The 54,749-nt window shown below is 62.6% G+C and carries 55 protein-coding genes, 1 other RNA gene and 1 pseudogene; 19 read left to right on the top strand and 38 right to left on the bottom strand.

The window, feature by feature from the left end; genetic code table 11:
- The coding region (locus ABD919_RS15605) for a T9SS type A sorting domain-containing protein (RefSeq protein ID WP_345236964.1) at nt 1-543 on the top strand (543 nt) is incomplete at its 5' end.
- Between the two features lie 157 nt (nt 544-700).
- On the opposite strand, the gene ABD919_RS15610 is transcribed toward ABD919_RS15605, so the two are convergent.
- The 7 genes from ABD919_RS15610 to ABD919_RS15640 form a co-directional block, all read right to left on the bottom strand.
- Entirely contained in the window at nt 701-1,327 is a 627-nt protein-coding gene (locus tag ABD919_RS15610) for a hypothetical protein (protein WP_345236965.1), read from the bottom strand.
- Between the two features lie 128 nt (nt 1,328-1,455).
- Entirely contained in the window at nt 1,456-1,719 is a 264-nt protein-coding gene (locus ABD919_RS15615; protein ID WP_345236966.1) for a hypothetical protein, read from the bottom strand.
- Nucleotides 1,720-2,177: 458 nt separating this feature from the next.
- Nucleotides 2,178-2,876 carry an OmpH/Skp family outer membrane protein gene (locus ABD919_RS15620; RefSeq protein WP_345236967.1) on the bottom strand — a complete coding sequence of 233 codons (699 nt, stop codon included), beginning with the start codon at nt 2,874-2,876 and terminating at the stop codon, nt 2,178-2,180.
- Between the two features lie 45 nt (nt 2,877-2,921).
- Nucleotides 2,922-3,473 (bottom strand): GNAT family N-acetyltransferase, encoded by a 552-nt coding sequence (locus ABD919_RS15625; protein WP_345236968.1) that lies wholly within the window; start codon nt 3,471-3,473, stop codon nt 2,922-2,924.
- Nucleotides 3,474-4,047: 574 nt separating this feature from the next.
- Nucleotides 4,048-5,007, bottom strand: coding sequence for a succinylglutamate desuccinylase/aspartoacylase family protein (locus ABD919_RS15630; RefSeq protein ID WP_345236969.1), 960 nt, complete (start codon nt 5,005-5,007; stop codon nt 4,048-4,050).
- A gap of 79 nt (nt 5,008-5,086) precedes the next feature.
- Entirely contained in the window at nt 5,087-6,034 is a 948-nt protein-coding gene (gene rimK, locus ABD919_RS15635) for a 30S ribosomal protein S6--L-glutamate ligase (RefSeq protein WP_345236970.1), read from the bottom strand.
- 191 nt (nt 6,035-6,225) lie between these two features.
- Nucleotides 6,226-6,705 carry an ATP-dependent zinc protease family protein gene (locus ABD919_RS15640; protein ID WP_345236971.1) on the bottom strand — a complete coding sequence of 160 codons (480 nt, stop codon included), beginning with the start codon at nt 6,703-6,705 and terminating at the stop codon, nt 6,226-6,228.
- Between the two features lie 201 nt (nt 6,706-6,906).
- Between ABD919_RS15640 and ABD919_RS15645 the strand changes: the two genes are divergently transcribed.
- Nucleotides 6,907-8,418, top strand: coding sequence for an ArnT family glycosyltransferase (locus tag ABD919_RS15645; RefSeq protein WP_345236972.1), 1,512 nt, complete (start codon nt 6,907-6,909; stop codon nt 8,416-8,418).
- Nucleotides 8,419-8,492: 74 nt separating this feature from the next.
- Here the strand turns inward: ABD919_RS15645 and ABD919_RS15650 are convergent, their stop codons facing one another.
- On the bottom strand, nt 8,493-9,437 hold the full coding sequence (locus ABD919_RS15650) for a glycosyltransferase family 2 protein (protein WP_345236973.1): 945 nt from the start codon (nt 9,435-9,437) through the stop codon (nt 8,493-8,495).
- 173 nt (nt 9,438-9,610) lie between these two features.
- Between ABD919_RS15650 and ABD919_RS15655 the strand changes: the two genes are divergently transcribed.
- The gene (locus ABD919_RS15655) at nt 9,611-10,747 is read left to right on the top strand and encodes a glycosyltransferase family 87 protein (protein WP_345236974.1); all 1,137 of its coding nucleotides are present in this window, start codon (nt 9,611-9,613) and stop codon (nt 10,745-10,747) included.
- A 113-nt stretch (nt 10,748-10,860) separates the two neighbouring features.
- Here the strand turns inward: ABD919_RS15655 and ABD919_RS15660 are convergent, their stop codons facing one another.
- Together ABD919_RS15660 and ABD919_RS15665 are read right to left on the bottom strand one after the other, a co-directional pair.
- Nucleotides 10,861-12,000 (bottom strand): PQQ-dependent sugar dehydrogenase, encoded by a 1,140-nt coding sequence (locus tag ABD919_RS15660; RefSeq protein WP_345236975.1) that lies wholly within the window; start codon nt 11,998-12,000, stop codon nt 10,861-10,863.
- 44 nt (nt 12,001-12,044) lie between these two features.
- A complete protein-coding gene (locus tag ABD919_RS15665) occupies nt 12,045-12,329 on the bottom strand; it encodes a 2TM domain-containing protein (protein WP_345236976.1) in 285 nt (94 codons plus the stop codon).
- A gap of 321 nt (nt 12,330-12,650) precedes the next feature.
- Here ABD919_RS15665 and ABD919_RS15670 point away from each other — a divergent pair, with 321 nt between their 5' ends.
- The gene (locus tag ABD919_RS15670; RefSeq protein ID WP_345236977.1) at nt 12,651-13,187 is read left to right on the top strand and encodes an O-acetyl-ADP-ribose deacetylase; all 537 of its coding nucleotides are present in this window, start codon (nt 12,651-12,653) and stop codon (nt 13,185-13,187) included.
- A 5-nt stretch (nt 13,188-13,192) separates the two neighbouring features.
- On the opposite strand, the gene ABD919_RS15675 is transcribed toward ABD919_RS15670, so the two are convergent.
- The 4 genes from ABD919_RS15675 to ABD919_RS15690 all read right to left on the bottom strand — a co-directional run bounded on the left by ABD919_RS15675 (nt 13,193) and on the right by ABD919_RS15690 (nt 16,136).
- A complete protein-coding gene (locus ABD919_RS15675; RefSeq protein ID WP_345236978.1) occupies nt 13,193-14,074 on the bottom strand; it encodes a 4-hydroxy-3-methylbut-2-enyl diphosphate reductase in 882 nt (293 codons plus the stop codon).
- A gap of 227 nt (nt 14,075-14,301) precedes the next feature.
- Nucleotides 14,302-14,991, bottom strand: a complete 690-nt coding sequence (gene cmk / locus ABD919_RS15680) for a (d)CMP kinase (RefSeq protein WP_345236979.1) — start codon at nt 14,989-14,991, stop codon at nt 14,302-14,304.
- Between the two features lie 33 nt (nt 14,992-15,024).
- Entirely contained in the window at nt 15,025-15,426 is a 402-nt protein-coding gene (locus ABD919_RS15685) for a hypothetical protein (protein ID WP_345236980.1), read from the bottom strand.
- A gap of 551 nt (nt 15,427-15,977) precedes the next feature.
- Nucleotides 15,978-16,136, bottom strand: a complete 159-nt coding sequence (locus ABD919_RS15690; protein WP_345236981.1) for a hypothetical protein — start codon at nt 16,134-16,136, stop codon at nt 15,978-15,980.
- An 86-nt stretch (nt 16,137-16,222) separates the two neighbouring features.
- Between ABD919_RS15690 and ade the strand changes: the two genes are divergently transcribed.
- Complete coding sequence (ade, locus tag ABD919_RS15695) at nt 16,223-17,902, top strand: adenine deaminase (RefSeq protein ID WP_345236982.1); 1,680 nt, start codon at nt 16,223-16,225, stop codon at nt 17,900-17,902.
- A 114-nt stretch (nt 17,903-18,016) separates the two neighbouring features.
- Nucleotides 18,017-18,577: a hypothetical protein gene (locus tag ABD919_RS15700; RefSeq protein ID WP_345236983.1), complete on the top strand. Its 561-nt coding sequence runs from the start codon at nt 18,017-18,019 to the stop codon at nt 18,575-18,577.
- 86 nt (nt 18,578-18,663) lie between these two features.
- Here ABD919_RS15700 and ABD919_RS15705 read toward each other — a convergent pair whose 3' ends face one another.
- Nucleotides 18,664-19,080 carry a response regulator gene (locus ABD919_RS15705; RefSeq protein WP_345236984.1) on the bottom strand — a complete coding sequence of 139 codons (417 nt, stop codon included), beginning with the start codon at nt 19,078-19,080 and terminating at the stop codon, nt 18,664-18,666.
- Between the two features lie 84 nt (nt 19,081-19,164).
- Nucleotides 19,165-20,139 (bottom strand): annotated as a pseudogene (locus tag ABD919_RS15710) (PLP-dependent cysteine synthase family protein); the annotation flags it as partial.
- 267 nt (nt 20,140-20,406) lie between these two features.
- Here ABD919_RS15710 and sucD point away from each other — a divergent pair.
- Both sucD and ABD919_RS15720 read left to right on the top strand, forming a co-directional pair.
- The gene (gene sucD / locus ABD919_RS15715; protein WP_345236985.1) at nt 20,407-21,285 is read left to right on the top strand and encodes a succinate--CoA ligase subunit alpha; all 879 of its coding nucleotides are present in this window, start codon (nt 20,407-20,409) and stop codon (nt 21,283-21,285) included.
- Between the two features lie 769 nt (nt 21,286-22,054).
- Nucleotides 22,055-23,071: a T9SS type A sorting domain-containing protein gene (locus ABD919_RS15720; RefSeq protein WP_345236986.1), complete on the top strand. Its 1,017-nt coding sequence runs from the start codon at nt 22,055-22,057 to the stop codon at nt 23,069-23,071.
- Between the two features lie 66 nt (nt 23,072-23,137).
- Here the strand turns inward: ABD919_RS15720 and ABD919_RS15725 are convergent, their stop codons facing one another.
- Entirely contained in the window at nt 23,138-23,776 is a 639-nt protein-coding gene (locus ABD919_RS15725) for a hypothetical protein (protein WP_345236987.1), read from the bottom strand.
- Between the two features lie 636 nt (nt 23,777-24,412).
- Here ABD919_RS15725 and ABD919_RS15730 point away from each other — a divergent pair.
- From ABD919_RS15730 to ABD919_RS15745, 4 genes are all read left to right on the top strand, one after another.
- A complete protein-coding gene (locus ABD919_RS15730; protein ID WP_345236988.1) occupies nt 24,413-25,156 on the top strand; it encodes an MbnP family protein in 744 nt (247 codons plus the stop codon).
- Entirely contained in the window at nt 25,143-26,198 is a 1,056-nt protein-coding gene (locus ABD919_RS15735; RefSeq protein ID WP_345236989.1) for a cytochrome-c peroxidase, read from the top strand. The genes ABD919_RS15730 and ABD919_RS15735 overlap by 14 nt, the downstream gene beginning before the upstream one ends.
- 143 nt (nt 26,199-26,341) lie before the next feature.
- Nucleotides 26,342-27,700, top strand: coding sequence for a YHYH protein (locus tag ABD919_RS15740; protein ID WP_345236990.1), 1,359 nt, complete (start codon nt 26,342-26,344; stop codon nt 27,698-27,700).
- A gap of 125 nt (nt 27,701-27,825) precedes the next feature.
- Nucleotides 27,826-29,232, top strand: coding sequence for a mercuric reductase (locus ABD919_RS15745; RefSeq protein WP_345236991.1), 1,407 nt, complete (start codon nt 27,826-27,828; stop codon nt 29,230-29,232).
- A gap of 75 nt (nt 29,233-29,307) precedes the next feature.
- Here ABD919_RS15745 and ABD919_RS15750 read toward each other — a convergent pair whose 3' ends face one another.
- From ABD919_RS15750 to ABD919_RS15760, 3 genes are all read right to left on the bottom strand, one after another.
- A complete protein-coding gene (locus ABD919_RS15750) occupies nt 29,308-30,948 on the bottom strand; it encodes a M28 family peptidase (RefSeq protein ID WP_345236992.1) in 1,641 nt (546 codons plus the stop codon).
- Between the two features lie 316 nt (nt 30,949-31,264).
- Nucleotides 31,265-32,530 carry an NADP-dependent isocitrate dehydrogenase gene (gene icd, locus ABD919_RS15755; protein ID WP_345236993.1) on the bottom strand — a complete coding sequence of 422 codons (1,266 nt, stop codon included), beginning with the start codon at nt 32,528-32,530 and terminating at the stop codon, nt 31,265-31,267.
- 109 nt (nt 32,531-32,639) lie between these two features.
- Nucleotides 32,640-35,630, bottom strand: coding sequence for a M16 family metallopeptidase (locus ABD919_RS15760; protein WP_345236994.1), 2,991 nt, complete (start codon nt 35,628-35,630; stop codon nt 32,640-32,642).
- A 276-nt stretch (nt 35,631-35,906) separates the two neighbouring features.
- On the opposite strand from ABD919_RS15760, the gene ABD919_RS15765 reads away from it, so the two are divergent.
- Nucleotides 35,907-36,143, top strand: coding sequence for a hypothetical protein (locus ABD919_RS15765; protein WP_345236995.1), 237 nt, complete (start codon nt 35,907-35,909; stop codon nt 36,141-36,143).
- Here ABD919_RS15765 and ABD919_RS15770 read toward each other — a convergent pair.
- Nucleotides 36,140-38,161: a DNA polymerase III subunit gamma/tau gene (locus ABD919_RS15770; protein WP_345236996.1), complete on the bottom strand. Its 2,022-nt coding sequence runs from the start codon at nt 38,159-38,161 to the stop codon at nt 36,140-36,142. The two genes, ABD919_RS15765 and ABD919_RS15770, sit on opposite strands and share 4 nt — an antisense overlap.
- Nucleotides 38,162-38,357: 196 nt before the next feature.
- On the opposite strand from ABD919_RS15770, the gene ABD919_RS15775 reads away from it, so the two are divergent.
- Together ABD919_RS15775 and ssrA are read left to right on the top strand one after the other, a co-directional pair.
- Complete coding sequence (locus ABD919_RS15775; protein WP_345236997.1) at nt 38,358-40,541, top strand: prolyl oligopeptidase family serine peptidase; 2,184 nt, start codon at nt 38,358-38,360, stop codon at nt 40,539-40,541.
- 285 nt (nt 40,542-40,826) lie between these two features.
- Nucleotides 40,827-41,198, top strand: a transfer-messenger RNA (tmRNA) gene (gene ssrA / locus ABD919_RS15780).
- 80 nt (nt 41,199-41,278) lie between these two features.
- On the opposite strand, the gene ABD919_RS15785 is transcribed toward ssrA, so the two are convergent.
- The 13 genes from ABD919_RS15785 to ABD919_RS15845 form a co-directional block, all read right to left on the bottom strand.
- Entirely contained in the window at nt 41,279-41,416 is a 138-nt protein-coding gene (locus ABD919_RS15785; RefSeq protein WP_345236998.1) for a hypothetical protein, read from the bottom strand.
- Between the two features lie 96 nt (nt 41,417-41,512).
- A complete protein-coding gene (locus ABD919_RS15790) occupies nt 41,513-41,929 on the bottom strand; it encodes a hypothetical protein (RefSeq protein WP_345236999.1) in 417 nt (138 codons plus the stop codon).
- Nucleotides 41,871-42,152: a hypothetical protein gene (locus tag ABD919_RS15795; RefSeq protein ID WP_345237000.1), complete on the bottom strand. Its 282-nt coding sequence runs from the start codon at nt 42,150-42,152 to the stop codon at nt 41,871-41,873. Before ABD919_RS15795 ends, ABD919_RS15790 begins: the two co-directional genes overlap by 59 nt.
- 2 nt (nt 42,153-42,154) lie before the next feature.
- Nucleotides 42,155-42,520 (bottom strand): ubiquitination-like system serine protease family protein, encoded by a 366-nt coding sequence (locus ABD919_RS15800; protein WP_345237001.1) that lies wholly within the window; start codon nt 42,518-42,520, stop codon nt 42,155-42,157.
- Nucleotides 42,520-43,137, bottom strand: a complete 618-nt coding sequence (locus ABD919_RS15805; protein WP_345237002.1) for a hypothetical protein — start codon at nt 43,135-43,137, stop codon at nt 42,520-42,522. Before ABD919_RS15805 ends, ABD919_RS15800 begins: the two co-directional genes overlap by 1 nt.
- The gene (locus ABD919_RS15810; protein WP_345237003.1) at nt 43,050-43,556 is read right to left on the bottom strand and encodes a hypothetical protein; all 507 of its coding nucleotides are present in this window, start codon (nt 43,554-43,556) and stop codon (nt 43,050-43,052) included. Before ABD919_RS15810 ends, ABD919_RS15805 begins: the two co-directional genes overlap by 88 nt.
- Before the next feature lie 17 nt (nt 43,557-43,573).
- Nucleotides 43,574-44,068 (bottom strand): hypothetical protein, encoded by a 495-nt coding sequence (locus ABD919_RS15815; RefSeq protein WP_345237004.1) that lies wholly within the window; start codon nt 44,066-44,068, stop codon nt 43,574-43,576.
- Nucleotides 44,065-44,475 carry a hypothetical protein gene (locus tag ABD919_RS15820; protein WP_345237005.1) on the bottom strand — a complete coding sequence of 137 codons (411 nt, stop codon included), beginning with the start codon at nt 44,473-44,475 and terminating at the stop codon, nt 44,065-44,067. Before ABD919_RS15820 ends, ABD919_RS15815 begins: the two co-directional genes overlap by 4 nt.
- Nucleotides 44,476-44,510: 35 nt before the next feature.
- On the bottom strand, nt 44,511-44,738 hold the full coding sequence (locus tag ABD919_RS15825) for a hypothetical protein (RefSeq protein ID WP_345237006.1): 228 nt from the start codon (nt 44,736-44,738) through the stop codon (nt 44,511-44,513).
- 2 nt (nt 44,739-44,740) lie between these two features.
- A complete protein-coding gene (locus ABD919_RS15830) occupies nt 44,741-45,745 on the bottom strand; it encodes a hypothetical protein (protein WP_345237007.1) in 1,005 nt (334 codons plus the stop codon).
- Nucleotides 45,746-45,749: 4 nt separating this feature from the next.
- A complete protein-coding gene (locus ABD919_RS15835; RefSeq protein WP_345237008.1) occupies nt 45,750-47,042 on the bottom strand; it encodes a hypothetical protein in 1,293 nt (430 codons plus the stop codon).
- A gap of 3 nt (nt 47,043-47,045) precedes the next feature.
- Nucleotides 47,046-47,588, bottom strand: coding sequence for a DUF6712 family protein (locus tag ABD919_RS15840; RefSeq protein WP_345237009.1), 543 nt, complete (start codon nt 47,586-47,588; stop codon nt 47,046-47,048).
- A complete protein-coding gene (locus ABD919_RS15845) occupies nt 47,585-49,027 on the bottom strand; it encodes a hypothetical protein (protein WP_345237010.1) in 1,443 nt (480 codons plus the stop codon). Before ABD919_RS15845 ends, ABD919_RS15840 begins: the two co-directional genes overlap by 4 nt.
- 73 nt (nt 49,028-49,100) lie before the next feature.
- Here ABD919_RS15845 and ABD919_RS15850 point away from each other — a divergent pair, with 73 nt between their 5' ends.
- Nucleotides 49,101-49,532, top strand: a complete 432-nt coding sequence (locus ABD919_RS15850; RefSeq protein ID WP_345237011.1) for a hypothetical protein — start codon at nt 49,101-49,103, stop codon at nt 49,530-49,532.
- Nucleotides 49,533-49,580: 48 nt separating this feature from the next.
- Here the strand turns inward: ABD919_RS15850 and ABD919_RS15855 are convergent, their stop codons facing one another.
- From ABD919_RS15855 to ABD919_RS15870, 4 genes are all read right to left on the bottom strand, one after another.
- Nucleotides 49,581-50,183 carry a hypothetical protein gene (locus ABD919_RS15855; RefSeq protein WP_345237012.1) on the bottom strand — a complete coding sequence of 201 codons (603 nt, stop codon included), beginning with the start codon at nt 50,181-50,183 and terminating at the stop codon, nt 49,581-49,583.
- Between the two features lie 6 nt (nt 50,184-50,189).
- Nucleotides 50,190-50,777: a hypothetical protein gene (locus tag ABD919_RS15860; RefSeq protein ID WP_345237013.1), complete on the bottom strand. Its 588-nt coding sequence runs from the start codon at nt 50,775-50,777 to the stop codon at nt 50,190-50,192.
- A 71-nt stretch (nt 50,778-50,848) separates the two neighbouring features.
- Nucleotides 50,849-51,937: a hypothetical protein gene (locus ABD919_RS15865; protein ID WP_345237014.1), complete on the bottom strand. Its 1,089-nt coding sequence runs from the start codon at nt 51,935-51,937 to the stop codon at nt 50,849-50,851.
- Between the two features lie 65 nt (nt 51,938-52,002).
- Complete coding sequence (locus ABD919_RS15870; RefSeq protein WP_345237015.1) at nt 52,003-53,310, bottom strand: Clp protease ClpP; 1,308 nt, start codon at nt 53,308-53,310, stop codon at nt 52,003-52,005.
- A 107-nt stretch (nt 53,311-53,417) separates the two neighbouring features.
- On the opposite strand from ABD919_RS15870, the gene ABD919_RS15875 reads away from it, so the two are divergent.
- The 3 genes from ABD919_RS15875 to ABD919_RS15885 all read left to right on the top strand — a co-directional run bounded on the left by ABD919_RS15875 (nt 53,418) and on the right by ABD919_RS15885 (nt 54,657).
- Nucleotides 53,418-53,600, top strand: coding sequence for a hypothetical protein (locus ABD919_RS15875; RefSeq protein ID WP_345237016.1), 183 nt, complete (start codon nt 53,418-53,420; stop codon nt 53,598-53,600).
- 9 nt (nt 53,601-53,609) lie between these two features.
- A complete protein-coding gene (locus tag ABD919_RS15880; RefSeq protein ID WP_345237017.1) occupies nt 53,610-53,978 on the top strand; it encodes a hypothetical protein in 369 nt (122 codons plus the stop codon).
- A gap of 433 nt (nt 53,979-54,411) precedes the next feature.
- Nucleotides 54,412-54,657 carry a helix-turn-helix transcriptional regulator gene (locus tag ABD919_RS15885; RefSeq protein ID WP_345237018.1) on the top strand — a complete coding sequence of 82 codons (246 nt, stop codon included), beginning with the start codon at nt 54,412-54,414 and terminating at the stop codon, nt 54,655-54,657.
- Nucleotides 54,658-54,749: the final 92 nt, after the last annotated feature.

A 54,749-nucleotide genomic window follows, 5' to 3' on the forward strand; every position in this document is an offset into this window, starting at 1 on the left:
AACGAAAGCCTCTCCATCAACGCCCTGCCCGACCTGGCCTCCTGCCCCGTTATTCCCCTCGGGGTGCGCGTCAGTGTTAGCGGCCCCCACACGCTGGTGCTCACCGGTCTGCAGGATGTGCCCGCCGGCACGCAGGTATGGCTCGAAGACCGGGTGCTCAACACGCGCCAGAACCTGGCCACCGCCGGCACCTACGCCTTCCGGATGGACGCGCGCTACACCGGCCCGCGCTTCTTCCTGCAGCTGCTGGCCCCGGCGGCCCCGCTGGCCACCACCACTGCCCAGCTCGAGGCCCGCACCGCCCTCTACCCCAACCCCAGCCAGGGGAAGGTGCAGCTGGAGCTCAGCGGGCTGAAGGCCCAGGGCAGCGTCAAGGTCGACGTGGTTAATACCCTGGGCCAGGTGGTGCTCAACGCCACCGCACCGGTGCGCCAGGGCGCAGTGGCCGAAACCCTGGACCTGCGCCTGCTGCCCACCGGCATCTACTCCGTGCGCATCCACGCCCAGGAAGGCACCGTCGTCAAGCGACTCGTGAAGGAATAACCCCTTTCACCAACCCACGAAAAAGCCCCGTCAGACTCTGACGGGGCTTTTTTTGTGCTGCCAAAAGCTCACTTTAGAACAGGCTTAAAGAACATGCTGCGTCTTCTGCGCCAACTTCAGCGCCCTCTGCGGGCACCGGCCCCAGGGCTCGTCAGGGCTACTTCTTCTTGCCTGGCTTAGCCACTACATCTTTCTCAGCGGCCGCTACCACTACCGTAGTATTGGGCGGCAGCGTAATCTCGCGGGCGGTTTTAAACTCAAACTGCTCGTTGGCCTGCTCGTCGATGCGGCGCTGCATGATGCGCAGGCGGCGGCCATCTACACTCATCACGGCCATGTCGGAGCCGGTACCGGAGTTGGGCTCGTAGCTGCGGAAGCCCGCCAGCATGCCTTGGGGAAAGTTGGCCAGCTTGGCCTTTTTCTCGTCCACGATATCGGGCTTGCCCACCACGCGGCCCATGTCGATGTCCTGGTCTTTGTCGCCGTCCAGCAGAATATGGACGCTGGTTTTGAGCACGCCCGGGTTTTCCTCGTCCTTGCTGGGCTTGAATTGAAACGACATTTTCATGGTCTGCGCCGGGGCCGCGGGAGCTTCCCGCAGGGTAGGTGCGCCGGAGTTAGCCGGCGCGGTAGCTACGCCGTCGGCCGGTGCGGCGGCACTATCGGCAGCGGGCTGTTCGGTGGCCGGCGCATCGGCGGTAGCCTGTCCCGACTCAGATGTCGACGTGCCGCAGCCACTGAGCAGCACTACGGCCCCCAGCAGGGCCAGCGAACTAGATTTCATAAAAAGGTAGCGTGAAAGCATAGGTGAATGGATTAGACCGTAAGATTAAGCATAAAAGCCGTGGTATCATACACAAACAAAGCCCGGCAGCAGCGCTACCGGGCTTTGAATCCACGGAAAAGGCCGGCTTACCAACGGCCGCGCCGCCCTCCCCGGTAGCCATAGTAAACGGGCCGGGGCCGGCAGTACGGGGCGGGCACCACTACCACGCGGGGCGGCGGGGCATAATACACCACCGGCGGCGGGCAAACCGGACGCGGCGGTGCTACATAATACCCCCGCGGCGGGCCGTAATAACCCCGCGGTGGCCCATAGTAGCCCCGTCCCTGGGCCATTGCCGCACTGCTCAGCAACAGCAGCCCCAATACCAGCATCAACAACTTACTCTTCATGGCAAAACGCCCCGTAGAGCGCTGATTAAGAGTGAAACCATTCATTACCACCCTTAGACGCAGCTACTCCCGGGCGGGTTTATACCTGGCCCGAAGTGGCTTGCGAGAACGATGTAGAGACGCAACATTTTGCGTCTCCGGGGCTGCGCCGTCAGAACGTTCTTATATCGTCGTTCAACGACGAGACGCAAAATGTTGCGTCTCTACATTCGTCCTGGTGCATTTCGCCCTCCACTCCGTGATAATTATAATTATATGTTATTGATTATATATTATTTAAAACCAGAGCATCACACCAAAATAGAACGTCATGCTGAGCTTGTCGAAGCATCTCTACCACAAGAGCAAACCCAATCAAAAAGGATTACTGCTGCGGGCAAGATGCTTCGTCTCTGCTTGATGCGCAGAATGCTCAGCATGACGTTCTTCTGTCGTGCGCTTCGACAACGCGCTGCTGCCTACTTCTTCCGGTACTCGCTGTTCAAATAGCTCAGCACCGGCGCGGTGATGTCGAGGTCTTTGCGGCCGTAGGCGATGGTGCCGCTGGGCGCCGCAATGAGGATGAACTTGTAGCCACGGGCCTTGCCGTAGGCTTCCACCTGCTTGTTGATGCGGGTGAGGATGGTGGAAGTCAGCTTGGCTTCTTCTTCCTGGGCCTGGGCCTGCAGGCCAGCCAGCTGCTGCCGAATCTGCTGCTCCTGCTGGCCGAGCTTCTCTTCGGTAGCACCGCGCTGCTCGGCCGTCATGCCGCCGGCCGACTTCTGGTACGACTCCACCGCCGAGCGGAAGCCCGACTGAATGGACTGGCTTTGCTTTTCCCAGCCCCGGGCTTTGCCCTCAAAGGCGCGCTTGGCGTCTTTCATGCCCTGGTAGCCATCGAGCAGCTTGCCCGACTCCACGTAGGCAATTTTCTCGCCGGCCGCCTCGGCCGCCGCTACATTGGCTACCGTGGGCGTGGCCGAAGCTGTGTCCGCCGTCTCGGCTACGGCGGGCTCCTCAGCAACCGTAGCAGCCGCAGAATCGGCCGCTACTGCCGTCGGGGCGGGTTTGGCTGCCACCGCCGCGGAACGGCCGGGCTGGCTGAAGTGAAGGAAATACAAAACAGCTACTGCTATCAGCAGCACGGCATTGATAGCCAGTTGCACGGGGTTTTTCATTGGTATTCTAAATGAGGAAAGCGCAAAAGTACACCCGGCACCGCGCTACTGCCTAGCGTGCCACTCCCGGCCCAGCAGGGCATACTGGTACTCGTCGCACCACTCGCCCTTAAACCAGCCATTTTGCTGAAAGTGTCCTTCGCGGCGCATGCCCACGCTTTCCAGCAGCCGCACCGAGGCGTGGTTGCGCGTATCGGTGAGGGCCAGCACCCGGTGCAGCTGCAGCGTCTCGAGGCAGTAGCGCAGCAGGCCCCGCAGGGCTTCCCGCGCCAGGCCCTGCCCCTGCCACTGCGGCGCCAGCGTAATGCCCACCTCGCCCTGGCGCGGGTCCTGTCCGTTCAGGTGCAGGGCGCAGTCGCCCAGCAGCTCGTTGTCGCTGGCGCGGGCAATGGCCAGCTGCACCCAGCTGCCCGGAGCCGGCGGAATACTCTTCCGGGCATTTTCGGCCACGAAAGCAGCCGCCTCCTGCAAAGTGTAGGCGTCGAAGCCCTGGTAGCGGGCTACTTCTGGCAGGGCCCGGTAGGCGGCAAAGGCAGGCACGTCGGCCGGAGTCAGGGAGCGCAGCAGCACCCGCCCCGCCGGATAGTGGAATAGCATAAGCCAAAGCTACAATGAAGATTGAACGACCCACTTTCCTTCTTAGCAAGCAGCTCCCAAGTCGGCGTACCGGCGTCGTTCTACTGTCCGCCTCACCCCCCGCCCCCAAAAAATGCTTAATTCGCATTTCCGAAAGGGAGAGGGGGAGCCGGGCTAGAATACCCCTACACCAACTTGGGATGCGCTTTAGCAAGCAGGAGGCGTCAGGGTGTTAGGCTCTTGCCCCGGGAGGAGTCACACCTCAATCATGAGAAAAACTGGCAGTGGTGTAACGCATGCTGGTGCCACGAATTCCGCGCAGCGGTTTGTGGCACTACTACTGGCTCGAAACGACCGGTCTACAGCGAATTTCAGGTACATGTATGGGTCAATCTTGAGCCTCGAGTCTCCCCCTCTCCTTTTCGGAAATGCGAATCAAGCATTTTTTGGGGGCCGGGGGGTGAGGTGACCACGAGAACGAGACCCTACAGCATCCACAGAACTGCACTTAGTCCGTTCTATAAGATAGTGGTGCCACGACCAAAAAGCCCTGGCACCACGGGGTAGACCGCCACCAAAAAATTCTCCCCTTTCCCTACTCCGGCACGGCCACGTGCAGCAGGGCGTCGCCCTGGTTTACCACGGGCATGTGATTGAGCCCGATTACGTAGCCCGTCACCGTCGACTCCAGGCGCACGGCCTGCTGCCCGTAGGGGTCGGCAATGGAGCCATAAATCTGGCCCTTTTCGATGAACTGTCCGTTTTCGACGTGGGCCCGGAACAGGCCGGCCCAACGGGCCCGCAGCCAGGTGTGGCGGCGGCACACAATGCTGGGCCGCTGCGGCGCGGGCGCCGCCGGCCCCATGCCCAGGTGTTGCAGCACCCGCAGCGTGCCCGCCACGGCCTCTTCAATGCCGGGCTCGTCGAGGCGCAGGCTTTCGCCGGTTTCGAACACAATCAGGCGCTTGCCCAGCTTGTGAGCGGCCTCCCGCAGCGAGCCCGGCCGCAAGGCGGCGTGCAGAATAAACGGCGCGCCGAATGCTCCGGCCAGGGCATCAATGGCACTGTCTACCCCCAGCAGGCAGCGCACCTGGGGGAAGTTGGCACGGGCCGCCCCGCCGGTGTGGAAATCGATGCCGTAGTCAATCAGCGGCATGATTTCGCGCATGAAGCGGTGGGCTACCCGTCCGGCCAGCGAGCCCCGGGGAAAGCCCGGGAAGGAGCGGTTCACGTCCTTGCCGTCGGGCACGTCGCGGCTGAAGTTCAGAAAGCCGTAGATGTTAAGGATGGGAATGGCGATGATGCTGCCCCGCAGCGGCTGCAGCAGCTCGCGCCGGATAAGGCGGCGGATGGTTTCAATGCCGTTCACCTCGTCGCCGTGCATGCCTCCCATCAGCAGCACCGTGGGGCCGGGCACGGCCGAGCGCAGCACGTGCACCGGCACGTCAATCACCGTGCCCGAGGGCAGCTTGGAAATCACCAGCCGCGTCAGCACCCGCTCGCCGGGCTGAATGGTCAGGCCGTTTAAATGCATGGCGGAGGCGGCGGCAGGCATGAGCTACAACATGAAAAGAAACGACGAAATCCTCTGATTTTCGAGAGGAGGAGGTGCTGAATTGACTGCTGAGCCGGCCTTATTGGCCGCTGACGATGTCGGACTGCGCGTCCACGGCGGGCTCAGTTTTTTTGATGGGCTTGGCCTTCTTCTTGGTAGCCAGGTCCGTGGTGTATTCGATGATGCGCCCGGCAATATCCAGCTGCGTGGCTTTCTCTATACCTTCGAGGCCAGGCGAGGAGTTTACTTCCAGCACCAGCGGGCCGCGCTTGCTTTGCAGCATGTCGACGCCGGCAATGCCCAGGCCCAGGGCTTTGGTGGCGAGCAGGGCCGCGGCTTTCTCGGCCCGGTTGAGCTTCACCAGGGTGCCCACGCCGCCGCGGTGCAGGTTGGAGCGGAACTCGCCTTCCTTGCCCTGCCGCTTCATGGCGCCCACCACCTCCCCGTCTACTACGAAAGCCCGCAGGTCGGCACCCTTGCTTTCGGCGATAAACTCCTGCACGATGATGCGGGCCTTGAGGTTGTGAAACGCCTCAATCACCGACTGGGCTGCTTTTTCCGACTCGGCCAGCACCACGCCCAGGCCCTGGGTGCCTTCCAGCAGCTTAATGATAACCGGGGCGCCGCCTACCTGCTTTACCATGGCGGGCACGTCGGACGAGTAGTTGGTGAAGGCCGTTTTGGGCATGCCCACGCCGGCCCGGCTCAGAATCTGCATCGAGCGCAGCTTGTCGCGGCTGCGCACAATGGCCTGACTTTCCACGGCGGTGCGCACCTTCATCATCTCAAACTGCCGCACCACGGCCGTGCCGTAGAACGTTACCGAAGCTCCGATGCGGGGAATAATGGCATCTATGCCTTCAATGCGCTGCCCCTGGTATATGATGCCGGGCTTGCCCTTCTCCAGTACCAGGTTGCACTGCAGGTGGTCAATCACAACGGCCTCGTGTCCCTGCTGAATAGCAGCGTCTACCAGACGCTGGGTGGAGTAGGATTTCGGCTCACGCGAGAGAATGGCCAGTTTCATTGGAAAAGGAGGCGGTGATGGGGGTGATGACGTGGTGAAGTAAAAGGTGAGCAGCAAGAAATGGAGGGTAGCAGGGGCAGATGGCTGGCGGCTGGTTTAACCACAGCATTTGTTCCTCTTCTATTGCCTCATCACCTCATCACCCCATTACCTCATCACAAAATTTAACAGCAAGCTACGGTCAAAACTGTTTAGCCACGGCTGCGGCGGGCAGCAGCGCGGGCCAGGGCTTTGTGGGAAAGGTTGCGCCGGGACACGTCGACCACGAACCTACCCTGACGCAACAGGCTGCGCCCCAGCAATACGGGGTATTTCATATCGGAGCGGTCGGAAAGCGAGAACTCGGCTTCAAAATCTTCGCCGTAAAGCCGCACCCGCGCCCGGATAACGTACCGCTCCTGCACTTCCCCGTTGGAGGAGCGAATGTCGCGCAGGTTGAATTCGGCAAATGCCAGGGGCTTGCCGTCGGCCCCTTCGTGGCCGGGGTCGAGCAGGCGCACCAGCAGCCTAGGCCGTCCTTGCCGGGTTTCGATGTGAATGTCGGTGCAGTGAATGGCGCTGGTATAAGCCCCAGTATCCACTTTTGCCTCAATGCCGTGCAAGTCGAATTCCGGAAAGTCTACCAGCTCACGGCGGCCCAGCAGGCGGTTGTACGAACGAACGGGGGACATGCAGCGAGGAAAAAATAAGGCGGAAGCCGGGCCGACAAGTTAAGCAAATGTAAATGACTGCTGTTCCGCAGAGGCTGCCGGAGCAGGGGTTTTTGTTGCTGGTTGCTGGTTGCTGGTTTCTCGCTGTCGTTCTGACAAGCAATCAGAAACCAGCAACCACTACCCCACTACCTTTGCCGGCCCATTGTACGCTTTTCTTGCATGAAGTTTTTAGAAATCTTGGCTGCTGACCGGCTTCCCCGCTGGTTCTGGCCCCTGCTGCTGGGCCTGAACCTGGCGATGCACCTGCCCTTTTTCCAGCTTCCGCCCACGAGCGTGCATACCTGGCGGCAGTGCAACACCATGGCCGTGGCCCGCAACCTGTACGAGGAGGGCATGAACCCGCTTAAGCCGCGGGTAGACCGACGCAAGGACACCGATGGGGTCACGGGCATGCAGTTTCCCTCCTACGAGTGGGTGGTGGCCGGCAGCTACCGCGTGCTGGGGTTCAACGAAACCTGGCCCCGGGTAATCAGCTGGCTGATGATGGCGGCCGGTCTGGTTGCCTTCTACGCCCTGGTGCGCCGCATCAGCGGCTCGGCGCTGCTGGGTGCCCTTGGAGCCTGGGGACTAAGCTGGAGCCCCGAAATCTACTTCCACGGCATCAACGCCCTGCCCGACATTCTGGCCCTGACGGCCTCCACGGCGGGCTTGTGGTGGTTTGTGCGCTGGCGCGATACCCGCCAGCCCCTGCTCCTGTTCCTGAGCCTGCTGGGCGTAACCCTGGGTGGCCTCACCAAGCTGCAGTTCCTGGTGGTGGGCTTTCCCATTGCCGTGTTTGTTGTGCGCGACATCCTGCAGCGCCGGCTTTCCCTGGCGGCGCTGGGCCTGCTGCTGGGCTATGCCCTGGTGGCGGTGGGCCTGCCGCTGGCCTGGTACGCCTACGCCTTGAAGCTCATCGAAAGCTCCGGCCTGAACGACTTTGGCCTGGAGCTGCGCCCGGCGTCCGACTTTATTACCGGCCTGAACATCTTTAAGCGCAACCTGCTGTCCGACTGGCCGGAGCTGCTGCTGGGCTACGGCATGGTGGTGCTGCTGCTTGTGGGTTTGTGGCGCCTGCTACGCCGCCCGCCCCTGCGGCACGAGTGGTTTTTGCCCGGGCTGGCCTGGAGCCTGGCCCTGGCGGCCTACTACTTCATTGAGCTTCGACAGATGGAAGGGCATACCTACTACCAGCTGCCCCTGCTGCCGCCGCTGCTGCTGCTGGGCGTGTGGGGCGCGGCCTGGCTGCGCCGCTACCCGCGCGGGCGGGTGCTGCTGCTGGTAGCCCTGGTGTCGTTGCCGCTTTGGGCTTTTCTGCGGGTGAACGTGGGCCGCTGGATGAAGCCGCTAACGGAACCCATTGAGCTGACGGACCCCGCAAACCGCCTGGCCCTGGAAACGGCCACCCCGCCCGAGGCCTTGTGCGTGGTGGGGCCCGACATCTCGGGCTGCAAGTACTTTTATTTTCTGCACAAAAAGGGCTTCGGCTTCGACTGGCCCAGCCAGCTGGTGGAATCCTCTTCCAATGGCAAGCTTTACGTAGCCGACTGCATCGACCGGGGCGCCCGCTACCTCTACACCAACGACTCCACCACCATCAACGACGTGCGCCTCCGGCCCTACCTCGACCGGCAAGTGCGGCGGGTGGGCAGCTTCCAGGTGTGGGCGCTGCGCCCGGCCCCGGCCAACTAGCGGAGCTGACGACGTAGCCACCCCTGCCCGCCGGGCCAGGCAGCGTGCCGGCCAGAGCAGCATGACATGCTACACTACGCGGCAGCTGCGCCCGGCTGCTGCACGTTGGTATCGGCCACCAGGTAGAGGGGGCGCTGCCGCACGTTGGCCGAAAGGCGGGCGATGTACTCGCCGATAATGCCCACGGCGATGAGCTGCACCCCGCCCAGAAACAGGATGCTTATCATCAGCGAGGCCCAGCCCGGCTGGTAGTCGTGCGTGACGAAGCGCGAGTACAGCGTATAAAGCATGACCAGAAAGGCCACGGCCGACACCACGAACCCGCTGATGGTGGCCGCTTTCAGGGGCGCGTCCGAAAACGCCGTGATGCCGTCCAGGGCCAGGCGAATCATCTTGCGGTAGGTGTAGCCGGTTTCGCCGCCGGCCCGCTCGGCCCGGTCGTACTCCACGTAAGTCTGCCGGTAGCCAATCCACGAAATCTGCCCCCGCAGGAACTTGTTCTGCTCGGGCATCTGCTTGAGCCCTTCCACCACCTTGCGGGAAATGATGCGGAAGTCGCCGGTATCAACCGGAATGGAGATGTTGGTGATGCTGGCCAGGATGCGGTAGAACAGGCGGGCCGTCATTTTCTTGGCCGCGCTTTCGCCCTGCCGGGAGCGGCGCTTGGCGTATACCACCTCAAAGCCCTCCTTCATTTTCGCGTACAGCAGCGGAATCAGCTCGGGCGGGTCCTGCAGGTCGGCGTCGATGATGACCACGGCCGCCCCGCGGGTGGCATCCAGGCCGGCCGTGACGGCAATCTGGTGGCCGAAGTTGCGGCTCAGGTCGATGTAGCGCACCCGCTCGTCGCGGGCCGCCAAACTCAGCAGCAGCGGCAGCGACTGGTCGCGGGAGCCGTCGTTGACGAACACCAGCTCGCAGCGCAGGCGCATGGGCTCCAGCACGCGCAGCAGCCGCTCGTACAGGGCCACGATGTTGGCTTCTTCATTGTAGATGGGAACGACGACGGATAAATCCACGGGCAGCGGGCAGGTAAGTAGGCCGCAATCAATAGGACTTCGGCCAGGCAAAAATAGGGCTGCCCGTCTAACCCCGGCAGTGCCCCCTGTATCTTTGGCGCTTCAACCCTTCTGAATTGAATATGCCAGTGCTGCCTGCGCGCTTCTCCTCGTTTCTACTGCGGCCCCGCACTATGGGCATACTTTACGCGCTGCTCACGGTGCTCATCTCGGCGCAGCACTTCCTGAAAGGGCCGGACTCCTACAACAACTACTACATCTTCGTCAAGCCCTTCTTCAACCTGCTGGCGGAGAAAAACCTCTACCTCGAATACCCCGAACAGTACCAGGACACCTACAAGTACAGCCCCACCTTTGCCCTGTTTATGGGCCCGCTGGCAGTGCTGCCCGACTGGCTGGGCCTGTTTCTCTGGAATGCGGTGAATACGGCCGTGTTCTACTTCGCCAGCCTGCGCCTGTTTCCGGCCGCGCCGCGCCGGCAGGCGCTGTTTCTGGTGCTGGTGCTCATCGATTCCCTTACCGCGCTGCACAACGCCCAGGCCAACTGCCTGCTGGCCGGCCTGATGGTGTGGACCTACATTCACCTGGAAAACCGGCGGGCCGCCTGGGCGGGCCTGTGCCTGGCCCTGGCCGCGTTCATCAAGGTGTACGGCGTGGGCGTGGGGCTGCTGTTCCTGTTTTACCCGGGCTTCTGGCGCAACGCGCTGTGGGCGGCTTTCTGGCTGCTGGTGCTGGCCCTGGCCCCGCTGCTGGTGCTTTCGTGGCCGGCCTTCCTCATGATTTACCAAGGCTGGTACGACATTGTGCGTGCTTCGGCTACCGGCATTCAGCTGTCGCTGCTGGGCGTACTGCAGAGCTGGTTCGGTTTCCCGCTGCAGTACAAGGGCCTGGTGCAGGCGCTGGGGCTGGCCGTGCTGGTGTTGCCGGCCCTCTACCGGCGGGCCTGGGCCGAGGCCGACTTCCGCCGTATCTACCTGGCCTCCATCCTCATCTTCGTGGTTATCTTCAACCAGATGGCCGAGTCCCCCACCTTCATCATCGCTGTAACGGGCTTTATGCTGTGGTTTATGGATTACCGCCACACCACCCCCCTGGCCTGGCCCCTGTTCGGGCTGGTGCTGGTGTTCACCACCCTCTCGGCTACCGACCTCACGCCCCACAGCATTCGGGAAGCCTACTTTGATGTGTACAAGCTGAAAGCCGTGCCCATGATTCTGGCCTGGCTTGTTATTCAAAGTCAGCTGCTTACCTACCTGCAGCGGGGCCATACCTACCGCAGCCCCCAGGCCCGCCTGCAGGAGCAAGCGTAGAAAGCCGGCATTGCAGGTTCTGTTTTTAGTTAAAAGTTAAAGGGAAGAGTTAAAAGGCAGAACGTCCTTTTAACTCTTCCCTTTAACTTTTAACCGAACTACTGGCCACAGTCCTAGCCCGCGTACCAGATGCGGAACACGGCGTCGCCCTGGTCGTCGCTCACCAGCAGGCTGCCATCCGGCAGCACCAGCAGGGCCACGGGGCGGCCCCAGCTTTGCTGGCCTACCAGCCAGCCCTCGGCAAACGGCTCATAGCTCAGGGCCTGCTTGCCGGTAGGGTCCAGCTTCACCAGCGAGATGCGGTAGCCGCTTTTGCTGCTGCGGTTCCAGGAGCCGTGCTCGGGAATCAGTATCTGGTTGCGGTACTTGGCCGGAAACTGCTTGCCGGTGTAAAACTTCATGCCCAGCCCGGCTACGTGGGCGCCCAGCTTGCGGGCCGGCTTCTGGTAGCTAGCGGCCGACTTGCCCTTGCTGAAGTCCGGGTCGGGCACGTCGCCGGCAAAGAAGTGGGGAAAGCCGAAGTGCAGGCCGGCCCGCGGCGCCCGGTTCAGCTCGTCGGCCGGCAGGTCGTCGCCCATCTGGTCGCGGCCGTTGTCGGTAAACCACATTTCCTTGGTCACGGGGTGCCAGTCGAAGCCCACGGTGTTGCGCACACCCTTGGCGAAGTTCTCGAAGCCGCTGCCGTCGGGCTTCAGCCGGTTGATGGTGCCGTAGATGGGCTTCTTGGGCAGGCAGGAGTTGCAGGGCGCGCCTACCGGCACGTAGAGCAGGCCATCGGGCCCGAAGGCGATGTAGCGCCAGCCGTGCCACTCATCATCGGGCAGCTTGTTGTACACCACCACGGGCTTGGGCGGGTTCTTTAGCTTGGCCGCGATGTTGTCGTAGCGCAGAATGCGGTTGATTTCGGCTACGTACAGGCTGCCGGCGCGCACAGCCACACCGTTGGGGTTGTTCAGGCCGCTGGCCAGGGTTATCACCTCGTCGGCCTTGCCGTCGCGGTTGCGGTCGGGCAGGGCGTACACCTTGCCTTGCTCCTTGGAGCCCACGTACACGGTACCATCGGGCCCCAGGGCCAGCTCGCGGGCGCCCCCCACGTTCTGGGCATAGTAGGCGATGCGAAAGCCGGCGGGCAGCTTGATGTTGTTGAGGTTGGCCTGGGCGGGAGCCGGGCTGGGAGCCGGCGGCGCAGCCAGCGCGGCGGCAATGGCCAGGGCGGGCAGGCCCAGCCCGGCCAGAAAGTGCTGAGGTTTCATGTCTTCTCAAACCCCAACGTGGGGCCTAAGGTTGCGCTGTAGCCCTAGCTCTGCCGCGTCAGGCGCTCGTACTCCCGCTCGGCCATGCCTTTACGGTCCCACCCGCCATATACCCGCACCGCCTGCGACAGCACGCCAATGCCCCAGAAAAAGGTAGACCATACCGGCCAGGGCAGGCCCTGGTCACGGCCCCGGGTGGTAACTGCCCAAATCAGCCACAGCAGCCCGTTTACGCTGAGGTAGGTGAAGAGGTGAGACTTAAACGCGGCGCGGGATTTGGCCTGGCGCCACAGCTCGGGGTCGCGGGTGGGAGCAGTATTCGTTTCCATAGATGCTGGTCTTTTTAGGTGTTTGGTGCCCCAAAGGACCAACCTTGCGGCGGCCTGCTCCAAGCCGACTTTACTCAACCGGTAACTTTCCCGGCTGAACTGCATAAAAGGGCTTCCGAACCGTTTTCCACCTTTGATGACTGACGATTCATACCTTTCACGAACTAGTATGCGAACGAGGTAGAGACGCAACATTTTGCGTCTCCGGGACCGCGCCATTTGCACGTTGTGCTATCAACGTTTAACCGGCATCGTTCAACGACGAGACGCAAAATGTTGCGTCTCTACAGCTGCTAACTAATTTTCGTAATCGAATTCGCGATGAGTATACAGACCCGCATTCAGCTCGTGCAGGGCGACATCACCGTTCAGCGGGTGTCGGCCATTGTGAACGCGGCCAACTCCGACTTGCTCGGCGGGGGCGGCGTCGACGGCGCCATTCACCACGCCGGCGGCCCGGCCATCCTGGCAGAGTGCCGCCTGATTCGAAGCAGCCCCGACTACCGCGCCGGACTACCCACGGGCCAGGCCGTTATTACCACCGCCGGGAACCTGCCAGCGGAGTACGTCATCCACACCGTAGGGCCCATCTGGTACGGCGGTTACGCGGGCGAAGCCGGGCTACTGGCCAGCTGCTACCGCAGCAGCCTGCATCTGGCCGCCGAGCATAAGCTGGAAAGCGTAGCCTTTCCCGGCATCAGCACGGGCATTTTCGACTATCCCAAGCCGGAAGCCGCGGCCATTGCCGTGCGCGAGGTGCGCGCGTTTCTGGCCGTAAACGAGTATCCCCGGACGGTCATCTTCGTCACTTTCGACGACGAAAGCCAGCGGCTATACCAGCAGGAGCTGGGGGCTTAGCCAGCTTACACCAGCTCGCTTACGCCCTCAATGCGCTCGGCTACCTGGCGCATCAGCCACAGCGGGGTACTGGTAGCGCCGCAGATGCCCACGGTGCTGGCGCCCACAAACCAAGCGTCTTCTACTTCGGTTTCGTTCTCCACGAAGTAGCTGCGCGGGTTGTGCTGCTGCACCACGCTGAACAGGGCCTTGCCGTTGGAGCTCTTGCGCCCGCTCACGAACACGATGACGTCGTGCTCGGTGGCAAACCGGCTCAGGGCCGGCTCGCGGTTGCTTACCTGCCGGCAGATGCTGTCGTTGGCATCGAATGACTCCAGGGCCCCGCCGGCGGCCTGAATCCGGGCCTCCATCAGGGCCTTCATCTTGTAGAATCCGGCCGTGCTCTTGGTGGTCTGGCTGAACAAGGTCACGGGCCGGCTGAAGTCAATCTGGTCGAGGTCGGCCTCGTTCATCACAATGATGGCGCGGTTACCGGTCTGCCCCGTCAGGCCCGCCACCTCGGCGTGGCCGGGCTGCCCGTAAATCACAATCTGCCCATCCTGGCGCTGCGAGGCGTCGAAGGCATGCTTTACGCGGTTCTGCAGCTTCAGCACCACCGGGCAGGAGGCGTCAATCAGCTCCAAGTTGTTTTGCAAGGCCAGCTGGTAGGTTTCCGGCGGCTCGCCGTGGGCCCGAATCAGCACCTTGCAGTCGTGCAGAGTGGCCAGCTGCTCCCGGTCGATGATGCGCAGGCCCTGCTGGTGCAGGCGCTCCACTTCCATGCTGTTGTGCACAATGTCGCCGAGGCAGTAGAGCGTGGGCTCGTGCGCCAGCTCATCCTCGGCCATCTGAATGGCAAACTCTACGCCGAAGCAGTAGCCGGAATTCTTATCAATCGTGACCTGCATAGAAGGGGGGAATACCAAGACCGCAAAGGTACGAACGGCAGTAACGCGGAATTCCATTCCGCGCCGGATTTACCTCTGCTCCCATCTATAACAAAGCAGCCCCCGCTTTTCATTCCGCCACTGCCCGTAACGCGGAATTTCATTCCGCGCGGTGCCCATCTTTTCACCATTTGGGCGCTGGTGCGCGTCGTTCTGGTGTGCGGAATGAAATTCCGCGTTACTCCTTTCTAGCCCAGTGGCGCAAACAGCGCGGCCGACACGCGCTCGAGCACAAAGTCTACCTGCTCGTCGATGGTGATGTGCGTGGTGTCGAGCAGCACGGCGTCGGGGGCGCGGCGCAGCGGGCTTTCGGCCCGGGTCGAATCGAGGTAGTCGCGCTTGCGCAGGTTTTCCACGATGTCGTCGAGCCCCACAATCTCGCCTTTGCTGGCCAGCTCCTCCTGGCGGCGGCGGGCCCGCACCTCCACTTCGGCCGTCATGAACACCTTTACCTCGGCGTCGGGAAATACGGTGGTGCCGATGTCGCGGCCGTCCATCACCACGCCGCGCTTGCGGCCCATGCGCTGCTGCTGGGCCACCATGGCGTGGCGCACCATGGGTATCACCGACACCTCGCTGACGAGGTTGGAGATGCGCATCTGCCGGATGTCGTCTTCCCGAATGGTGCCGTTGAGGCAAACCTCATTGCGCCCGGTGCGCCGGTTGCGGCGGAAGGTGATGTGCAATTCGTGCAGGGCCCGCTCCACCCCGGCCAGGTCGTGGAAGGCAATGTTCTGCTCCAGCAGGTAAAGCGTGACGGCCCGGTACATGGCCCCGGTGTCGACGTAAGCGTAGTGCAGCTCGGCCGCTACGGCCTTGGCCGTGGTGCTTTTGCCGCAGGAGGAGTAACCATCAATGGCGATGACGAGCTGTTTCATAAACGAAGCGGTACGGCCATTGGCCCCGCAAGATTACGAAATCCAACTCTTACGAGCCACAGGGGGAGCCGCCAGCCGCCGGGGCACCGAGGCAAAAAATGCCGCTACGGATGCGCTTTCCCCCTCATTCAGTTGGGTATTCACCAAATAAAAGGGGTTAAAAAAAAATCTGTTGGCCAGGCCAATTCCGGTGCTGCCGTCCTTGCCTGTGGCCCATTCGCCGCGGTACACCTGCACCAGGCACTGGCCCAGAAAGCAGCCCAGGGCCATTACCACGCCCTCGCGCTCGGCCGGAGCCAGCTTGCCGCGCTGGGCTTCAATAAAGTTGGCCAGGTGGGCCACGCCTTCGGCATCGAAAGCCTGAATATTCAGCTGCTGGCGTACCTGTTCGGCGGCGTTCAGCACCGCGTCAAGTGGGTTTGGTATATCCGACATTACTTATGACTTACTGTGTTTTACGTAATATGCAATGAGTCTCACTATGTTCTCGTTCGTGTAGTCTGCCGTTTGCAGGCTTTGCACTTTGCTTTTGAGTTCGGGAGGACTCACTAATATCTTCTCCAAGAGTCTACGGGTGCTTTTAGTTTCGGGGATAAGCGTTTGCAATTCGGAGGCCCCAGGAGGTATGAATAACAAGAGCGTCATTATTCTCTCCTCGTAGCGGGCGTTGTTTTTATCCATTAGAGCCCCGGTAGCCGTTCCCCCGTCCCCTCCCACCACTCCATACCTCAGGCCCATACTCAGGCGCTGCAATACCGTTTGGGTGTTCGAGGAGTTGTGCACCTCAATGGGTCCCTGCAGGCCGTAAAGCCACAGCCCAGCAGTGCGGTGCACATCCAGATTCGCCAGAGCCGCAGATGACTTAAATAATGACTCATTCGCGCAAAATACCACTTAATACCCGTCAGGACCAGGCTATGCTTTTCTGCTTTGGCGCTTGTGCCAGCTGGTTTTCTTTTGCCGGGCGGTGTTCCTGATACAGGTAATTAGTGCGAGTCGCAGGGGCAGGGAACATTGCCCCCGGCGCTGCGCCGCTTGTACATCTTGGTTTTCTTCTGCAGCGAGCTGCGCTGCGCACAGCCTTCCACCGCCAGCAGGCTGAACAGCAGCGAAAGCAGCAGCAAAGCGGAAATAATCTTTTTCACCGGCTACGGTTTTTTGTCAAATATAAGGTTCTTTGTCGGGCTGATACCGGTACAAGGCCGGTCTTTCCACCCCAGCCTTAGCGCTTATGCCCACCGAATTTTCTTTGACCGCCAACGTCGTCGACCTGTTTGCCCGTTCCATCCGCCCGGCAGTTTTGCGCGTAGCCGACGGCCGCATCCAGGCCATTGAGCCCACCGGGGCCGCGGCGGCCGACCCGGCCCTGCCCTACGCCCTGCCTGGCTTCGTAGATGCCCACGTACACGTAGAAAGCTCCCTGCTGGTGCCCAGCGAGTTTGCCCGCCTGGCCGTGGCCCACGGCACGGTAGCCACCGTGTCGGACCCGCACGAAATCGGCAACGTGCTGGGTGTGGCGGGCGTGGAGTTCATGCTGGAAAACGCCAGCCACTCCCCTTTCAAGTTCTGCTTTGGCGCGCCCAGCTGCGTGCCAGCCACGCCCTTTGAAACGGCCGGGGCCGAAATCACGGCTGCCGACATCGAGCGCCTGTTTCAGAACCCCAAAATCGGCTACCTGGCCGAGATGATGAACTGGCCCGGTGTGCTGGGCCGCGACGCCGGCGTGATGGAGAAAATTGCCCTGGCTCAGCAGGCCGGCCGCCCCGTGGACGGGCACGCCCCCGGCCTGCGCGGCGCCGACGCCGCCCGCTACGCCAGCGCCGGCATCAGCACCGACCACGAGTGCTTCACCGCCGACGAAGCCCGCGACAAGCTGGCCGTGGGCATGAAAATCCTGGTGCGGGAAGGCTCGGCCGCCCGCAACTTCGACGCCCTCATCGAGCTGCTGCCCGAACACTACGCCAACATGATGTTCTGCTCCGACGACAAGCACCCCGACACCCTGGTGCTGGGCCACATCAACCAGCTGGTGCAGCGGGCCGTGGCCTTGGGCATGGACGTGTTCAGCGTGCTGCAGGTGGCCTGCCTGAACCCCGTGCTGCACTACAAGCTGCCCGTGGGCCTGCTGCGCGCAGGCGACCCGGCCGACTTTATCATAGTTGCCGACCTTCAGGACTTCCCCATTCAGCAAACCTACCTCAACGGCGAGCTGGTGGCCAAAAGCGGGCAGTCGCTGCTGCCCGCCGCGCCCATCCGCGTGGTCAACAATTTCCACGCCGAGCCCTTTAAAGCTCAGGATTTTGCTTTAACAACCAACCCGCAACCAGCAGCCAGCAACGAGCAACCAGCAACCACCCTGCGCGTGATTGAGTGCTTCGACGGGCAGCTCATCACCGCCCGGCTCGACCTGCCCGCTACGGTGAAAAATGGCCTGGTGGTGCCGGATGTGGCCCAGGACGTGCTCAAGCTGGCCGTGGTGAACCGCTACCAGCCGCAGGTGGCGCCGGCCGTGGCGTTTATTCGGGGCTTTGGCCTGCAGCACGGCGCGCTGGCCAGCAGCGTGGGCCACGACTCCCACAACATCACCGCCGTGGGCTGCGACGACGAAAGCATTGCCCGGGCCGTGAACCTGGTGATTGAAGCCAAAGGCGGCCTGGCAGCCGTGGGCGCCGACGGCCGGGAAATGCTGCTGCCCCTGCCCGTAGCCGGCCTGATGTCGGACCAAGAAGGCCAAACCGTGGCGGCTACCTACGCGGCCATCGATGCGCTATCCAAGGAAATGGGCTCGCCGCTGGGCGCCCCGTTCATGACGCTCTCGTTTATGGCGCTGCTAGTGATTCCCAGCCTCAAGCTTAGCGACAAAGGCTTGTTCGACGGCGAGGCTTTCCGGTTTGTGGAGGCCCTGGGGTAGTAGCCGGCTGCCTGAGCTGTGGAGCCGGGCAGGCAATTTTTGGCACTGTTCTGCGTAGTAGAAGCCCAAACAGTCCGGTTTGGCTCCGGCTTTCCCGCTTATCTACTCGTTATTATGTTCTTTCTTCTGCCTTCTAAGCCTGGCTTTTTGTTCATCACGCATGGGGCCCATTGCCTGCGCCGCCTGGCTGCCTTGCTGCTGCTTGTGTTAGCAGCTGCCCTGGCTTTGCCGGCCTCGGCGCAGAAGTACCGCACCGCCGCCGGCCTGCGCAGCGACGGCGTCAACTACGGCCTTACCGTGCAGCAAGTATTTCTGCCCAAGGCCACCCTGGAAGGCCTGGCCATGATTGCGCCCCGCGAGCGCAGCCTGACCGTGCTGGCCGAGCGGCACTTCGGTATTCTGGGGCCCAGCCTAAACTACTACTTCGGCGCCGGCGCCCACGTGGGCAACCACAAGGACGACGGTGCCTTCTGGGGTATAGACGGCATTGTGGGAGCGGAGTACAAAATTGCCTTCATCCCCGTCGTGCTGTCCCTGGACTTCAAGCCCACGTTCGAGTTCGGCTCGGCCGACTGGAACCGCTTCCCAACGGGCTTCTCGGTGCGCTACATCATTGTAAAGCAGAAGAAGCCCGGCATTTTCGACATCTTTAAGAAAAAGGGCAAGGACGACTAGCCACCCCCTGCCGGCAACCCACGAAAAAGCCCCGAACCTGCTCAGGCTCGGGGCTTTTTAAGTAAAGCTGTCCGCGGGTTGTCGTACTACTGAAACCGCTTTTCCAGCAGCTTCTGCATTTTCTCTTCCGTCAGCGGCTTGGTGAGGTACTCTACGTTGGGGTACTGCGCCACGCGGGCCGTGTCGGCGCTGTGCATGGAGGTGGTGAGCACGGCCATTACGGTTTTGTCCTGCACGTCTTTGGGCAGGGAGCTGTAGAGCTGCAGGAACTCGAAGCCCGAGACGCCGGGCATCTTCAGGTCTACAAACACCAGGTCGGGCGTGGGCATGGCCTCCGAGCTGCCGCCGCTTTGTCCGCCCCAGATGCGCTCAAAGGCTTCGTCGGCGCGGGAGAAGGTGCTCACGTGCTCGGCTACCCCGAGGCGGCCCAGCAGGCGGTTGTTGAGGAAGCTGGTCGTCTCGTTGTCGTCCACCAGCACAATGTGATTAAGGCTTGCTGACATTGTACGGTAGGTTAGGTGAGCGTTTCTGCGAAGATACAAAACAACCGGCAGGCCGGCAAAAGTTTACGGCGGCGCACCGGCTTAGAGCCAGCCCTGCTCGCGCATCCAGTCGTCGTTGTAGATTTTACCGAGGTAGCGGGTGCCGTGGTCGGGCAGCACAATCACCATGGTGTCGTCCTCCTTAAGATGCTCACGGGCATACTCCAAGGCCCCGTGTACGGCCGAGCCGCAGCTCCAGCCCACGAACAGGCCTTCCTCCTTGGCCAGGCGGCGCGTCATAAGGGCTGCGTCCTGGTCGGTTACTTTAATAAAAAGGTCAATCAGGTCGAAGTCGACGTTTTTAGGAAGAATGTCCTCGCCGATGCCTTCGGTTTTGTAGGGGTAGATTTCGTTTTCGTCGAACACCCCGGTTTCCTTGTACTTCTTGAATACCGAGCCATAGGTGTCGAGGCCGATGGACACGATGGCCGGGTTCTGCTCTTTCAGGTACTTGGCCGTGCCGCAGATGGTGCCGCCGGTGCCCACGCCGCAGGCATAGTGCGTGATTTTGCCTTCGGTCTGCTGCCAGAGCTCCGGGCCGGTGCCTTCGTAGTGGGCCGCAGTGTTCGACATGTTGTCGTACTGGTTGGGGTGGTAGGAGTTGGGCGTTTCGCGGGTGAGGCGGGCGGCCACGGAGTAGTACGAGCGGGGGTCGTCGGGGGCCACGTCGACGGGGCACACCACTACTTCGGCCCCTACGGCGCGCAGGATGTCCTGCTTTTCCTTGCTCTGCTTGTCGCTCATCACGAACACGCACTTGTAGCCTTTGGCGATGGCGGCCAGGGCCAGGCCCATGCCCGTGTTGCCGCTGGTGCCCTCGATGATGGTGCCGCCGGGCTTGAGCAGGCCGGCTTTCTCGGCATCCTCAATCATGCGCACGGCCATGCGGTCTTTCACCGAGTTGCCGGGGTTGAAATACTCCACTTTGGCCAGTACCGTGCCTTTGATGCCGTCGGTGACTTTGTTGAGCTTAACGAGGGGAGTATGGCCGATGGCCTCGATGATGTGATTGAAGTACATTGAAAAAAGTTGGGTGGGAATTCACGTCGGGTGATGCTACAAAGGTAAGCATGCCGGGGCGGAGGGAGTTCCCTTTCCTTCGGAAGAGGAGTCCGGCAAGGGACGGTAGCCGGTAAACAGGCAGCAGCCGACAAGGTCCCCCGGAATGCCTGGGCAACATCGCAGCCCGGCCGCCTTGCCACAGCCTCAAAAAGCCCTACTTTTGCAGCAGCGCAGCCCGGCCGGGCCGCCACTCCCACCCATCAATCTTCTCTAAAACACCCAAGAATGAGCGTTCTGGTTAATAAAAACTCCAAGGTCATTGTGCAGGGCTTCACGGGCTCCGAAGGTTCGTTCCACGCCCAGCAGATGATGGACTACGGCACCAACGTGGTAGGCGGCGTGACGCCGGGCAAAGGCGGCACCGAGCACCTGGGCCGTCCCGTATTCAACACCGTGGCCGAAGCCGTGGAGAAAGCCGGCGCTGACACCAGCATCATCTTCGTGCCCCCGGCTTTTGCCGCCGACGCCATCATGGAAGCCGCCGACGCCGGCATCAAGGTGATTATCACCATCACCGAAGGCATTCCCACCAAGGACATGATTGCCGTGAAGCACTACCTCAAGGACCGCGAGGGTGTGACCATGATTGGCCCGAACTGCCCCGGCGTGATGACGGCCGGCGAGTGCAAGGTGGGCATCATGCCCGGCTTTATCTTCTCCAAGGGCCGCGTGGGCATCGTGTCCAAGTCGGGCACGCTGACTTACGAAGCGGTTGACCAGCTCACCAAGGCCGGCCTGGGCCAGACCACGGCCATCGGCATCGGCGGCGACCCCATCATCGGCACCACCACCAAGCAGGCCGTGGAGCTGCTCATGAACGACCCCGAAACCGAGGGCATCGTGATGATTGGCGAAATCGGCGGCGGCATGGAAGCCGAAGCTGCCCGCTGGATTAAGGAAACCGGCAACAAGAAGCCCGTGGTAGGCTTCATTGCCGGCCAGACGGCCCCTCCCGGCCGCCGCATGGGCCACGCCGGTGCCATCGTAGGCGGTGCCGACGACACGGCCGCCGCCAAGATGGCCATCATGCGCGAGTGCGGCATCCACGTAGTGGACTCGCCCGCCGAGATTGGCGACACCATGCTGCGTGTGCTGGGCAAGTAATTGCCTTCCGAAACAACTTAGTAGAAAAGCTCCAGCCGTCGAGGCTGGAGCTTTTTTATTGTACTTTGGCCTCGTATAATTGACAACGCGTCTACCCAGCCCTATGAAACCAATAGCTAGTTATTATTTCTTGCTGCTCACTTTTTTGTGCACCAGTTGGGCTGCCCAGGCCCAAGCTACGCTTACAGCAAACCCGACCACTCTTAGCGGGTTTACTACCGCCGTGGGCACTCCTTCTGCCGAGCAGGCGGTAACAGTGAACGGAGCCGGGCTTACTGGAAATGTGACCGTAACCGCATCCAGCGGGTTTGAAGTTTCCTGGACAGTAGGTGCCAACTTTAGCTCTTCGATAACCCTGACGCAAGCCGGCGGGGTTTTCAACAATGTGCCGCTTTACGTGCGGCTGACCGGGGCGGTACTCGGCCCAATAAGCGGGGTTGCTACTATAGCCAGCCCTGGAGCTGCTTCTCAAACCATCAGCTTATCCGGTACGGTTACGGCTGCTCCGACCCCGAATCCGCAATGTACCACAACGGGGATTTCTCCAACCTCGGGCCTGGGCGGCAACAGAATTCTGGTAAATTTTTACGGCAGAGACTATGTGCCTGGGGTACGAGTTCAATTTTTAAACGGTACTCAGGACTACGTCGCAACCTTCATTTCAGTGAACCAGGTGTCTGTCTGGGTGGACTTGCCTTCTGTTTCGTCGCCGGTCACTACCTATTTCAGCATCGGTAACCCTCAGCCAGGGGGCGGAGGCTCTGGCGGAATGAGGTTTTTCACCATTAACCCCGGTCCGCCCACCATTACCCGGTTTACGCCGACGAGCGGGCCGGTTGGCACCACCGTCACTATCAATGGGACTAATCTGGCTCCTGGCAGTTTTGGCTCTACCGTTTTTTTTAACGGTACCCAAGCGGCGCCTTATCCCCGGACGCCTTCTCCTACAGAAGTTAATGCGGTGGTGCCAGTTGGGGCTACTACCGGCCTTATTACCCTGACCAATCCTAATGGCGCAGCCGTAAGCGCCATCCCGTTTACGGTGACGGCTTCGCCCCCGCCTTTTTTCGAAGATTTTGAAACCGGCACCAAAACAGGGTATGCCCCCGCTTCGGTGCAGCTGCAAAGCGGGGGCTGGACGTTTGGCGAAGCTTTGATAGGTACCACCGCCAATGCCGACAAGTTCAATGGCGCTAAGTCGGCGCGGCTGCGCGGGGGCGGCTACATCGAAATGGACAGCGACAAGCCCAACGGTGCTGGGGTAGTTACCGTCAGCGCCGCCAGCTATGCCACGGAAAGCGGCGCCTCCTTTGTCCCGGAAATCTCTACGGATGGGGGCGTCACCTACACCAGCCTGCTGGGTACCAGCTCACCTCCTACCCTGACCAGTACCCTTACGCAGTATTCCTTCACGGCCAACCGTACCGGCAACGTGCGCCTGCGCTTCAGCAGCACCAACACGGCCCCGGCCACCAATCCGCGCATCAACCTCGACGATATTGGAATCACCGACTACCGCCTGGGCTCGGGCACTCAGGCCGGGCAGGTAATGCCCCAGCTGCAGGCCTACCCCAACCCGGCCCGGCAGCAGGTGCAGCTCAGCGGCACGGGTACCAGCCCCACACAAGTGTCGCTCGCCGACCTGCTGGGGCGCGAAGTGATGCCCTCGCTCCTTCTGCCAGCAAGTCAGCTACTCTCCTTGCCTGCCGCTTTGCCCGCGGGCACCTACCTGCTGCGGGTGCGCAACGCCAAGGGACAGCGCACACTGCGCATTGTGAAGGAGTAGATGCCTTCCCGAAAACAAGAAAGCCCAGGCAATGCGTTGCCTGGGCTTTCTTGTTGCCATTGAAAACTAGAATCCCTCTGCTCCCTCCCACAAATTAATCACCAGCCCTACCTGAAACACGGAGTTGGCCGCTTTCAGGTACTCGTTGCGCTTGAAGCCGAGAATCTGCCCGCTGATGAGCTGCAGCTGCACGGGGCCCACCAGCTTGGTGCGGGTGAAGGTGATGGGCTCGAAGAAGACGTTGCTTTCGCCGGGCGCCAGCTGCCCGTTGATGCGGAAGTTGTTCAGCTCCATGTAGCTCAGGCGCAGGGCGGCGCCGTAGGTGAGCGGGAAGTCGTGGCCCAGCAGGTGAAGGGTCTTCTGCTTTTTGCGGGCGTAGTTGACCTGGGCGAAGTACTTGCGCAGGCTGCCGTCGAGGGTGCGGGTGGTGAGCTGCTCGTCGTTGCGCTCGATGCGGCTGGTGTGGCCGCCCCCGGCCCCGAGGTATACTTCCAGCACGCGCTTGTCGGGCAGGCGGGTGAAGTGGCCCAGGCTGAGCTCGGCGAAGTCGATGTCTTCGGTGTTGTTGCCTTTGCGGCGGTGCAGGGAGGAAAACGTGCCGGCCGCGGCCAGCTTATCAGTAAAGGCGTAGGCACCCTGCAGGGCGAAGTTGGTGTGCTGATTGGTGCTGATGGCGCCGTAGAACTCGCCCTTGTGCGTGAGCATGGGCGCGTGCGGCGGCGGCGGGAAATACAACGACGCGCAGCTGCTGAGACCCAGCAGCAGAACAAACAATAAAGAGCGCAACAGCAATAACATAAAGGGGCGGGCAAAACGCGGCAACGAAATAAACGCCTGTTACGGGAATTTCGCGCACAAGCCCAGCGTCGGCCCTGAAATGCGCCCGTTCGTTCCAGGAAAACAGGGCCGCCTTATTCTGGGATTGAGCCCCAGCATCTGCCCGGCATAAGCGGCAGGGATGCCCTTTGGTGCCCTGAGCGCAAATTTCGGGTGGGTGAGCTGAGTTAAAAGTCAAAAATCTTTTAGCCTGATTTATAACTCCTTCCAAGAGCATGTCTGAAAATTTAAAAGAACGTCATGCTGAGCGAAGCCGAAGCATCTTGCCCGCGGCAGTAATCCTTTTGATTGGTTTACTCTCGTGGTAGAGATGCTTCGACTCCGCTCAGCATGACGCCCCCATTTGTTTTCGGATAGGCGCTTAGCACCTACCCTGGCCCCAGGAATAAGCGCAGCGCTGGAATTGGTCGAGCCACCTTGGCAATTAGTCGATTACCGTAGGCGCGCGCCCACGTCGGCGGCTAGCATTGCAGTATATGAACCCAGGCGTTTAACCCTGATTCCATGCTGCTCCGCTCCCTGCTTGTTATTTCCGTGTTGCTGACGCTGCCGGGCCTACGGCCGGTGGACGCGCCGGCACGGCGCCTTCTGCGGATAAAGCCCATGCTGGGCAGCCGGCCGCTGCTGCTCGATGGGCCAGCGCAGCGCACTTCGGCCGGCGACGAGCTGACGGTAAGCGTGCTGCGCTGCTACCTCGGCCCCCTCACCCTGCAGTTTGCCGATGGCAGCACCTACCAGGACCCGGCCCCGGCCCATCTGCTGGATGCCGAAGACGTAGCGTCCTGGCTTATTGAGCTGCCGGGTGCCCCGGCCAAGCCCCTGGCCGCGGTGTCGTTTCGGGTGGGAGTAGACAGCGCCACCAACGTAGCCGGAGCCCTGGGTGGCCCCCTCGACCCGGCGCTGGGCATGTACTGGGCCTGGCAGAGCGGCTACATCAACGCCAAGCTGGAAGGGCGCAGCCCCAGCCGGCCGGCGGCCGTGCGCCGGGCTTTTTCTTTCCACATCGGCGGCTACGCCCGGCCCCATGCCACGGCCCGCACCCTACGGCTTCCGATGCCCACGCCCAGCGCCGCCGACACGCTGACCCTGCTGGCCGACGTAGACCGCTGGGTGGGAGCCGCGCCGCTGGCGCAGACGCCCGACGTGCTGCTGCCCGGCCCCGCTGCTGCAGTTCAGGCCGGGCGGGTGGCCGCAATGTTTCACTGGCCGGCTTCCGCCGCCAAGCCTTCGTCTTATGCGCCCCGCTAGCCTCGCCTTACGCCTGGCGGCGGCCCTGGGGCTGCTGGGTCTTGCGGCCTTCGGCACAGCGCCAGTTGATGGTGGGCCGGTGCCCCTGCCCCAGCCGGCCGGCTGGCCCCAGCCCCGCTATGATGCCCACCGCAACCCGGCCACGGGTGCGGGCGTGGCCCTGGGCCGGGCCCTGTTCTACGACCCGGGCCTGTCGCGCGACGGCAGCATTTCCTGCGCCAGCTGCCACCTGCAGGCCACGGGCTTCACCCACGTCGACCACGCCGTGAGCCACGGCATTGAAGGGCGGCAGGGACGGCGCAACACCCTGGCCCTGGTCAACCTGGCCTGGAGCCCCAGCTTTCATTGGGACGGGGGCGTGAACAGCCTCGACGTGCAGGCCCTGAACCCGCTGACCCACGCGGCCGAGATGGACAACACCCTGGCGGCGGTGGTGCGGCGCCTGAACACCCTCCCCAACTACCGCCGGCAGTTTGCGCGGGCCTTCCGGGGCGACTCGGTAGCCACCGGGCAGCGAGTGCTGCAGGCCCTGGCCCAGTTCACCAGCGGGCTGGTATCGTACCAGTCGCGCTACGACAAGTACCTGCGCCGCGAGCCGGGCGGGGAGCTTAGCTCCGCTGAGCTCAGCGGCCTGACCTTGTTTCGAAGCAATTGCGGCAGCTGCCACCAGGAGCCGCTGTTCACCAACTACACGTTCCAGAACAACGGCCTGCCGCCCGACTCCCTGGCGCCGGACCCGGGCCGGGCCGGCATCACGGGGCGGCCCCAGGATTCGCTGTGCTTCCGGGTGCCCTCGCTGCGCAACATCGAGCGCAGCGGCCCCTACATGCACGATGGCCGGTTTCGGCGGCTGCGCGAGGTGCTGCAGCACTACAGCAGCGGCATCCACCACAGCCCCACATTGGCCCCGGCCCTGCGCCAGCCCCTGCGCCTCAGCCCCGAGCAGCAAAAGGACATTATTGCCTTCCTCCTTACCCTCACCGACCAGCAGTTTCTGACCGACCCGCGCTTCGGCTACCTACCAGCCGATGCGCTGAATTAGAGCGGTATGGGAGTCATTGGATTTGTAGCGTGGACTCTGCGAGTCCGCCCGTTTGAACGTTCACCCGCGCTGACTCGCAGAGTCCACGCTACACACACCACGACACAAACTAAGAAGCCATTAACCCACCTTTTTCCAACCCCATGAAAAAAACCTTGCTCACCCTGGCGGGTCTGCTCACGCTGCCCCTGCTGCCGGCCGCGCTGGGCCAGACCCACCCCGCTATTACGCGCTGGCTGCAAAACACCACCCAGGTGCGCGGGCGGCACTATATCAGCGGCAACCCCACGCCGGTGCAGGACACGGCGCATGCCAACGTGCAGCGGGTGCGCTACTCAGCCAGCAGCGTGTACATCAACTGCTCGGGTATTCCGGCCTACGTGGTGGGTCCCTACCTCGACCGCAACCCATCCCAGGCTACCAACCGCCGCTACCTGTTCAAGCTGCCCCTCAACCCGCAGCGCAACACGGGCACCGCCACGGCCGTGGGCATGGGCAACACGGGCGTGCTCATCAACGGGGTGCCGGTGTACAACTACGCCGATGGGCGCAGCTACAACAACCAGAACGTGTGGCACCAGAATGCCGTGGTGTTTGAAAACGCCGGCTTCGACTGCGCCAAGGGCCACCCCTCGCCGGTGATGACGGCGGGCACGCTCACCGGGGGCAGCTACCACCACCACCAGAACCCCTCGGCCTTCAACATTGCCCGGGTGCCACTCTCGTCGGTCTGCAACGTGTACCTGGCCGACGGCCTGTACGTGCCCGACTCCACCCGGCACGGCCCCCTCATCGGCTTTGCCTTCGACGGCTTTCCCATCTACGGCGGCTACGGCTACGCCAATGCCCAGCAGCCGGGCGCCATTAAGCGCATGACGCCCTCCTACCGCCTGCGCAATATCACGAGCCGCACCACGCTGCCGGGCGGGGCTACGGCCAGTCAGCCCGGCCCCACGCTGGCCGCCCAGCCCCTGGGCAGCTACTTCGAAGACTTTGAGTACGCGGCCGGCTCCGGCGACCTCGACCTGCACAACGGCCGCTTCTGCGTGACGCCGGAGTACCCGAACGGCACCTACGCCTACTTCGCCACCATCGACCGCAACGGCAACTCGGTGTATCCTTACATCCTGGGCCCCACCTACTATGGCGTGGTGGAAACCAGTAACTTTCCGGTGATGGGCCCTAACGCCGGCTCTACGCAGGTAGTCATCAACGAGCCGGTGACGACCTACACGGCCCCCGTGACCAGCAGCGCCAAGGCAGCCGACGACCTGAAGCTGACGGTGTACCCCAGCCCCGCCAATGACTTGCTGGTGGTGCAGGCCACCGTGGCCCCGCGCCATGAGCAGGTGGTGGAGCTGCTCGACCTCACCGGCCGGGTGGTGGCCAGCCAGAAGCTTTTCCCCGGCTCCACCATGTGCTATTTCGACGTGCAGGCCCTGCACGCGGGCACCTACCTGGTGCGCGTGGGCAGCTCCGTTACCAAGATTGTAGTGGAGTAGGGCAAATGGAGCGGCGAGCCTGGCGGCCCTGCTTGACAGAGGAGCCCAGCCCGCCGCTCCATTTGCCCCCGGTAGCCCAAAATGCCGGCAGAGACGTAAGCGGAACTCACCCTACGCTTCTGCTTATGTCAGCTCCTACCTCCTGCGACGCCATTATCATCGGCTCGGGCCAGGCCGGCAACCCGCTGGCGGTGGCCCTGGCCGGGGCCGGACGCCGCGTGGTGCTCATCGAGGAAAACCTACTGGGCGGCTCCTGCATCAACTACGGCTGCACGCCCACCAAGACGCTGCTGGCAACGGCCGAACGAATGCACCACATACGGACGGCAGCGGAAGTGGCCGCTCCGCTGCTGCCCGGAGCCGGCACCCTCACGGTTGACCTGGCCACGGCCATAGCGCGTAAAACCCAGGTGCTGGAAGCCCTGCGCGAAGGGGTGCGCTCCAACCTCATCGACGAAAACCCCGGCATCACCGTGCTGGCCGGACACGCCGCGTTTACGGGCCCGCACACGGTAGCGGTGGCTTTGGCCGAAGGCACCCGCGAGCTGAGCGCCCCGCTCATCTTCATCAATACCGGCACCCGGACCGCCATTCCCGATAACATCGAAGGCCTGACCGACAGCGGCTACCACACCTCGACCACGCTAATGGAGCTGCAGGACCTGCCCGAGCACCTGCTCATCGTCGGCGGGGGCTACATCGGGCTGGAGCTGGGGCAGATGTTCCGGCGCTTTGGCAGCAAGGTCAGCATTGTAGAAAATGGCCCGGCCCTGCTCGAGCACGAAGACGCTGACGTGAGCGGAGCCCTGCAGTCCGCGCTGGAAGCCGAAGGAATCCGCTTCGTGCTGGGCGCCCAGGCCCGGCGCGTGAGCCGCTCCGCCACAGGCCTTACCCTCACGGCGCACACGGCCCAGGGCACCCGGCACCTGCGGGGCTCCCACCTGCTGCTGGCCACCGGCCGCCGCCCCAACACCGACCGCCTGGGCCTGGGCTACGCCGGCATCCAGACCGACGAGCAGGGCTACATCCCCGTCGATTCCAACCTGCAAACCAAGGTGCGCGGCGTGTACGCGCTGGGCGACGTGCACCCCGGCCCGCAGTTTACCCACCTGGCCTACGACGACTACCGCATCGTGCGCGACGCCCTGCTGCACGGCAAGCGCCGCTCGGCCCGGCAGCGCCCCCTGCCCTACTGCGTGTTCACCGAGCCCCAGCTGGCCCGCATTGGCCTGAATGAGGCGCAGGCCCGGGAAAAGAAAGTCCCTTACCGCGTAGCTTCCATGCCGGTAAGCGTCATCGGCCGGGCCCGACACACCAGCCAGCCCGCCGGCTTCTGGAAGGTGCTGGTGGGCGACGACGACCAGCTGCTGGGCGCCGCCCTGCTCGGCGGCCAGGCCGGCGAGGTGATGAGCGTGCTGCAGGTAGCCATGACCGGCCGCCTGCGCTACCAGCAGCTGCAGGAAATAATATTCGCCCACCCTATCTGGGCCGAAGGGCTGAACAACGTGTTTCGGGACTTGCGGCGGCCCTAAAGTATTTCCCCGTTAAGGCAACAAGTCGCCTGACTCCCTCTCCACCATATTCCACGCCTGGAAAGGCAGGCGGAGCTACTCGCCGTAGCGCTGGCCGAAAAAGTCGCCTTTGTTCCAGCGCGGGCGCTGGGGCGCCTGGGCCACCTGGTAGCTGATGAGGGTATAGAGCTGCACGTACTTCCGGCCGGCCTCAAAGTCGAAGCGGCCGTTGATGTCATCCTGGGGCTGGTGGTAGGTGGCGGCCCGCCAGCTCTGCACCTGGGCGCTGAGGTTGTTGAGGCCATCGGCGGTTTTGTTGCCGTACTTGACGTGCAGGGCCGGAATGCCCTGGGTGACGAAGCTGAACTGGTCGCTGCGGATAAAGCGGTTCTGCTCGGGCTCAGGGTCGGCTTCGACGCTGATGCCGAGGTGGGCAGCCGCCTGGGCGACGGGCTCGGCCAGGGTGGAGTGCCCGGCTCCCAGCGGCACGATGGACAGCAGCGGGGCAAGCAGGGTGGGCATGTCGCAGTTCAAATCGGCCACAATGCTGCCGTTGGGTACAGTGGGATGGGCGGCGAAGTAGGCCGACCCCAGCAGGCCCAGCTCCTCGCCGGTGAACAGCACAAAGAGCAGGGAGCGTTTGGGCCTCTCCTTGAGCTGGGAATAGACGCGGGCCATCTCCAGCACGGCGGCCACCCCGGATGCATTGTCGTGGGCCCCGTTGTAGATGGAGTCGCCCTGCACCGGGGTGCCCACGCCCAGGTGGTCGAGGTGGGCGGTGTGGGCCACATAATCGGCCGAGTAAGTGGGGTCGGAGCCGGCAATTTTGCCGGCTACGTTGTAGGAGTCGAAATCCTGGTAGCGCGACTGGAAGGCCAGGTCAACCACGCCGCGCAGGGCCGCCGAGGCGGGCCGCCCGGCCCGGATGGCGGGCAGCACCCGGCTGCTGTCGAGCGCCGTACCGAGCAGGCGCTGGAAGGTGGCGGCGCTGATGCTGGCCAGGAAGTGAAGCCCGCCGGGCACGTAGCTGCCGGAGGTAGCCACCCGGCCATCGGGCCCCAGCACGCTGCACACCCCCTTTTCAAGCTGGGGCAGGCTGGCCTTGGGGTTGAGGCGGGCCGGTGCCAGCAGCACGCCCGCCGCGCCATGGCGCTGGGCCGTCTGCAGCAAGGTGAGGACGCTCTGGCTGGCGGCGGCAATGGTGGAGGGAAAGCTGCTGGGAGCACCCCGCACGATGACCACCACCTTGCCCTCGACGTCCAGGCCCTCGTAGTCGTCGTAGCCCTGCTCCGGGGCGCTGATGCCGTAGCCGGCGAAGACCAGCGGAGCCTGCAGGGCCACCCGGGCCTGGGCGGGGTTGGGGTACAGCACAAAGTCCTGGCCCGCGCGCAGCGCCTGGGGCGCTGCCTTGCCCTCCCGCAGGCGGAAGCGGGCCCCCGGCTGCACAAAGGCCCGGCGCAGCCGCAGGGTCTGGATATAAGTACCCTGCTCCCCGGCCGGCAGCACGCCCAAGGCTTTAAACTGGCCGGTCACGTAATCAACCGCCAGCTGGTAGCCGGGACTGCCGGGCGCCCGGCCCCGCAGCTGGTCGTCGGCCAGGTAGGCAACGTGGGCCCGCAGATTTTCTGGCTTCACCTGCTCCAGGGCTTTGGTGAGGGACGCGGGCACCTGCAGGCCCGGCTGGGCAAAAGCCGGCAGCGTGAGCAGGAAGACGAGGAGAAAGGCGGCAAGCTTCATAAAATGCATAGGATGGGGGATAAAAAGCCTCCCCTGGCGCGAGTTTAGCGCAGCGTAACTCGTAACCAGCTTTGATGGGGAGGCTGCGCCTCCCCTGGCGCGCCAGCGGCAAGCCGGAACCGCGCCGTAGCGGCTCGTTCAATGACGTCGTTCTGTTGCGAGGCACAGCCTCGCCCGAATGGCCGGCACGAGTTACGCTGCGCTAAACTCGCGCCAGTAAGGGAATAATAAGACAGTATGAGCAATTGACAACAAAACCCCCGCGCCGGCCGAAGCCAACGCGGGGGTTTATCAGTAATCGGCTTCAGCCAAGCTACTACATGTTCTTCACAATCTCCTGGCCGAACTCCGAGCACTTCAGCAGGGTGGCGCCTTCCATCTGACGTTCGAAGTCGTAGGTGACGCGCTTGCTGGCGATGGCGGCTTCCAGGCCTTTGTTGATGAGGTCGGCGGCTTCGGTCCAGCCCATGTGCTGCAGCATCATCACGCCGGAGAGGATAACCGAGCCGGGGTTTACCTTGTCGAGGTTGGCGTACTTGGGCGCGGTGCCGTGGGTAGCTTCGAAGATGGCGTGGCCGGTGGCGTAGTTGATGTTGGCGCCGGGGGCGATGCCGATGCCGCCAACGATTGCAGCCAGGGCGTCGGAGATATAGTCGCCGTTCAGGTTCAGCGTAGCTACTACCGAGTACTCGGCGGGGCGGAGCAGGATTTGCTGCAGGAAGGCATCGGCGATGCTGTCCTTGATGATGAGCTTGCCCTGCTCCTGGGCCTGCTTCTGCAGGGCATCGGCTACGGCCGCGCCTTGCTTGGCCACGATTTTATCGTACTGGGCCCAGGTGAATACTTTCTGGCCGAACTCCTTCTCCGCCAGCTCGTAGCCCCAGGTTTTGAAGGCACCTTCGGTGAACTTCATGATGTTGCCTTTGTGCACCAGCGTTACCGATGGCAGCTTGTGGGCCAGGGCGTAGTTGATGGCGGCGCGCACCAGGCGCTCGGTGCCTTCCTTCGATACCGGCTTCACGCCGAACGAGGACGACTCGGGGAAGCGGATTTTCTTCACGCCCATCTCGTCCTGCAGGAATTCCAGCATTTTCTGGGCCTGGGGCGTGCCGTTCATGTACTCGATGCCGGCGTAGATGTCTTCGGTGTTTTCGCGGAAGATGACCATGTCGGTCAGCTCGGGCTGCTTCACGGGCGAGGGCACGCCGTCGTAGTAGCGCACGGGGCGCACGCAGGCGTACAGGTCCAGCTCCTGGCGCAGGGCCACGTTCAGCGAGCGGATGCCGCCGCCGACGGGCGTGGTGAGGGGGCCTTTGATGCCCACGAGGTAATCGCGGAAAGCGTCGAGGGTTTCGTTGGGCAGCCAGTTGTTGGTGGCTTTGTACGACTTCTCACCGGCCAGTACTTCCTTCCACATAATCTGGCGCTTGCCGTCGTAGGCTTTCTCAACGGCTGCGTCGAACACGAGCTTGGAGGCACGCCAGATGTCCGGCCCGGTGCCGTCGCCTTCGATGAAGGGAATGATGGGTTTGTCCGGAACGTTCAGCTTGCCATTTTTGATGGTGATTTTTTGCTCTGCCATGTGTGGGTAAGGAGTTGTTAGTTGTCAGTTGTCAGTTGTCAGGCTTGTTCTGGCGTCAGCGTTATCAGACCAACCTGACAACTGACAACGAACAACTGACAACTAGTTATTAATATCCAAAAATTTCCTTCAGGGAGAGCTGCTGCACGTCGCCGTACTTGGCCAGCTCCTTGAAGTTGAGACGGTCTTTGGAGCCGATGACCAGGATAACCTGGATCTGGCCCTTGATTTTGGCGGCCTGGAATTTCTTGAGCTCGTCCAAAGTCATGTTTTGCGTTTGCGTGTACACGTCCTGGCGCAGGTCGTAGTCGAGGCCGAGGCGGCGGGCGCGCTCGTAGCTCATCAGCACGTTGCCCTTGGTGATGCGCTCGGTGGAGATGCTGTTGCGGATGGCGTTTTTAGCAATGGCCAGGTTGGCATCGGCCGAGGGCATGTCGGTGAGCAGGGCCTGCATACCGGCCATGGCCTCGGGCAGCTTGTCGCTCTGCGTGCCGATGTAGCTCATCACGTAGTTGGAGCGGCCCAGCTTGTCGGCGTTGGCGTAGCGCGACGAGGCCGAGTACGCCAGGGCCTTGCTCTCGCGCAAATCCTGGAACACGATGCTGCCCATGCCGCCGCCAAAGTACTCGTTGTAAAGCGCCACGGTGGGCACCAGGTCCTTGCTGTACACGTCGCCCTTGCTCAGGAACAGGATTTCGGCCTGCACCATGTTGTAGTCGACCCAATAGACCTTTTTTTCTTTTAGGGGTTGCTCGGCGAAGTCCTTGGCCGGCGGCGTGGGCGTGAGCCTGGCGGGGGTTTGGTGGAATTTGAGCACATCCACTATTGTATTTGTATCGCCCCGTAGCGGACGAGGCCCATAGTACAGCACGCGGTGCTCGTAGGTCGGCAGCTTCTTAATCAAGGCCGTGAGCTGCTCGGGCTTCAGGGCCTTCAGCTCTTTCTCGCTCAGGATGTTGGTGAAGGGGTTTTTCTTGCCATACTTGGCGTAGCTCACCATGGCCTGGCTCAGAATGGTCTGCTTGTCGAGCTTGGCATCCTGCCGGGCCTTGAGCGTGCCGGCCACCATGTTCTTCAGGGCGGCGGCATCGGAGCGGGGGTTGTTGAGCAGCTGCTCAAACAGCTTCAGGGCCGGCTCCAGGTTGGTATCGAGGCCGGTGAGGCTGACGAACACGCGGTCGGTGCCGCTCTGCACGCGGAAGGAGCAGCCCAGCTTGTAGAACTCCTGCTGCAGCTGGGCGGCGCTGTAGCTGCCGGTGCCCAGGTACTGCAGGTAGTCGGTGGCCATGCCCCAGCGGGGGTCGTTGTTGGTGCCCAGGTCGAGGATGTAGTACAGGTCGAACAGCCCGTTTTCCTTGTTCTGGGTGTAGTACAGGGGCAGGCCGGGCTTCAGCTCGGTCTGCTGAATGTCTTTTTTGTAGTCGACAAATACCGGCTGCAGCTCCGGCGCCGGAATGCTGGTCAGCTGCTTGTAGTATTCGGAAGCCACCTCGCGGTTGGCCGGCACGGGCGTGATGGCGGGCTTCACCACCTTCACCGTGTTGGGGTCTTTGCCGGTGCGCTTAAAGATGGCCGCGTAGTTGTTGCCGAAGTTGTCGTTGGCAAACTTCACCACTTCCTCCTTGGTAATGGTGCCGAAGTTTTCCTGCTGCTTGAGGTAGTCGGCCCAGCTCACGCCCTGGATGAAGGCCTGGTACATGGCCGTGGCGCGGGCCTGGTTGTTTTCGTAGCCCTTGGTGCGCTCCAGCTTGTCGTTGTTGACGATGGCCGTAATCAGCCAGTCGGGAAAGTCGCCCTTCTTCACCTTATCAAGCTCGCCCAGCAGCAGGCCTTTCACGTCTTCCAGCTTCTGTCCCTGCCGGGGCGTGCCGTACATCACGAAGGTGGAGTAGTCGTTGTTCTCGTCGATAAACGAGGCCGACTCCAGCACCTTCTGCTGCTGGTTGAGGTGCAGGTCGATGAGGCCGGCCTGGCCGTTGGTCAGGATGCGGTCCAGCATCTTCAGGCGCAGGCCGTCGCGGGTGGTGCGGCCGGGCAGGCGGAAGCCTATCATCACGTTTTCCGACTGCGGGCCCAGAATCTCGCGGGTGATGGGGGCCGTAATGGGCTTTTCCTGGGGCGCGTTGAACGTCGGCACCGGCTTGGCCTGCCAGGAGCCGAAGTACTTGTCGATAAGCCGGATGGTCTGGTCGTAGTCCAGGTCGCCGCTCAGGCACAGGGCCACGTTGTTCGGCACGTAGTACGTGTCGAAGTACTTCTTAATCTCGGTAATGGACGGGTTCTGCAGGTGCTCAATCGTGCCGATGGTCGTCTGCGTGCCGTAGGGGTGGGTGGGGTACAAGGCCAGGCCCAGGGCTTCAAACTCCTTGCTGAAGTCGGAGTCGAGGCCGCGGTTTTTCTCCTCGTACACAGCTTCCAGCTCGGTGTGGAACAGGCGGGGCACCAGCTCGCGGAACCGCTCGCTCTCGGTGGCGGCCCAGCGCTCAATCTGGTTGCTGGGAATGTCTTCCTGGTACACCGTTTCCTCGTTGGAGGTGTGGGCGTTGGTGCCCTTGGCGCCGATGGCGCCCATGATTTTGTCGAACTCGTTGGGCACCGCGTAGGTAGCGGCTACCCCGGAGATGGAGTCAATCTGGTGGTAGGTGCGCTTGCGGGCGGCGGGGTCGTTGCGCTGGCTGCGGTACTTTTCGTACAGAGCCTCAATCTTAGCCAGCTCGGCCTTTTCCTTTTCCCAGTCCTGGGTACCCAGGCGGGAGGTGCCCTTGAACACCATGTGTTCGAGGTAGTGGGCCAGGCCGGTGGCATCGGCCGGGTCGTTTTTGGAGCCGGCCCGCACGGCCACGTAGGTTTGAATGCGGGGGGCGTCGTCGTAGTCGGAAAGGTAAACCGTCAGGCCGTTGTCGAGCTTGTAGATGCGGGCCTGCAAGGGGTCGCCCGGCACGGTTTCGTACTTGTATTCCTTGGGAGTGGCCGCCGGGGCAGGCGCGGCAGGGGTTGGGGCAGTCGCAGTAGTGGTGGTGGCCGGCTTGCTCGACTGGCACTGCGTGGTAAGACCCAGCGCCGCTATGGCCGGAAAAAGCAGCAAAAAAGGTTTTTTCACGAAGTGTACGGGCGGGAATTTAGGGGGTAAGTGAAAAACAAAGGTAGGAGGTCGATTGGGGAATAAAAAACGAATTTTCTATCTATCTTGCCGGGTTATACAGCCGCCCTGCGGAGCAAGGCCAAGGTCTTTAACACCCTCTGCGGATACCGGCCTTTCTGCCCGCGCGGCTTCCATCCTTCCCCTCCCCAATTGATGCGGCTCATACGACAGCAGGCCTTCCCCTATGCCGCTCCCTTCCTGCTAAACGGCCTGTTGATTCTCCTTTGCTTCGGTATGCTGGAAGCCGAGGAGCAGCGAATAAAGGCCTCTGGAGGCGGCAGCCTGGGGCTTGAGTTTGTCATTATAATTGGGTTAGCCAATCTGGTGGGCCTGCTGCTCAACTTAGGCTTGTCGGTAAGGCAGGCATTTAAGCGCAACTATGCGCTTGCCCTGATTTACCTAGCCTTCGTGCTGCTGTGGGTTTATTCGAACCAAACCTCCGGAACAACCGGAAGGCTGGTACCGGGCTAAAAGTCGGCTTCCAGGCCCAGCCGCTGCTTGGCTTCGCGCAGAGCCGGGAATTTCTCGGCCAGGTACTCGAACTTGTCGGAGGCCGTGTACAGCTTTTTTGCCGATGGGGCGGCCTGGTTCATCACCACGTTCACGTTCAGGCGGGGGTGGCCGGTGCGGCGGCGCAGCTCGCCCAGGAACTCGGTGCGGATTTCGTTGAACAGGTCCACCTGAATGGGGTTGTCGACGGCCAGCTCAATCTGGTGCTCCTCGTTGGCCGCCACGGGGCGGTTCAGCAGCCAGAACTCGCTCATGCGCTCCTGGGCACGGCGCTCGTTGGCTATTTCCTGCCACACGCGCTGCAGCAGCTCGGGCCGGATGGGCTCTACCGGGCCGCTGAAGGATTGTACCTCAGCCACTACGGCCTTGTTGGCGGCCTCGGCGGCAGCGCGGGGGCTAAGGTCTTTCAGGCTGGGCAGCTTGCTGCCGGCCAGGCTGGGAATCTTGGCAAAAGCGGCGGCCGGCGTGGGCTTGGGCGCAGGCTCCAGCCCTTCCATGCTGGGCGCACCGATTTCGACGTGCGGCAGGGTGTCGCGCATCTGGTGGCGCTCGGTGATGGCCGCGGCCGGGTCGGGCTCGATGCTGGGCGTGTCGTGCAGCTCCTCTACCCCGTTCTGCACGGGCAGCGGCTCGGGGCCGTCGGCGGGCGGGGCCACGCGCTGCGTGGGGATGGGAACGGCGAGGGCAGGCGCGGCTACCGCAGGCGCCGGGCGCGGTGCCGGGGCGGGCGCTGGGCCCTGGCTGGCAGCAGGGGCGCCGTTAGCAGCAGCGGCAGGCGTTGCGGCATGGCCATTTTCCTGCCCGTTGGCAGCGCCATTCAGGCCACTAGTTTTTTTTTTAGCCTCGCCGTTACCGGCGGGGCTGTGCTCGCGCACAAACTGCACGGCCCCGTTCAGGTAAGCCAGCTTCATCAGCACCAGCTCCACGTGCAGGCGCTGGTTTTTGGCTTGCTTGAACTCCCGGTCGCACTGGCTGACCAGGTTCAGAGCCGAGAGCAAAAAGGCCAGGGGCGCGGCCTTAGCCTGCTGCACATACTTCTGCCGGATGCCCTCCGACACTTCCAGCAGCTGCACCGTGATGGGGTCTTTGCACACCAGCAGGCCGCGCAGGTGCTCGGCCGTGCCTACCACGAAGTTGTGCAGGTCGAAGCCGTTCTGCATTACCTCGTCGAGCAGCAGCAGGGCAGCCGAGAGGTTTTCGGCCAGCAAGGCATCGACCAGGCGGAAGTAGTAGTCGTAGTCGAGGATGTGCAGGTTCTGCACCACCTCCTTGTAGCTGAGGTTGTTTCCGCCGAAGGTGACCATCTGGTCGAACATCGACAGGGCATCGCGCAGGCCGCCGTCGGCTTTCTGGGCCAGCAGGTGCAGGGCGTCGTCTTCGGCCGTTACACCTTCCTGGGTGGCCACGTAGCGCAGGTGCTGGCGCATGTCGTCCACCTTGATGCGGCTGAAGTCGAAAATCTGGCAGCGCGACAGGATGGTGGGGATAATCTTGTGGCGCTCGGTGGTGGCCAGGATGAAGATGGCATAGCTCGGCGGCTCTTCCAGCGTCTTAAGAAAGGCGTTGAAGGCCGCGTTGGAGAGCATGTGTACCTCGTCGATGATGTAAATCTTGTACCGGCCGGCCTGGGGGGCGTAGCGCACCTGCTCCACCAGCGAGCGGATGTCTTCCACCGAGTTATTCGACGCCGCATCCAGCTCGTGCACGTTGAAGGAGGCGTTTTCCTGGAAGGCCTTGCACGACGGGCACACGCCGCAGGCTTCGGTTTCGGCCGTGAGGTTGGTGCAGTTTATCGTCTTGGCCAGAATGCGGGCGCAGGTTGTTTTGCCCACGCCGCGGGGGCCGCAAAACAGGAAGGCCTGGGCCAGGTGTTGGCTTTGAATGGCATTCTGCAGCGTGGTGGTGACGTGCTGCTGCCCGACTACGCTGCGAAACGTGGCGGGGCGGTACTTCCGGGCCGAAACGACAAAGTTTTCCATGGGTTCTACCTACAAAGTTACCCCAAAATGGGCGCGCCCGGAAGGGCTGAAGGCAATGCTTTTGGCAATTTCACCGGCTTCGGCTCCGCGCACGCGGCCATCTGCAACAGATTCAAAAGCATATGCAACAAAAACGTACGGCGCCGGGGCAAAGTGCCTTTTCCTTTGCTGCATCCTTTAACCTCTGCAGCATACTATGAAAACCCTGGTTCTTTCCGCCCTGGCCGCGGCCCTGCTTGCCACCACTGGCCTTGCCCAGACCCTGCCCCCCGCGGCACCTTCCGTGCCCGCTTCCGACGTGTACTTCGGCACTAAGGTGGACGACCCCTACCGCAACCTCGAAAACCTGGACGACGCCGCCGTGCAGCAGTGGATGAAGGCCCAGGCCCTCTACGCCCGCCAAACACTCGAAGCCATTCCGGGCCGGGCCTCGCTGCTTCGCCAGATGCAGGAAATCGACACTCGCCAGAGCGCCCGCATAACCCGCCTGCACATTGCCAACAACGACCGGTACTTCTACCTCAAAACCCGCCCCGAGGACCAGCAGCCCAAGCTGTACTGCCGCGACGGCTACCAGGGCCAGGAAGCGCTGCTGTTCGACCCCGAAAACTTTGAGCAAGGCAAAACCTACACAGTCAATGCCCTCATGCCTTCCTGGGACGGCAGCAAAGTGGCCTTCAAAATCAGCGAGAAGGGTGCCGAAGTGGGCCAGCTGCTGATTCTGGACGTGCGCTCCCGCCAGCTGTACCCCGAACGACTGGGGCCCACGGCCATCGGCGGCATTTCCTGGCTGCCCGACAACAGCCGGCTGGCTTACACCCGGATGAATAACGCCGACATCAAGTCGACCGAAGCCCGCCTCAACACCCAGGCTTACCTGCACAAGACCGGCACTTCCCAAAACCAGGACCAGGCTTACTTCTCCAATAAAGCCTACCCGGAGCTGGGTATAAAGCCCGAGGAATACCCCGAGGTGTATTATGACCAGGACACCCGGCTGGCCTTTGGCTTCCAGAGCACCGTGGACCGCTACCTGAGCATGCACTACCTGCCGGCCTCGGCGTTGTCGCAGTCGCGGCCCGCCTGGAAGCGCCTCTGCACGCCCGACCAGGAGGTAACCAATCTGGCCGGCAACGCCCAGTACCTCTATTTTACCACGTCCAAGGGTACGCCCCGCGAGAAAATTATGCGTACCTCGGCGGCCCAGCCCGACGTAGCCCACGCCGAGGTGGTGGTGCCCGAAAGCCCCGACGAGGCACTAGTTGCCGAAGAGCTGCGCGTCACGGCCGATGGGCTCTACTTCGTGCGCACCCGCAACGGAGTGGAAGCCCGACTCTACTTCCTGCCCCACGGCAGCAAGGCGGCAGTACCCATTGCCCTGCCCGCCGCGGCGGGCAGCGTGCAGCTGCAAACCAAAAACGCCCAGAGTGCCGACCTGTGGGTGAGCCTGAGCGGCTGGACCACCAGCCGCACGCGCTACCGCTACGCTCCTGCCACCAGGCAGTTTGTTTCGGAGCCGCTGTCGACGGAAATCAGCTACCCCGAGTTTGCCGACCTCACGGTGGAGGAGCTGCTGGTGCCCTCCCACGACGGGGTGCTGGTGCCGCTGTCGCTGATATACAGGAAAGGCCTGGCGCGCAACGGCAGCGCTCCCGTGCTGATGGTGGGCTACGGCTCGTACTCGGCTTCCACGGGTCCGTTTTTCTTTCCCCCCTACCTGCTCTGGGCGCAGCAAGGCGGCGTGCTGGCCGTGCCCCACGTGCGCGGCGGCGGCGAGCTGGGCGAAGCCTGGCACAAGGCCGGGCAGAAAGCCACCAAGCCCAACACCTGGAAAGACCTCATTGCCTGCGCCGAGTACCTGGTACAGAAAAGCTACACCGCCCCCGGCAAGCTGGCCATCAACGGAGTGAGTGCCGGCGGCATCCTCATCGGCCGGGCCATGACCGAGCGGCCCGACCTGTTTGCCGTGGCTATTCCCGAAGTGGGCTGTCTGAATGCCGTGCGCATGGAAAACAGCCCCAACGGCCCGGCAAATACGCCTGAGTTCGGCACTGTGGCCCGGGAAGACGAGTGCCGCGGCCTGCTGGAGATGGATGCTTACCTGCACCTGCAGCAAGGCGTGAAGTACCCCGCTACGCTTATCACGGCGGGCATAAACGACCCGCGCGTCATTGCCTGGCAGCCGGCCAAGTTTGCCGCCCGCCTGCAGGCCAGCACCGCCTCGGGCAAGCCCGTGCTGTTCTTCACCGACTACGAAGCCGGCCACGGCATCGGCGACTCCAAGCAGAAGCAGTTCGACACCATGGCCGACCTGCTGGCTTTTGGGCTGTGGCAAACCGGGCATGCGAAGTTTCAAATGCCGGCCATGGTTACCAAGTAAATAGCACCGGGCGGAAACGGCAGTCAAGAAAAAGGGATGCTCAACCTCTTGAGGCATCTTACTCACGGGAGTAACTCCACACCCTATTGCTAGCCATGGAGGAGCTACTGCAAGCAAAGCACTACGCTCAGCATGACTCCCTAATTCTAGTCCTTCCTTTTTGCTCCTGCCATGCTCATTAAGGGAAACCTTCTCCCCTACCCTGGCGTTTCTCCCCTAACCGCGTACATTTGCGGCCCGCCCGGCCTCTTGAGACCTTCCGGCGGGACTCGTTCTTTACCATTTGGGGATGACCGGAATTGACAGCTTGCGCAAATTGCGGGTAAGCGTGCCAGGAGTTGATGGAAGCTCTCCTGTAAAAAAATCTATCGAAAAACAACCGGCGACTATTCGTACGCCATGGCTGCCTAGTTTAGAATTAGGTAATGCCATCGTTCCGCCCGGGTAAGTTTCTACACCTGGGAGCTCGGAGCGTCGTAAGTAGAAAATAGCCTCTGAAGAGCTGTGATTCAGAGGCGAAGCCCAACTGCAGCTAGGGGAGTTTCAAGGGCCTGATGTGCGCCTGAGACTCCATGAAAATCCAAGCACAGATACGCACGTAGAAAGCACGTCGATTTCCTTGTCTGGACCAGGGTTCGAATCCCTGCATCTCCACAAAAAAGCCCTTCACGCAACCGTGAAGGGCTTTTTTGTTTCCGTGCACCCAAAATCGCACCCAGTAGAAGGTTATTTCGTGCTTATCCGAGGATGCTGGAGAGTGCCATGGCCAGTACCAGGGCAACGGCCAACAGGTAACGGGCCCGGCGGCCGCGCTGGGCTGGGCTGGCCCAGTGACGCACATAGTAAAGGCGGAAGCGTTGGGGTTGGTAGCGCATGCCGCAATATAGCAAAAGCCCCGACCTTATCGGCCGGGGCTTTTGTTCAGGTCTCCGGTGTTTCTCTCGGCTTTCCCGGCAGCCGGTAACGTCGGGCTAATGCGTTAGCAAAATAGCTGCCAGCGCAGCCAATGTCACCAACACCCCGCCCGCGGCGCCGGTGTAGGTGTGCCCATCGAGCAGCAACGGCTTGGCCTTGGGCATCTGCTCCAGCTGGGCCGTGCGTGCAGCCAGCGCGGCGTAATCATCTTCTCCTGCTTTGAGCTGCCCTCGGCACTGGGCCACCTGGTTGTTGGCCGTGGCCACCTGCTGGCCCTGCAGGTACAAGGAGTAGCGCAGCTCGTCGCGCTCCTGCACCGCCAGGCGGGTGCGGCGGTAGGTGGCCGTGTCAATGCCCACGAGCCGGCTCTTTACCACGTCGCCCGGGTACAGGCTCACGATGACGATGGTCTGACTATTGGCGGGGAGGGTGAGCAGGCAGCACAAGGCGCCCGCCAGGAAGGCTTTCAGCATGGTGGGTAACACTATCTAAGTGACGTTGGGCTTCGAATACCCGGCCGGCCAGGAAGGCGGCGGCCGAGTCGGACTTGCGGCGGGCCTCGCAGTCGGAGGCCTGCGTGGCGGCATGGGCCGTGGTGAGCTGCTCGGTGGTGGGTTCTCGCTCGCAGGCCAGCAGCGAGAAGGGCAGCAACAGCAGCCGCCAGAGCGACAGCCAGGAGGCAGAGTAGGCACGCATGGCTATAAGGCAGGAAGTGGCACGGTTTGCCCCGCCAGGGCGTGGGTGCAGTCATGCAGGAACTCTATCTGCCCATCGCGCACGAAGGAGTGGCAGACATAACAGGTCGGGGCGTTACTGCCCGGGTTTTCGCGGTGGTAGTCACACCAGCAACGGCCATCTTTGGCAGTACCGCCCGGTACATAATGGCCGCTGCGCACCAGCACCGACGGGCTAATGGTGGGCCGGTCGGGCGGGCCACTCAGGGACCAACACGCGCCGGGGTTGTGGGGGTTGGTGTTGATGCGGTGGCTCTCGTTGCAACCCGGGCAGCGAAAAACATAATACCCAGGCGTGTTGGAGATGGGGAGAATAACAGGCTCGCTCATTAGTACAACCAATTGGAAGCGGCGTAGATGGAGTACGCCGGGTAAAACACATCATAGACGCCGGCGCCATCGCGCCCCCCTCCCCTGCCGGTGTTGCCGCTGCGCACGATAAAGCCGCGCACCGGCCGGCCGGCTCGTACCGGGCGGCTAAATCCCACCGCCCGGCCCACGTGCCCGACCCGGCCCAGGTTCGGATAGTAGAAGGTGACGATGTGGCCCAGCCGGATGGAGTCGAGCGAGCCGCGTACCCCCGTTATGTAGAAGGTGCGGGCATCCGTGCCCAGGCTCCAGTTGCGGGCCGCCGCCGGCCACTTGGGCCAGGGCAGCCCGCTCAGGCGCTGCTGCATGTACATCTCGCAGCCGCACCAAGGGTCGCCTTTCTTCGCGCCGGCCAGGCGCTGGGCCAGCTCGACCTCCGGGCCGTCGTTGCGGCCGGTGGCCTCCCGGATGTGCAGGCGGGCGCTGCCCACCTCCAGCACCCGGGCCGCGTTACGGGCCTGCTGCGCCCGGCTGGCGGGCGCCTGCGCGGCTACTTGATGAGGGTGGCCGCCTGCCAGCAGAGCGACCAGTAGTAGAGCAGAAACAGCCAGACGCTGAGGAAGACGACGAATTTCCATTGGGGAGAGAGCAGCAGAAAGTTGGATTTGAAGTCGCCGACGGCCTGGCCTTCGGGCCCGGGCTCGGCGTTGTAGGTGCCCTGGGCCCAGTTCGGCAGGGCCGGGCTCACAAACGACATGATGAACCACACCATGGCCAGGCCCCCGAAGAAGATGCCGCAGGCAATGGCCGACTTGCCGAGCGTATCGCCCAGCGGGGGCACGGCCGACTGCACCACGTCGAGTACCTGGTCGTCATCTGCGGCGAGCTGGCCGGTGCTGACCTGCGCGGCCACGGCGGCCTGGGAGGCCCGCTGCAGCTGGGCGTACTTGACGTAGCTGAGCAGCAGCAAGGCGGCGAGAATGAAGGGAATGCGGCGGCGCACCTGGCGCAGGGCCCGTTTCCACAGGGGGCAGTATTCTTCCTGGGTCGGATTCATAAAAAAAGGGATTGGGGTTAAGTACTCGGCTCAAACTCATGAGCCGGCAGCGTGGTGATGCGGGGCGTGAAGGCCACGCGGTTGATGAAGTCGTCGATGGCCACGAAGGCATGCGCCTCGCCGGGCTGCAGCACCACCGTGTCGCCGGGCAGGTACGTCATGTAGGCCGGCGAGCTTTCCTTCCAGTAGAGCTGCCGGCCTTCCAGCACGTCGATGCGCACGGCCTGCGGCACGCGGATGCGCTCGGGGCTGCGGCATCCCTGCTGGCCCCGCACCACGAAGTAGTCGGTATGGGGCACGACGGGCTGGGGCCAGTGCTTGACGGGCAGCGCCGCCATTTCCACCCCGTCGACCCCGGGGATGGGTTGCCAGTGGTACGAGTCAACGGGCAGCTCGTGGGCCTGCCCGGCAATGTCCATGCGGAAGAGGCCGCGCACGGCCTGCACTTCGCGGTGTATTTCGGCTAAGGCTTCCACCAGCTGGGCCCGCTCGGTTGCGTTGAGACTGGTCATGGGCGTTGGAGTAAGGTTGTGAGCATCTGGGTGAGCTGCCCCTCGATGCGGGTCAGCGCATCTTTCGTGGCGTCGATTTTGGTTTTGTTTTCCAGTTCGCTTTTGGCGTTCTGGTTGACATCAAGGGCCAGCTTTTTAAGGGCATCGGCCTGCTTTTCCAGCTCCAACTGGAAGTTGGTGTGCTGGGCTTTGTTCTCTTCGGCCTGCACCTTCAGGGCCTTCACGGCGGCGTCGCGCTCGGCTTCGGCCGCGGCCAGCTTCTCTTTGTGTTTATCGCCCCGGCCGAGCCGGCGCCCAATCCACAGCAGCACAAACGGCATGACCACCACCTTCAGAATATCCACCGCCCAGGCCGGCACCAGGTCGGGAACTTGCAGCAGCAGCGCAGAAAACAGGGAGGGAAGCATGGGGTAGACAGCTAATAAGCGGTGCAGAAAAAAGATTACAGGCCGGCAGGCCTGGGCAGGGGTTTGAAGTCAGCGGGGGCGAGCACCGCCACGGTGAGCGGGTGCCCGTCGAAAATTTCAGGGAACAACTCGGCGCAGCTAACCGCGCAGGCGAAGTCGCCATTTACCAGCTCGCGGCTGGCGAATTGGTCGCGCTCGTTGGTGTAGCCCTGGTAGTTGTCGTGAATTTCCCGGGGAATGATGAGGTAGGGGGCCTTTGCCATGTTTATGCGTGTTGGCGTTTGAGGGTGGTTTGCAAGGTGTGAACGGCCACGTACATGGGCCACGCAATCGCAACGGGCATGGCCGTGCCCAGGTCCAGGTAGCCGATGAAGCCTTCGTAGTAGCCGTATTTCTCGCCGCTGGACAGGTTCAACACGCCGATGGTGACGTTGGGCGTGGGCGGGACGGCGTGGGCCGTGGCCGTGGGGGTGCCGGAGCCCATGAGGACGCCGTTGCTATAGGGGTACAGCACCGAGTTGGGTGTTCCCCCCTGGCGGGTGAGCATGACGCAGCGGTGAGCCGTGGTCGAGGCCGTGCCCGGCTGCGCCCCGTAGGCACCGTAAAACACCACGCCGCCGCTGGTGCTGTTGTGGGGGCCGATGAACAGGCCCCGGCTGGAATCGTGGTAGGAGCCGAAGGCGTACTTATCCGTGGGCGTCACGGGGCCGGTGCCGTAGAGGCAGGCGCTTATTCCCGTGGCCTGGGTGACGTTGGCGTTGGGGCTCCAATTCGTGTCGGCCCACTGGCTGGTGCCGTTGGCGGCCATGCCGCGCCCGCTGTGGGAGAGGGTGCCGCCCACGTAGGTGAGGGCAAAGGCCGCGTTGCTCACCACCGGGTTTTTCAGGTTCAGCCGGTGGGCCGTGTCGGTGCCGCCCACAAACGGGTAAATGACTTGCTTCGTGTCCCAGCCGCCGCAGGCCTTGGCCTCAACGACGAAACGGTGGATGGCTTGGTGAATCACGGCCCCGGTGGTTTCGTAGGCCGTGCCGGCATACATGACGGCGGAGGTGTTGGGAATGCCGGCGTTGGCGAGAAAGGTGGCCGCGTCGGCATCGTAGAACACGGTCGCCGCGTAGCTCTCGCTGGGCATGAGCAGGCGCCCGCCCGGGGCCAGCAGCTGCCCGTTGGAGCTGAGGGCGTAGCCGGCGCGGGCTTCTTCGGGTACGCCGGCGAAGGCCAGCAGGCCCGCCAGAATCAGTGCCCGCACGGAAGACGTAAACAGTCGCATCGGGTTAGGATTTTATACTGCGCACCCAGGTCAGCGTGCCGCTGCCCCCGGGCCGGTAGGTGTAGATGTAAGCCCCGTTGATAAAGGAGTCTCCGGCGTACACGCCGGTGGTCATGGCGCTGGTGAGCGTCACCACCTCGCCGTTACTCCAGGTAGCGGCCAGCACGGCGCCCGTAACCGTGGCGTTGTCCTTGATGGCGTAAGGGTCGCGGCTCACGTAGAAGTCGCGCACGGCCTTCACCGAGGGGTACTTCGTGTTGCTGCTGCTGTCGCTGAGGTCGGTGGCCTTGTTGGCGGTGGCTTCTTTGGCAGCGAGTGCGTTGGCCAGGTCCGACTGGTCAGCCAGCAACCCGGTGATGCTGCCCCAGGTACCACCGCCCCCGCCGCTGCTGGCGGTGTAGGTGTTGGCTGTGAGGTTGTATTGCCAGAGCCCGGTCTGCCCTGCGCGGGTGGCCCCCTCCATGATGAACGGTGCGGCAGATGTGGCAAACATGCCGGTAACAGTACCGCCGTTGGCATCGGTAATCCGGTACACCCGACCAGGGCTGGGGGTCTGGCCATCGGCAAACAGGTCGAGCAGCGCCTGGCGCGTGGTCGTATGAAACCGCTCGGTGAAGGCGGCAATCATGGCCTGCTGGTCGGTGTAGGTCAGGCCTGCCCCCGGTGAAAACTCTTCGTAGTTGGCATTATTCCCCCCGTCTGGCGGCGCCGGAATCAGCGCCGGCGGCCCGCCGGCCGGTACCAACGGCTGGAGCACCCGGAACAGGCGCAGCACATTGTCTGTGCCCCGATACTTCGCTTCGTAGCCTGCCGCAGCGGCTTGCGTCCGGTCCAGGTACGGGTACCCAGCCACGGCCCCGGCGAAGCTGTTGGCCTCAACCCACTCGCAGCGCACGGTAGTCGGGTCGTTGCTGCCGTCGATGTAAGCCAGGAAGCCCGCCGGGGCTACCAAGGTACTATTCTGCGACACCAAGTAGATTTTGGGCGGCTCGATAACGCCGGCCAGGAAGTCGGCTACATTGGCCGAGTTCTGCACGTAGCAGCTGGTGCCCACGGTGAGCACGCCGGCGGTCTCCAGCTGGCCGCGCAGCACCATGTTGGGCACAATCTTGTCGGTGCCCCGGAGTTTGTTGGTTGCCAGCAGGGCGGGCAAATCAGCCGGCACAATGACGCTATCAACAAACTCGTCGAGCACGCTGATGAGCCCGCCGCCCCGCGTCTTATCGGCGGGGCCGCCGGCTACGACCTTGATGAATTGCCGGAACAGGGCTTTGAGTTGGGTACGGGTTACAGGCATCGCTTAAATGGCGGTCATGGTCAGCCCTCCGGAGCGGGGGCGGCGGGTGGAAGAAGCGCAGGCCGGGCGGCCCACCGGCCCGCGGTACACCTGCAGGGCGGCCACCAACAAGGCCTGGTAGTGGGCACACTTGGCCGAGGCATCGGCCCGCATCTCGGCGCGCTGCTGCCCGCTGATGGGCATGTGGCCCACTTCGCTGATGGTTTCCACGCCGTTGGCCGTGATGTGGGCGCCGTGGTCGAGCAGGAAGCGCCGGTAGGTGTGGTAGCAGAGCAGCGGCCGCACGGCCGCGTACAGCCGGTGGCGGCGCCAGAAGGCCACCACGTCGGGGTCCTCGGAGGCCTCGCCGGCCAGAATGTATTCTTCTTTCTGGGTCGGCGTCAGGGCGTAGTAGGCCGACAGGGCGGTTTCCTCGTCGGCCCGCAGCTGCGGCAGCACGTCGAAGGTGTGCGCGTCGCGGATGGCCGGGTTGATGAGCAGCGGAGCGATGTTGACCGAGAGCCGGGTGTAGTCCGACAGGTCGGCCTGGGAGATGAGCAGGTTCATTTGGCGGCGGGCTTCTGGGCTTTGGGGCGAGGGGTTTGGACCGTGATGGGGGCCAGGCCGGCCAGGCTGCGGATTTCAGCGGAGGTCAGCTCTTCCAGCACCTTGGTGGCCACCAGCGGCGACATGCCGTTGAGGGCCTTCAGGGTTTTTTCGGCCTGCGTATCCTGCGGCTTCTCCAGCGGGGGCAGGCCCTGCACGGCCCGCAGCTCGTCGTCGGTCATCTTGGCCACCACGGCCTGGTCGATGTATTCGACCGGGTTGAGTGGCGTCACGCCGAAGTCCAAGCTGGGAAAGAGGTGGCCCAGCGCGTGGGTGATCAACACCCGGCGGGGCTCGACCACCAGGTTGAACAGCTTAATTGAGTTGACAATTTGCTGGTTGTTGCCCAGCAGCCCAGGCTCCGACACGCCGCACAGCACCGGGGGTACCCCAAACCGGCGGTACACCTTGCCCTCGATGCGGGCCGTCATGTCGGAGAGTCCTTTGCTGTTGGGCCCCTTGTCTACCCAGTCAATCTGCGGTTTTTCGGTTTCCGACTCCACGACGTTGAGCAGGATGCTGGCCTCGCTCTCCGCCCCTTTCAATTCCTTGAGCTGGGTTTTAATGGCCGTCAAATCCGGCGATTCCATGTAAGGCTCGTCGTCGGCGGTCTGGCCTTCGCCAGGCTGCCAGCCGGGCTGCGCCGGCACATCGTCGTACTTTTTGCCGACCAACGTCAGCACGGCATCCGGGAAGAAGCCGTTTTTAATCTGCTTGCGGTCGTAGCGCGGCAGCGCAGCATCCGATTCGAGGTCTTCTTTGGAGGCCCAGAAGTGGGGCACCGGGTACAGCTCCCGGCCCGGGCGCTTCTCGAACACGTGCCAGCAGTGCCCCCAGTACCCCTCCTCGCTGCCCACGGCAGCCACCACCTGCTCGCTGATTTCCGCGGCCGAGGCCTGCGGGTCGTAGGGCAGGTAGATGCGGTTCTCGGCCGCCGGCATCTTGCCCTGTGCCAGCTTCAGGTTCAGGATGAAGCGGGGCCCGCCTTTCTCGCGGCGCACGCAATCGGTCTGCCCGCAGTACACCTCCCCTACTTCGCCGCCAAAGGTGAAGCGGATAAAGAGCACCACGCCCAGGCCCAGGGCCGCGTAGTGTTTCATCTCGCCCAGCAGCTGGTTGAAGGTTTGCCCGGGGTTGGCCATGCGGCCGGCCACGTCCTTGCTGGCAAAGCCGCGGCCGCCGATGAACTGCGCCAGGCGGTCGAGGCAGGTCTCGGCCGTGCCCGAATCGTACACGACGCGCAGGATTTCCTGCGGCAACTGGTTGTTGCTGCCCCAGGGTTCGGGTTTAATCGTGCCTGCCGGGCCCTCCGGCGTGGCCGGCAGGGCCGTCGGCACGTACCCGGTACGAATCAGAGCAGTGGCAGGGGTGCGGAACTTGGGGCGGGGCGTGGCAGCCATGGGAAAACAGGGGGTTGAGTCGAAAAAAGCCCGCCTATTTTCAAAAGACGGGCTTTTTCAGTATCTTTAGAGCATGGATGAAGCCCTGAAAACCTGTGCGATATGCGGTGTAGAGAAGCCTCTGAGTAAGTTTCGCAAGAACCGAAAAACCAGAAAGTGTATGGCTTGCGAAAGTCAGCGTGACAAGAATCGTAGAAAGGCTGATTACCGGGCCTACATGCTGGAGGTCGCTCGCACAAGGGCTAAAGCCGTAGGTCGTGAATGCTCGATAACGCTCGACGACATTGTTGTTCCGACCCATTGCCCACTACTCGGTATTCCGCTTCGTCTTTCGGGTGACAGGGGGCACAGACCTTCGCTCGACAGGAAAGACAACGCCATTGACTATGTGAAAGGCAACGTGTTTGTCATTTCCCAACGCGCCAACAGCCTCAAGGGCGGCCTGTCAGTTGAACAATTGGCCATGTTCGCTCACAACCTGTTAGCCTACATTGGTAAGCCTTAAAAAGCCCGCCCTCAGGCGGGCTTTTCAGGCAACTAGACAGGTCGGCGCTTACTGGGCGTCGCCCTCCTGGGGCTTGGTCGCCTCGGCCAACTGCTTTTCCAGGCCCGCGTAGTCCTTCTGCAGCTGGGCCAGCTGCTTCTGGGTAGCGGCGTGGGCGTCTTTTTCGGCCTTCAGCGCATCCTTGGCCGTTTTGGTGTCGGCTTTGGCTTTGGCAACGGCCTCCGACTCGGCCTTTTTGTCGGCTTCCTCCTGGGATGCGGCCGGCTTGGCGCCTTTTTCGATGATGATTTTGTCAAACCCGAGCTTGCGCAGGGCCTTGGCATCGTCATCGGTGAGGGTGTCGAGCGTCACGGCCTTGCCGTAGCTCTCGTGCACGAGGGTTTCGTTTTCGAACCCGGGGGCGAAGGTGTACTTGGAATCTGCCATGAGGTCGGGGTGTAAAACGCGAGTGGCCTCGCGGATGTAAGAGGTGAGAAAACGGAAATAATCGGCGTACTGGCACTGCCGGCAGCTGCCGGGCGCTTCGCCGCGGATGGCGGCGTAGAGGCCGGCCAGCTCGGCCAGGCCCTCGGCTTGGCGGCGCTCGGTGAGCGGGGTGCCGATGTAGGCCTCGGCCCGGTCCAGCAGCTCCTGGGTATAGGCGAGGGCCATGGCCGCTTAAATGACGTCGGCCACGCAGAGCGCGTCCAGGTACGCTTTCGAAGCGGCCAGCTGGGTGAGGCCCGAGGTGCCCACGGGCGCTTCGAAGAAGATGGGCAGGTCCTGCTCGTTGCCCTTGAGGGTAACTTTCAGGATGTTGCTCGCATCGCCGATGGCCGTGCCGCTGCCGTCTTCGCCTTCGAAGGTGTCGTCGCCAAACTCGGCGAAGTGCTGGCGGATGGTGCCGGCGTTGGTTTCCACAAACACCGTCTTGTTGTCGGCGCGCAGGAACTCCATGATGGCGTTCTTCTCGGCCTCGGTGTTGTAGCGGAACTCCAGCGCCACCGCCTGCTCGACGTTGACGGCGCCCTCCTCGTTTTTGCTGAGCTTGTTGGTCGTGTTGCCCTTGCGGGCCCGGCCCGTGGCCTTGATGCCCTCGGCATCGGCTACCAGCGTGAAGCCCGACAGGCTGCCGTTGGTGGCATAGGTTTTGGCGCCGGTGAAGTCGCTGGTGTGGAATACCCACACACGGTTTTTAATGCCGCCGCTCACCGCGCAGGCGCGGCTCACCACGTTTTTGCTGAGCTTGTTGCAGGTGTCTGCCATAAAACGGTTCTCCTTTCAAAAGAGCCCCCGGCGCGGGGCCGGGGGCAGTGAATACTTTAGTGACGGGCCGCTTAGATGGCGAAGGCTACCAGTCGGTCGTAGGCGAACCCGGCGCCGAGGCGGAACAGCACGCGCCACCAGTTGATGCGGGTCTTGGCCTCGTACTTGAACTCGGCCGTGGTCATGTCGCTCTCCAGGTCGGTGGCCCAGACGAGGTTGCGGGGCACGGTGTACAGGGCCAGGTGGGGCGAGGTACCGCCGGCAAAGTCGGCCTTGATGTACTGCTCCCACAGCTTCAGCTGCTTCACTTCCTGGCCGTCGAAGGTGACTTTCTTGGTCACCTTGTCGTACTCGAACTTGCTCTTATCCTCGGGAATCACCGTCTGCGCGCGGTTTTTGGCCAGGCGGTACAGGCTCTTGCTGAGGTAGAAGGCTTTCTGGTCTTCGTCGATGTCCTGCAGCTCGTCGCTGCTGTTGTCCATCAGGTCTTGCAGCAGGTCGTCGATGAGCGCAGGCGTCGCCTCCAGCGCAGCGAAGTTGATGGCCGCGCCGCGGTACATGCCGTTGGCGGCGGTGCTGCCGGCCACGGCGTTTTTGGTGAGCAGCTTCTTGCGCAGGCCGTCGGTCTGGTTGTAGTCGCGGCTGGCGCTGGCCTTGTCGCCCAGCATCCAAATGCGCAGCGCGTCGCGGTACACCACGGGCGATACCTGCTCGTTGAGGGCCAGGTCGAGCAGGTCGCCGATAACGCCCTGCTGCTCGGCCGTGAGCTTGGCCACGCCGCCCTCCAGGTACACGCGCACCAGCTTCTCGATTTCGGTACCGGTCAGGTCCGAGTCGGTGGCATGGCCCTGCGCGAGCATGCCCTGCAGGATGGTGCCTTCGAAGGTCTCGGCGCAGTCTTCGTCCTGGGCCACCAGCTTGTCCACCGTCAGGCTGTTGGTGGTCCAGGCGGCCAGCTTGCCGGTGCCCACGAATTCACCGCATCCGGTGTCTTTGACGGTGACCTTGTCCTTGGCCAGCAGGCCGGCCAGGATGGTCTCCGTCTTAATGTTTTCAATGACGCGAAAGCCCAACTCCTGCAGGGTCGGCACTTTGCGGGCCGGCTGGGCCACGATGGAAACGGGCGGCCGGTAGGCGGGGGTATTTTCGAAGAAGGGCATCGGTATCGAGGCTTAGGCGAAAAAAAGATTTACTGGGGACGGACGGGAACAGCAGCCGAAAGGGCCTACAGCGTGCTATGGTGGGCGGCTTTGGGCTTGGGCGTGCTGGCCTTCGGGTCGGGGCCCTGCGAGCCGGTGGCCGTTTTGGCGCGGGGTGCGGAGGGTACGACCTTGCTGAAGGCCTGCACTTTCTCGGCGACTTCGTCCAGTCGTTTGGAGAAGGGCGCCATCGCCGCCGTAACGGCCGCGGTAATAGCAGCGGCGCTAGCCGGCTCTTCCTCGCTGCTGGCCTCCGAAGCCGTGGCAATGGATTCTACCACGCCATCGGTTACGGTGATGTCGCGGCCATCTTCGGTTTCGTACACGCCGTCGGCGGTGACCACGGTCAGGGCCTCGTCGTTGTACACGGCCGAGCCTTCCACCAGCTCGCCGTCGGTGTAGAGGGTGCCGGCGCCCTCGGCCAGGACAGTGCCCACGACTTCCGAGGTGGGTACCTCGACTTCGGCGCCTTCCATCGTGATGGTAACGCCCATCTGCTTGGCGAAGGCGGCAACAGCTTGCTGCTTGGGGGTGAGCTTAGCGGGGGCGTTCCCGGCGGGAGGCGTAGCCGGCGCGGCGGCGGAACGACGGGGGGCAGCATTGCTGCCCGGGGTAGTTTTCTTTGTGGCCATAGGGGCAGGGGATTGAGGACGCACAGCGGCGCCGGGTTTGGCTTTGGGAGTTGGGACGGCGGCGCGGGTGCGCTGGGACGCCCGGGCCACGATGCCGGCGAACTTGGCGCGCCGGGCACGCGCCTGGGCATCGGTAAGCTCCGGGGCTGCTTTGGGGGCAATGGGGATAACCTTCGTTACCAGGCCAGCGGCCAGGGCCTCGGATGCGGTGAAGAAGGTGTCCTTGCTCATCCATTCCTCGACCACTTCCACCGGCTGGCCCGTGCGGGCGACATAGATGTCGCGCAGGGCTTCGTGCACGCCGGTGAGCCCCTTCAGGCCGGAGGCAACCTGCGTGACCGTACCACTCGCATCGACGGCGGGGCCGTGCACCATGATTTGGGCGCTGGCGTCGATTTCGCAGACATCACCAGCGAGCATGATAATGGTGGCCATGCTGGCGGCAAAAGATAGGATGCGGGTGCGTACCGGAATGCCCAGGCCCTGAACGTAGTTGTAGATTTCGGTGCCATCGAAGGTCGAGCCACCGAAGCAGGTACCGATTTCAAAGCACAGGCTGTCCACCGTTTCGCCCATGTATTGCGCCCATTCTACCTGCATGCGCACATCCTCGGCGCTGGTGGCCATCTCGAACTCGAACGTATCCCAGTTGAACGTCGATTCGCCGATGTATTTCTGAAGTTTGATAACGAGTTCGGCCATGGTGCAGGGCGCCGTTGGGGCGCTGTGCAACAAAACTCAACTGCTTATAAGGGGGCCAGCAACTTCTGTTCTGAAATTGCTCTGGTATTCCTCTAATTCTACTCTATATGCCCCAGTTGCACCTGGCCCCCACCCAATCCACGGTAGATACCATTCGCCGGTTGGCCCAGAAGGAAGGCATTTCGGTGAATGCGTACCTGGTGCCGTTTCTCAACGACATTGCCGAGGGCCGTCTGGTGCGGGTGCCGCACTACCCGGCTCCCCAGCGCGAGCAGTCAAAAGCGGCGTAACTTAGCGCCGTGCCAATTACGCTGCCCCTTCACGACCCGTTCATTGACGGCAGTGCGCCCGAGTATGAGCCTGGCACATGCTCGCTCACGCAGAAGATTCTGGAAGCGGTGATGGAAAAAGACTTTCCCACCGTCGCCGCCCTGGGCATTGAGGTGTATGCCGAGCGGCTCATGCGGGTAGAGTACACCCACGGCGCGCAGGCTTGGTACTTGGATTGGAACCCGCCCTTGCCAGGCTACTGCGTGGTATTTATGGAGCCCTGGGGCTCGGCTGTGGGCCCGGACGGGGAAATGCAAACCACGATGAAGTATAAGACTGGCTTACAAGCAGCCGCCCGGGCCGAGGAAGTTCGGCGGTGGATTGCGCCCGAGGTATAGCACATCAGCAGATTTTTCTTACCTTTCGCCTGCTATGAAAAATCTACTACTTATTTGCACTCTGGCCGCTGGGCTGCTGGGTGCCTGTTCTCGCACAACGGAAGAGGACCCTGCACCAGCGGTGCGGCCTTACAGTGAACTAAAGAAGATTACCCCTGACTAAGCCCGCCCGTAAGGCCGGGCTTTTTTTTGCACAGCGCCCAGCCGACAGCCCGCCGCACTCACTCCCGTTGGTCGCTCAGAAGCCTATCGAGCTTCGCTCCGATAAACCGGGCAACGATTAGCTTTTACAGTGGGCTGCTTGCCCTGGGGCGGAACATAGTTAAATTCTAATTCTACAACAAGGCGTGAGCGGGCAAAAAAGACATGTACTTAGCCGTGTAAGTATTGACTTTTGATAAATACTTGTACCTTTACCTGAAATAGTAGCACCATGAAACCGCAAGACATTAAGCCGCGCCGCAAAGCCCTAGGTTGGAGCCAAGCTGAGCTTGGGGCAAAAATTGGCCTCACAAACGAGAAAAGCGCCAAAACCCTTATTTCTGCTTATGAAAAAGCCGACAAGGCAGACGGGCTTGTGAGTGAGGAACGTCTAGCCGCTATCGATGCAGCCCTAAGCGCAGAGGAGCAAGTGCGCCGGGATTTTGAAGCCTTCAGGGCGGGGCGGGGCTTAAAATAAGGGTACGTATGAGGTGGTCCGATTACGCTGGACAGTTTAGGGCATTAAGTTGAAGAAGGTGTTGATGAGTATGATAAGGCGTCTGGTAGTCG

The sequence above is a fragment of the Hymenobacter saemangeumensis genome (assembly GCF_039541835.1).
In the GTDB taxonomy this organism is placed as follows: domain Bacteria; phylum Bacteroidota; class Bacteroidia; order Cytophagales; family Hymenobacteraceae; genus Hymenobacter; species Hymenobacter saemangeumensis.

Excerpts from the sequence above, each read along its gene's own strand:
- ABD919_RS15705 (WP_345236984.1), bottom strand. The coding sequence starts at position 19,080 with ATGTCAGCAAGCCTTAATCACATTGTGCTGGTGGACGACAACGAGACG.
- ABD919_RS15740 (WP_345236990.1), top strand. The coding sequence starts at position 26,342 with ATGAAAAAAACCTTGCTCACCCTGGCGGGTCTGCTCACGCTGCCCCTG.
- ABD919_RS15860 (WP_345237013.1), bottom strand. The coding sequence starts at position 50,777 with ATGGCAGACACCTGCAACAAGCTCAGCAAAAACGTGGTGAGCCGCGCC.
- ABD919_RS15795 (WP_345237000.1), bottom strand. The coding sequence starts at position 42,152 with ATGCGTGCCTACTCTGCCTCCTGGCTGTCGCTCTGGCGGCTGCTGTTG.
- ABD919_RS15845 (WP_345237010.1), bottom strand. The coding sequence starts at position 49,027 with ATGGCTGCCACGCCCCGCCCCAAGTTCCGCACCCCTGCCACTGCTCTG.
- ABD919_RS15745 (WP_345236991.1), top strand. The coding sequence starts at position 27,826 with ATGTCAGCTCCTACCTCCTGCGACGCCATTATCATCGGCTCGGGCCAG.
- ABD919_RS15625 (WP_345236968.1), bottom strand. The coding sequence starts at position 3,473 with ATGCTATTCCACTATCCGGCGGGGCGGGTGCTGCTGCGCTCCCTGACT.
- icd (WP_345236993.1), bottom strand. The coding sequence starts at position 32,530 with ATGGCAGAGCAAAAAATCACCATCAAAAATGGCAAGCTGAACGTTCCG.
- ABD919_RS15765 (WP_345236995.1), top strand. The coding sequence starts at position 35,907 with ATGCTGGAAGCCGAGGAGCAGCGAATAAAGGCCTCTGGAGGCGGCAGC.
- ABD919_RS15810 (WP_345237003.1), bottom strand. The coding sequence starts at position 43,556 with ATGAATCCGACCCAGGAAGAATACTGCCCCCTGTGGAAACGGGCCCTG.
- ABD919_RS15805 (WP_345237002.1), bottom strand. The coding sequence starts at position 43,137 with ATGGAAATTCGTCGTCTTCCTCAGCGTCTGGCTGTTTCTGCTCTACTA.
- ABD919_RS15620 (WP_345236967.1), bottom strand. The coding sequence starts at position 2,876 with ATGAAAAACCCCGTGCAACTGGCTATCAATGCCGTGCTGCTGATAGCA.
- ABD919_RS15675 (WP_345236978.1), bottom strand. The coding sequence starts at position 14,074 with ATGCAGGTCACGATTGATAAGAATTCCGGCTACTGCTTCGGCGTAGAG.
- ABD919_RS15775 (WP_345236997.1), top strand. The coding sequence starts at position 38,358 with ATGAAAACCCTGGTTCTTTCCGCCCTGGCCGCGGCCCTGCTTGCCACC.
- ABD919_RS15730 (WP_345236988.1), top strand. The coding sequence starts at position 24,413 with ATGCTGCTCCGCTCCCTGCTTGTTATTTCCGTGTTGCTGACGCTGCCG.
- sucD (WP_345236985.1), top strand. The coding sequence starts at position 20,407 with ATGAGCGTTCTGGTTAATAAAAACTCCAAGGTCATTGTGCAGGGCTTC.
- ade (WP_345236982.1), top strand. The coding sequence starts at position 16,223 with ATGCCCACCGAATTTTCTTTGACCGCCAACGTCGTCGACCTGTTTGCC.
- cmk (WP_345236979.1), bottom strand. The coding sequence starts at position 14,991 with ATGAAACAGCTCGTCATCGCCATTGATGGTTACTCCTCCTGCGGCAAA.
- rimK (WP_345236970.1), bottom strand. The coding sequence starts at position 6,034 with ATGAAACTGGCCATTCTCTCGCGTGAGCCGAAATCCTACTCCACCCAG.
- ABD919_RS15835 (WP_345237008.1), bottom strand. The coding sequence starts at position 47,042 with ATGCCTGTAACCCGTACCCAACTCAAAGCCCTGTTCCGGCAATTCATC.
- ABD919_RS15875 (WP_345237016.1), top strand. The coding sequence starts at position 53,418 with ATGCCCCAGTTGCACCTGGCCCCCACCCAATCCACGGTAGATACCATT.
- ABD919_RS15670 (WP_345236977.1), top strand. The coding sequence starts at position 12,651 with ATGAGTATACAGACCCGCATTCAGCTCGTGCAGGGCGACATCACCGTT.
- ABD919_RS15630 (WP_345236969.1), bottom strand. The coding sequence starts at position 5,007 with ATGCCTGCCGCCGCCTCCGCCATGCATTTAAACGGCCTGACCATTCAG.
- ABD919_RS15685 (WP_345236980.1), bottom strand. The coding sequence starts at position 15,426 with ATGTCGGATATACCAAACCCACTTGACGCGGTGCTGAACGCCGCCGAA.
- ABD919_RS15700 (WP_345236983.1), top strand. The coding sequence starts at position 18,017 with ATGTTCTTTCTTCTGCCTTCTAAGCCTGGCTTTTTGTTCATCACGCAT.
- ABD919_RS15615 (WP_345236966.1), bottom strand. The coding sequence starts at position 1,719 with ATGAAGAGTAAGTTGTTGATGCTGGTATTGGGGCTGCTGTTGCTGAGC.
- ABD919_RS15815 (WP_345237004.1), bottom strand. The coding sequence starts at position 44,068 with ATGACCAGTCTCAACGCAACCGAGCGGGCCCAGCTGGTGGAAGCCTTA.
- ABD919_RS15750 (WP_345236992.1), bottom strand. The coding sequence starts at position 30,948 with ATGAAGCTTGCCGCCTTTCTCCTCGTCTTCCTGCTCACGCTGCCGGCT.
- ABD919_RS15725 (WP_345236987.1), bottom strand. The coding sequence starts at position 23,776 with ATGCTCACGCACAAGGGCGAGTTCTACGGCGCCATCAGCACCAATCAG.
- ABD919_RS15640 (WP_345236971.1), bottom strand. The coding sequence starts at position 6,705 with ATGTCCCCCGTTCGTTCGTACAACCGCCTGCTGGGCCGCCGTGAGCTG.
- ABD919_RS15850 (WP_345237011.1), top strand. The coding sequence starts at position 49,101 with ATGGATGAAGCCCTGAAAACCTGTGCGATATGCGGTGTAGAGAAGCCT.
- ABD919_RS15655 (WP_345236974.1), top strand. The coding sequence starts at position 9,611 with ATGGGCATACTTTACGCGCTGCTCACGGTGCTCATCTCGGCGCAGCAC.
- ABD919_RS15785 (WP_345236998.1), bottom strand. The coding sequence starts at position 41,416 with ATGCGCTACCAACCCCAACGCTTCCGCCTTTACTATGTGCGTCACTGG.
- ABD919_RS15825 (WP_345237006.1), bottom strand. The coding sequence starts at position 44,738 with ATGGCAAAGGCCCCCTACCTCATCATTCCCCGGGAAATTCACGACAAC.
- ABD919_RS15820 (WP_345237005.1), bottom strand. The coding sequence starts at position 44,475 with ATGCTTCCCTCCCTGTTTTCTGCGCTGCTGCTGCAAGTTCCCGACCTG.
- ABD919_RS15855 (WP_345237012.1), bottom strand. The coding sequence starts at position 50,183 with ATGGCCCTCGCCTATACCCAGGAGCTGCTGGACCGGGCCGAGGCCTAC.
- ABD919_RS15830 (WP_345237007.1), bottom strand. The coding sequence starts at position 45,745 with ATGCGACTGTTTACGTCTTCCGTGCGGGCACTGATTCTGGCGGGCCTG.
- ABD919_RS15865 (WP_345237014.1), bottom strand. The coding sequence starts at position 51,937 with ATGCCCTTCTTCGAAAATACCCCCGCCTACCGGCCGCCCGTTTCCATC.
- ABD919_RS15870 (WP_345237015.1), bottom strand. The coding sequence starts at position 53,310 with ATGGCCGAACTCGTTATCAAACTTCAGAAATACATCGGCGAATCGACG.
- ABD919_RS15660 (WP_345236975.1), bottom strand. The coding sequence starts at position 12,000 with ATGAAACCTCAGCACTTTCTGGCCGGGCTGGGCCTGCCCGCCCTGGCC.
- ABD919_RS15610 (WP_345236965.1), bottom strand. The coding sequence starts at position 1,327 with ATGAAATCTAGTTCGCTGGCCCTGCTGGGGGCCGTAGTGCTGCTCAGT.
- ABD919_RS15720 (WP_345236986.1), top strand. The coding sequence starts at position 22,055 with ATGAGGTTTTTCACCATTAACCCCGGTCCGCCCACCATTACCCGGTTT.
- ABD919_RS15840 (WP_345237009.1), bottom strand. The coding sequence starts at position 47,588 with ATGAACCTGCTCATCTCCCAGGCCGACCTGTCGGACTACACCCGGCTC.
- ABD919_RS15735 (WP_345236989.1), top strand. The coding sequence starts at position 25,143 with ATGCGCCCCGCTAGCCTCGCCTTACGCCTGGCGGCGGCCCTGGGGCTG.
- ABD919_RS15790 (WP_345236999.1), bottom strand. The coding sequence starts at position 41,929 with ATGCTGAAAGCCTTCCTGGCGGGCGCCTTGTGCTGCCTGCTCACCCTC.
- ABD919_RS15885 (WP_345237018.1), top strand. The coding sequence starts at position 54,412 with ATGAAACCGCAAGACATTAAGCCGCGCCGCAAAGCCCTAGGTTGGAGC.
- ABD919_RS15770 (WP_345236996.1), bottom strand. The coding sequence starts at position 38,161 with ATGGAAAACTTTGTCGTTTCGGCCCGGAAGTACCGCCCCGCCACGTTT.
- ABD919_RS15800 (WP_345237001.1), bottom strand. The coding sequence starts at position 42,520 with ATGAGCGAGCCTGTTATTCTCCCCATCTCCAACACGCCTGGGTATTAT.
- ABD919_RS15645 (WP_345236972.1), top strand. The coding sequence starts at position 6,907 with ATGAAGTTTTTAGAAATCTTGGCTGCTGACCGGCTTCCCCGCTGGTTC.
- ABD919_RS15665 (WP_345236976.1), bottom strand. The coding sequence starts at position 12,329 with ATGGAAACGAATACTGCTCCCACCCGCGACCCCGAGCTGTGGCGCCAG.